Consider the following 42,104-nt stretch of genomic DNA (forward strand, 5'->3'; position numbering starts at 1 on the left):
AGTCACGTAGGGCTTTTTCTTGGAATCAGAAAATCACTTGAGCATAGCTGTCATTAAGAAAGCGTTGCTTTGATGATCTCTTCAATTTTAGCGACAACTTGTTGTGACTTATCGCCGTAAATCGCATCTGGGTGCGGGTTAGCAAACGTGTTGTTGTCGTTATCAAAGTATTGACCGCCTGCTTGTGCGAACTCATCAGACAATGATGCGCGAACCAGAATATCAGAACCGATGCTTAGGTCGCCGCCTGCAATGCCATAAGCGTCTTTCACCATCTTGCTGCCTAGTAACGAAGCTGGGTTGACAGCAACCACCATTGGCCCCGTAGAGCCTAACTCTTTTGCCATCTCACGAGTCCACATAGTGATCGCAAGCTTGCTTTGTGCGTAAGCGTCACCATCAGACATTGGTTTCTTACCTTCTAGCGCTTCGATGTTCACTGCTGCTTGCGCGGCTGAAGACAGGTTCACCACTCGGCTAGATGCATCGAGTACAGGTAGCAGACGTTTAGTCAGATGGTATGGTGAAATGGTATTCACAACAAAACGAACATCTAAACCGTCTTTAGTGATTGGGTTCGGAGTGTTGAACACACCTGCGTTGTTAATCAGTACATCAATCTTATCGCGCTCAGCAATTACTTTGTCAGCCAACGCATCCACATCAGCCAGAACAGACAAGTCTGCCACGTAACTTTGAATTTTCGCTTCCGCAGAGATAGCCACAAGTTGCTGCTCTACGTCTTTGAGTTTGCTTGGGTTACGTCCATGCAATAAAACGTGGTGACCTTGTTGAACAAGTACTTTTGCCGTTTCGAAGCCGATACCATCGGTAGAGCCTGTGATCAGAATAACTTTTTGCATGGAATAGATTCCTTATTAAAGCGCTGACATGGTGAGCGTTTTTAAATGTGTCGTTTCATTGAGGTAAAGAATAGCAACCTTTTATGAAGTTGATAATCAACCGGATTAATAAAACACTATTTAGTTTTTGTTGAAAATGGGGGAGTGAACAAAGCCTCAGTCCGTGCGAAGGAGACGATCAATCGAGTTCTTAGGTCGGAATAGCAGGCAATAAAAAAGCTTAGCGCGGGGGACGCTAAGCTTCGTTGTTAAGTATGCTCTTGAACCATGCTTAGGCTGGTGGGGTTAGCCTACTTGAGAAAAGCTCACTACCTTGCTTTGTAGTTTCTCTTTCAGGTAATCCGTCACCGCTTGCTGCTCGGATTCGCTCATGTATAAGCCAAGTTTGGTTCTGCGCCACAAGATGTCTTCATCAGTCATTGCCATCTCTTCATTGATCAAGTAATCGATTTCCACTTGATAAACGCCATGCGCCTCGCTTGAGAACTGGATGCCAAGGTCTGCTTCGCTATTTGCGCCTTCCAGTAGATTCCAAGTGTAAGTACCAAATTGAGTCACGTAGCGAAGCAATAGCGCGTCAGATGCCCAAGGGTATTTAGTGTGGATCATCTTCGCAAGTTGCTCTCTGCTGCAACTAAAGTTACCACCTGGAAGCGTGTCGTTCGCTGTCCATGGTGCACCCATGTTGGTTAGGTGAGGCTCAAGCTTCTTAAGTGCCGCTTCGCCGAGCTTACGATAAGTGGTCAACTTGCCACCAAAGATCGAAAGCAGTGGTGCTTGATCGAGCTCTGCGTCCAATTCCAATGTGTAGTCACGAGTGATCGCTTGTGGGGAATCAGATTCGTCGTCACAAAGCGGTCTTACGCCACTGTATGTCCAAACCACGTCTTCACGGCCAAGCTGTTTAACAAAGTGCTGGTTAACGATATCAATCAAGTAATCCACTTCAACATCATCAATTGCGACGTTACGTGGGTCGCCTTTGTATTCAAGATCGGTGGTGCCGATGATCGAGAACTTATCTAGGTAAGGGATCATGAACACAATGCGATTGTCTTTGTTTTGCAGAATGTACGCTTGTGGTTCGTCATGAATGCGTGGCACAACAATGTGCGAGCCTTTGATCAGACGAATATTACGAGGCGAAGCCTGCTCTAATCCATCATCAAAGAATTGCTTAACCCAAGGGCCAGCTGCATTCACTAACGCTTTTGCTTTACGTTCAAAACGCTGGTTTGTCATCACATCAAGGATCGTCACATGCCAGATACCGCCTTCACGGTGCGCCTTTTCAACACGGCTGTAGTTACGTACTTCTGCGTTGTTCTCTTTTGCTGCTAATACGTTGAGCAACACCATACGCGCATCATCCACCCAGCAATCTGAGTATTCGAAACCTGTCTTCATTTCTGGCTTTAATAGGCCCGATTTCGCTAGGTTGACTGTCTTACTTCCCGGAAGAGTGGTGCGCTTACCCAAGTTATCGTAAAGGAATAGGCCACAGCGAATCATCCAAGCTGGGCGTAAAAATGGTCGATGAGGCAAACGGAAACGCATTGGCTGAGCAACATGAGGCGCTTTTCTTAACAAGACTTCACGTTCAGCGAGTGCTTCCGAAACCAAACGAAATTCGTAATGTTCAAGGTAGCGTAGGCCACCGTGGATAAGCTTTGAGCTAGCAGAAGACGTCGCAGACGCGAAATCATTTGCTTCGTATAAGCCAACGTTTAGACCACGACCAGCAGCGTCTGCCGCGATGCCTGCACCATTGATGCCGCCGCCAATCACGATCAAGTCTAAAGTGGAAGATGTACTGTTGTTTGAATTATTTTGTTGAGCACTCATGGTTTTGACCTCTTTCTGAGCGAACGAGCATTTTAGAACATAATTGAATCCTATATGAACTTTCGTTTGCGGTCATTTATTATTTTCGTTTATGCGCGTTTTATGTGATTTGCGCATAAAAAAACCTTCGCTTATGACAGCGAAGGTTCCAAATAACTCTCATTCGAGCATAGAAGTGATATTAATCATGTTCAAGTGCGACTTTCCAAGTAACAAAAAAGCCCATTATCGATAAAGTGATCTATCAATAATGGGCTCTTTTAATGAACATGATTTCTGAGCGTTTTTTTATTCGTCCGACGCTAGTGGTTGAGACGCGGTCTCGATCACTTCCAATGGGATCGATGAATCCTTGAGGATGTTCAGGATCTCTTCTGGTGGCTGTTTATTGGTGAACACCATGTGTGCTTGAGAGATGTTACCCAGCTTAACCATTGCGTTGCGACCAAACTTACTGTGGTCGACTGCCAGGAAGATGCTGCGGCTGTTTTCGATGATAGCTTGCTTCACTCGAACTTCATGGTAGTCAAAATCAAGCAGTGAGCCGTCAAAGTCGATGCCGCTGATCCCTAGAATGCCGAAATCGAGGCGGAACTGCTTCACGAAATCGAGTGTTGCTTCACCCACGATACCGCCATCACGGTTTCTCACTTCGCCACCTGCCAAGATAACCTTTATCTCTGGGTTTGGTAGCAGGATACTGGCAACGTTGATGTTGTTAGTCACGACTCTGAGTTGTTTGTGGTTTTTGTTCAGCGCGCGTGCCACGGATTCTGGTGTGGTGCCGATATCAACGAACAAGGTTGCACCATCTGGAATGTGTTTAACCAGCTCGTCGGCAATCACATCTTTTTCATTGAAGTTAAGCGCTTTACGCGTGTTGTAAGAGGTGTTTTCTGAGCTAAGAGGAATGGTTGCACCACCGTGATAACGACGGATTTTGTTGCTATCAGCCAGCTCATTGAGGTCTCGTCTGATGGTTTGTGGGCTAACATCGAACTTCTCTACGAGCTCTTCGGTGCTCACATATCCTTGTGTTTTTACCAGGTCTACAATCTGCTGGTGTCTTGGTATCTGCTTCACTTAACTTACCACTCCCTGCACGCTATGGGCTCTAGCGCGTCACAATCGAAAATATTAACTCGCGCTATTGTGCTCGAATTGATGAGGAGAGAGAAGTAATGATAGTAAGGAATTATGTCCAAACCGCAAAAACGTTGATCAAAACATGAAAAATTGGCTCCAAACGCAAAAAAGAGCACAAAATAGTGCTCTTTTTAGTTTCGTTTGCTGAGGTTCGAACAATCTGATCGATTAATAAGGGATTATTCGTGCTCCTCTGTTAACTCACGCTTAGATTACTCTTCGTCGTCATCGTGCAGTTCAGACCAAACCTGTGCACACTTGATAGCACGTTTCCACCCTTTGTAACGGCGGTTACGCTTCTCTTCGTCGTGGTGTGGCATGAATGTGCGGTCAAGAACGGCTTTGTCTTGAAGCTCGTCAATGCTGTCCCAGAAACCAACAGCTAGGCCAGCAAGGTAAGCGGCACCCAGAGCGGTTACTTCCGTTACTTCAGGGCGGTGAACTTCAGTATCAAGCACGTCTGATTGGAACTGCATTAGGAAGTTATTCGCTACTGCGCCGCCATCAACACGTAGTTTCGCTAGCTTGATGCCTGAGTCAGCTTGCATCGCGTCTAGTACGTCACGAGTTTGGTAAGCAATACCTTCCAGCGTTGCACGGATGATGTGGTTAGAGTTAACACCACGAGTTAGGCCGACAATCGTACCGCGAGCATAAGCATCCCAGTATGGTGCGCCTAGGCCAGTAAATGCAGGAACCACGTAAACGCCGTTTGAAGAGTCTACTTTGGTTGCGAAGTACTCAGAGTCTTCTGCACCAGCCAGCAGCTTCATTTCATCACGTAGCCATTGGATTGATGCGCCGCCCATGAATACTGCACCTTCAAGTGCGTATGCAGGCTCACCTTTAGGACCACATGCTAGCGTTGTTAGTAGACCGTTCTTCGATGTTACTTTCTCTTGGCCTGTGTTCATTAGAAGGAAACAACCCGTGCCGTAAGTATTCTTAGCTTGGCCTGCTTCTACACACATTTGACCGTAAAGTGCAGCTTGTTGGTCACCCGCAATACCCGCGATTGGGATACGCGTACCGCCTTTACCACCAAGGTTCGTTTGACCGTAAACCTCTGAAGAGCGCTTCACTTCAGGCATCATGACTGCTGGAATGCCCATTTCATCAAGTAGCTTCTGGTCCCAGCATAGGTCGTTGATGTTGAACAACATAGTACGTGACGCGTTGGTGTAATCCGTAACGTGAACACGTCCTTGAGTCATCTTCCAAACTAACCAAGTATCAACCGTACCGAACAATAGTTTGCCAGCTTCAGCGTCTTCACGAGCGCCTTCAACGTTGTCTAGAATCCATTTTACTTTGGTACCTGAGAAATACGGGTCAAGGACTAAACCTGTATTGTCACGTACGTAGTCTTCTAGGCCTCGTGCTTTAAGGTCTTCACAGATATCTGCTGTACGGCGACATTGCCATACGATTGCGTTGTAAACCGGTTTGCCAGTTTCTTTGTTCCAAACAATGGTGGTTTCACGTTGGTTAGTGATACCGATACCCGCTAGCTCGTCGCTGCGAATGCCTGCTTTAGCAAGTGCTTCAACCAATGTAGAGCTTTGAGTTGCCCAGATTTCCATTGGGTCGTGCTCAACCCAACCCGCTTTCGGGTAAATCTGAGTGAATTCTCTTTGAGAAGAGCTAACGATGTTTGCATCGTGGTCGAGGATTACAGCGCGAGAACTTGTGGTGCCTTGGTCTAGGGCAACAATGTATTTTTGCTCGGTCATGGTAAGAATCCTTTTTCTTTCGTTATTTATATTTTAGTAAATGTAAGGTCGCTTAGGGATTAAGCTTGAGCTTGTTCAGCTTCTTCTTCTGTTTCACATTGGTTTGGAATTGTGCAGCCTTGGCCTTCTACTGGTAGGTAAGCACCGATAACACGTGGGTACAACCAACCACCAAAACACGCACCAGCAATTGGAGCAAGAATTGGAACGATGAAGTAAGGAATATCACGAGCACCGCTTAGTGCGAAATCCCAACCTGCAAAGTAAGCAAAAAGTTTTGGCCCAAAGTCACGAGCAGGGTTCATTGCAAAGCCAGTCAGTGGACCTAAAGAACCACCAATTACTGCGATAAGAATACCGATCAGTAGAGGGTTCATTGCGCCGCGAGATGCGCCGTTGTTTTCATCACCTAATGCTAAGATAGCGAACATCAAAACAGCAGTAATCACAAATTCCACAGCAAAAGCGCCAAAGAAAGAAAGTGAAGCATGTGGGTATGTTGAGAAAATACCTGCTGTTGATAGTGCGTCTTGGCTGCTACGAACAAAGTTATGTGCGATTTCGTAATCAGTAAATAGGTTGCTGTACAGGCTGTAAACCAATGCTGCAGAGCAGAAAGCGCCAAGCAGTTGCGAAATGATGTAAGGCACCACTTTTGCTTTATCAAAGCCATGGAACATGGCCAGTGCAATCGTTACGGCTGGGTTGATGTGTGCGCCTGAAACGCCGGCAGTACAGTAAATTGCAATCGCAACACCGAAGCCCCAGATGATGCTGATTTCCCATTGTCCGAATGTCGCACCAGTTAATACCAGAGCGGCCACACAGCCAACGCCAAAGAATATGAGTAATCCTGTACCGATAAATTCAGCCAAGCATTGCCCAAATAAAGAAGGGTGTTTGTTTGTTGTCATGTTCGAGTCCTTTTTAGTTTTGCTTATCTAGCACGTGTATTGTGCATATATTTGCGAACTCGAAAATAAACGAACATCAAAAGTGAGCGTTTGAGCATAAAATTGTTAATTAAAGTCACTTGAAATGTTAATTCGAACACTTTTGCTCGAAAAAGATGCTCGCATGAACGTCATTGCTCGAATTGATAGGTTGCGAAGCCGCTCAAACTACCTATATGTAAATGAATGCGCAACTGGTACGAGGAGTTTATGTTTGGATTTGTGATGCTACTTCGTGAGTGGCGGATTATTAGACTTAATTAGGGAGGGCTGTGTGATGTTTTTGCTATGTAACAAGGGAGTTAACAAATGAGCTTATATGCATAAATGAATAAACTGCCAACTATGTTGTAGTTTGGCAGTTTTCATTTGGGTGTATGTTCTTGTTATACGAGACGAACTTACCGCTCTAAACCAGAGCTGCCACTTTTCCTTTTTCAACCAACCGATCTCGCACTGAATCATACGCCCAGTTGAACCCAATCGCGTACAAAACAAAGAAAATAACCAAGCCGATATCCATGATCAGAACGGTGAGGAAATCGAGTTGAAGTATCCACATTAATACAGGCAGTGTTACCGTCATCAAACCTAACTCAAAACCAAGCCCGTGTAGCAGCCGTGTTTTCGTGGTTCTTTTGCTTCGGTCTGTTCCGTAAATTTTGTCGTAGCCATAGTTGTAAACGTAGTTCCAAGCCATTGCTATCAATGATATTGCGAGCGCTAAGCCTGCCATTTCACCTGCGCCGTTTCCTGTAATATAGGTTGCTAGCCCCGCCATCATGATCAGTGCGAACACTTCAAATAGCACCATGTGCAACATGCGTTCTTTATGTGACATTTTTCTAACTCTCTTTACGATTAAATAGCCGCCGATGGGCAAATGACTTGGCTAGATAATATCTACTTAAGTGATAATATAAAGATAGTTAGCATCACATCTTGTGATAGTAAGATTTGGGAGAAACCGAATGTACAACATTGAACAGCTGAAAATGTTTGTGTATGCCGTTGAATTAGGGTCATTTTCTGCCAGTGCTCGTCATTTGGGTAAGGTGCAGTCGGCGGTGAGCCAAGGCATCAGTAATCTTGAAATAGATTTTAATGTTGAGCTTTTTGATCGTTCGACTCGAAAGCCTTCACTAACCAAAGCGGGCGAGCAGTTATTTAAACAGGTGAAAGCGATCGTGCTTCAGGTTGAAGATCTGAATGTGACGGTTAGTGCGATGGGCAGTGGTGAAGAGGGGCTCATCAAAATTGCATTAGATGATTCACTATTGGTCCCGAATCTATCTAAGATCTTTAGTCAGTTCAGTCAACAATTCCCTGCGACTGAAGTGGAACTGGTTGCGTGTACCACGACAGAGGTCAATCCGTTAATTATCGAAGAGAGGGCCGACATTGGATTAATGTTTACTAACTTGGCTTTTGATGTCGGTTCTGAGCCTTGCTTTATCGGTCACTTACCGTTTATTGCTGTGTGTCATCCAAGTCATGCGCTCGCAAAAACAGGTGTGGCGAAACTCTCTGACTTACTCCCGCATCGTCAGTTAATGTTGAGGGGAGACAAAGGTAAGGTGATGGATCAGTTTCCGCTGATTGCCGGAAAGGTATGGTGGTCAAACAGCTTTATCGTCATTAAAGAGATGATTCTTGGTAGCGATATCGGTTGGGCATACTTACCGAAACACCTTGTTGAAGAAGAGCTTATTAAACAGCGCTTGGTAGAGGTGAATGTGTCATTTGACCATAAAACTTGGTCGCCTCCGGTTGATCTTGTTCTGTCTAAAACACGCTCAAAAGGTCCTGCATTACTTTGGCTTGAACAAGCATTGAAAGGCCTATTAGACGAAACTGAATAAAGAAAAGGCTCACCGTTTAACGTGTGAGCCTTTCTGTTCAAAGTGATGCTGCTTTTTGTTAGTTCTAGTTCTAGTTCTAGGTGTAGACGTAGATGCTATACGCTAGGTTTAACCGTCTGACCGTTGTAGTACTTGTCTTTCATCTTAAGCGCCACGTTCACAAGGTAAATCAGCACAGGGACTTCAATCAGTGGACCGATAACGCCTGCAAACGCTTGGTCTGAGTTGATACCGAATACTGAGATAGCCACGGCAATCGCTAGCTCGAAGTTGTTACCTGTTGCTGTAAATGCAATTGATGCGTTCTTGTCGTACTCGATGCCCATCTTTTTACCGATGAAGAAACTGATGAAGAACATCGCAGTGAAGTAGATAGTCAGTGGAACCGCAATTAATAGAACGTCCATTGGCAGTTCAACAATCATTTCACCTTTCAGGCTGAACATCAGAACGATAGTCGCCAGTAGTGCAATCAGTGTGATTGGAGAGATGCGTGGAATAAATACGTCGTTGTACCACTGCTCGCCTTTCATCGACACAAGGATCTTACGGCTTAGGAAGCCCGCTAGGAATGGTATACCTAGGTAGATAAGTACACTGTGTGCAATGTCGATCATCGAGATATCAACCAACATGCCTTCGTAACCAAATACTGGTGGAAGAACGCTGATGAACAACCACGCCATAAAGCTGTAGCTCACCACTTGGAATGCACTGTTTAGAGCAACCAATGCCGCGCCGTACTCTTTGTTACCGCCGCCGATGTCGTTCCAAACCAGAACCATCGCCACACAACGAGCAAGACCAATCAGAATCACCCCAACCATGTAACCTGGGTGGTCTCCCAAGAAAGTTAGTGCCAATACAAACATCAGAATTGGACCAACGATCCAGTTCATGATCAAAGAGAGCTTAATGGCTTTCTTATCTTTTACCACAGTGCCTAGCAGGTTGTAGTTAACCTTAGCCAGAGGTGGGTACATCATTAAGATAAGGCCAATCGCAAGCGGAATGTTAGTGGTGCCAACAGACATTGAATCGTTCCACTGTTCGATCTGTGGGAATAGGGTGCCGAGTAGTACACCAAGGCCCATGGCAATAAAAATCCACAGTGTTAAGTAGCGATCTAGAAAACCTAACTTTGGTTTCATGATAATCTCTCTTAGTTGATATCGTAAATCGTCGAAAAACGATTGGTTGTGGCAAAAAAACACGCTTAAAAGTAAAGGCTATCAAAGCCGATCATTCAAGCGTGAACTTCTATTTTAAAATGCTGTTAAATATCGATTCGAAGCGTTGAATATTGTCGCGGTCGATGCGGTAACACATCTTCGGTGGTATCGATTCAGCAGTGATGAAGCCTGAGGTTTTCAAGATTCTTAGGTGCTCTGATACTGTTGATTGAGCCAAACCTAATTCACTCACCAAGTCACTGTTCAAACAGCCGCCCGATTTTTCTAACGTTGAAAGGATACTCAATATACGTATTCTTGCTGGGTGAGCGAGTGCTTTTGCTAACGCAGCCATCTCTTTTTCTGCTTCAGCATTACTCGGCGGAAGAGGTAGAGAACAGCTTTCTGTTGCTTGGCATGTTGCAGTCATACTTAGGTGGCTCACTTTCATTAATCGTTAAAAGACGATTAATGATAAGCCTATTTTAAATAGGGGTCAATGCTCACTGTCTATTTGAACGAACTTTAAGGTGGCGATTCAGGGACTATGGTTGAACTCTGCTTTGACTCAGCTACGCAAAATGGCGTGAACATCGATTAAACGCCATTTTGCTCGGTTATCCGCTAGTTAAGAACGGTATAGCCTCGGTTGATCATACAGTTACGATTCACTTGAAACTTCTGCTGCTCAGATAGCTCGGCGGATTGTCTTTTTTGAGCACCGTGCTTTAAAGCGCCGCTGATAATACCGATGCCAGCACCAATTTTTGCACCATCATGACCACTCCCGCCAGAGACGGCTCCACCAACCGCACCCAGCGCTGCACCCTTAGCGGTTGAACCGACAATATCGCTGCCAAGAGAATCGACCTCTTCAGGCTTCACTTGTTGAGCGTATTGCTCACATTCATACAGATCGGCGTGATACTGTGTTTCATCAACACCTTTAGTATCGACAATAATTTGATTAGCAAATACTGAACTTGATGCTACAAGCAATATCGCTGCGATTGGAGAGAATGGAAATTTCACAATATAGACCTCTAGAGTATTCATTGCATTGTTAAAGTGACGTGTAGTTCTCGATGAAATCAAGGCGACGATCGGTGTACTCACCAGAATCCAACATCTTAGATAACCCGCGAAGCGTGTTGTAAGGCTGAGAAACGGCCACCATGTTAATGAGCCAATACGGAATATCGCCACCTGGATCACTCAATACTCGATAAGAGATATGGGTGGTGTTTTCGTCGATTGGTGTCAGGATCCAACTCGCCTCTAATTCAGCCACTCTGATGATTTTTTTATTATTGTTTGGCAGGTAATCAGGCCTACCATGCTGACCAATGGTGACAACCATCGTCTCTGGATCTTGAGTGATGACGTTCTCTACGATAGCTTCACGATCGGCAACTGGCCAAGGTGCCTTGGTATAGGTTTTGGTGATCGTGTGCGCCGCACTAAAATGCTCTATTTCTTCCATGTCATCGATGTTTTCTACCCATTGCGTGCCAACAGAGGTATCGATAAAGAGTGCGATAATAGAAGTGAGGGACGCGTTGATGTCGCCTTCTGCTCGAAATTCTTTAAAGTGACTGCCTTCAATTTTACGGTTATAAACCTCGATGCCTTTTTTATCGCGTGCCAGTGACCAGCCATCGGTGTCTGATGCAAACACCGAAACTGAACAAGCAAGAAGAAGCAAAGTAATAATCTTATTCATCATGTTAATGAGCGCCCTTTCCAGCTGATTTTATTGGTTTTAGATAAGCGGTAACTGTTCAGCACGAGTAGGCTTTGAACACAAATACCGAAGGGTACGGTTAACGCAAATTTTGCGGGAACAAACAGTTCCTTAACCAAAATGAAGTAGGTGACGATCGACACCAAGAGCATCACAGAGCTGACAATGAGCGAATAAGCATGAATGGCAGACATGTCACTGATGAAGGCGTTCGCCGATACCAGCATCAAAAGCGGTCCCGCCCATGCGATGATGTTGGCTTTGATGAAGACTTTTAAAGCTTGTGCTTGCGATTGACAATTCACAATAAGATTCATGTTTTTGGAAAAGCCAGCCCAGATTGAGTTGAAGTCTGAATACATGTGCGTACTCATTAGTTTGTCTGCAAATGCCCAGAAAATCTTAAATCCATTGACCTTCATGACTTTTGCAAAGGCGATGTCTTCCGATATCGCGTTTGCTACTGCGGCGTGTCCACCGACTGCGTCGTAGGATTTTCGGGTAAACAACATCGCCTGACCGTTAGCAATCGCTTCTTCCTTAGTCATGTCGTTCGAGTTTTTAAAGTTCATATAAGATGCGATCGATAGAAAGATGCCCGGCAAGGTCGCTTTTTCTGCCACAGACGCAAAAGTTTGTTTTGGATTAAACGATAAGAGATCAGTTTTTTGTTGGATAGCAAAGTCGATAACGCTCTGTAGCATCGCGGGTGCTGAATCGGTATCTGCATCAATGAAATACACATATTCACCGCTCGCGTTGAGTGCGCCAGCCATACATGCATTGCTCTTACCAAGCCATCCGGTCGGTAACGTTCTACCTGAAATACAGCGCGCGTTAACGTCGAACTTACTGATCAATGCTTCTACTTTTGCACGGGTTGAGTCAGTAGAAAAGTCATCAACAACAATGACTTCAAACTTGTCTTTTGGGTAGCTCTGCTTCAATAGAGAGCCAAGGCTGATTTCAATATTGTCTTCTTCATTTCGCGCAGGAATAATGACGGAAACAGTCGGCCACTCAGTTCTTTTGAACGATATTTTAGGTTCAATGTGAATACGATGGCGCTCTAAGTTCGCAAGTGTGATTAGAAACTTGACGGTAACGATGCAAAGCAAGGTCGTAATAATAGCTAAAATCATAATGACTGTGGTCGGAATAAAGTGATGGAGAGACAGGAAAGAATATAGTGGAGTGTGACCTAACGCACATCTTGTATGTAGGACTTAACCCTTCAAACTGGAATGCGCTTCTGTTAGCGTTTGCCTTGGAAAGATGTGAAACAGTGACTGACAGGCGGTAAAATAAGCATTGTATTCACCAGCGACTCTAGCGATATAATCGAACCCAGAACCGTTACTCAAGATAACGAATGATCATAATCCAATAATAGGTACGCCCGACATGCCCCAACAAAACATCAAATTTATCGCGACTGATATGGATGGCACCTTACTCGATGAGCATGGAAAGCTCGACCCAGAGTTTTTCAATCTTTATGAGCGCTTAGAAGCGCAAGATATTATTTTTGCTGCCGCGTCTGGCCGCCAGTATTACAGCTTGCTAGAAACATTTTCCCCGCTTAAAGATCGCATGATGTTTATTGCTGAAAACGGCACATTAGTGATGCACAAAGGCCAAGAACTTTACAGCTGCTTGCTTGATACCGATGCCATTAAAGAGATCATTAAAGAAGCTCGAGCTATTGAAGGCGCGCATGTGGTGCTATGCGGTAAGAAATCGGCATACATCGAAACCAAAGATGAGCGTGCTCTGGCGGAGATCTCTAAGTACTACCATCGCCGTGAGCAAGTAGAAGACTTACTGGCGGTAGAAGACGATTTCATCAAGGTGGCTATCTGTCACTTCGACGGTTCACAAGAGAAAGTGAACCCAACTATTGATGCCAAATTCGGTGAGAACTACCAAGTGGTTGTAAGCGCAAAAATTTGGTTAGATGTGATGAACGCTGAAGCGTCAAAAGGTGCGGCGATTAAACATCTACAGAACACATTAGGTTTCACTTACGAGCAGACCATGAGCTTTGGTGATTACCTAAATGACTTGGAAATGCTTAAAGAGAGCTACCACTCTTACGCGATGGAAAACGCGCATCCAAAGTTAAAAGAGATCGCGCGTTTTGGCGCGCCAAGTAACGTTGACGCGGGTGTGTTCCAAGTACTTGAGAAGTTGCTAGCGTAACGCTCTTAAGCTAGATTCGATTTTTATCAAAGCCAACTCGTGAAAATGAGTTGGCTTTTTTGTTGGCTGCTGTTGTATTGAGTTAAATTTGAACGAGTGTTCAGCTTGTTGTAGTCTAACCAGAAAGATGGGTATTCACTTTGAATTGGATACGCCTTAGTAACGATATTTGGAATGATTATGAGCAAGAAACTTCAACTTGATATTATTTCTGACGTAATGTGCCCGTGGTGCGTAGTCGGTTACAAAAACTTAGAGCTAGCCGTTGCGGAACTTGGTTTAGAAGACCAGATTGAACTTGAATGGCAGCCGTTTGAGCTTAACCCTGACATGCCGCAAGAGGGCGAAAACCTGCGTGCCCATATCATGAGAAAATACGGTTCTAGCGCAGAAGAGAGCCAACGTTCACGAGAACAGCTTTCGGCTCGCGGCCAAGCGGTTGGTTTCGATTTCAATTTCTATGACAGTATGAGAATGGTCAATTCACGTCATCTACATGTACTTCTCGATTTTGCACTAGCGCACGGCAAACAGACTGAGTTAAAGCTACGCTTCTTTGCTGCTCACTTCACAGAGCAAAAAGACCTGTCCGATCTTGAAGTCATTGCACAAGAGCTTGAAGCGGTTGGCTTAGACTCAACGAAGGCACTGAAGCGCCTAAAGAACACCGACAACTTGAAGCAAATTGAAGCGCAAGAGTTTGAATGGCAACGCATGGGGATCTCTGCGGTTCCTACTGTGGTGTTCAACCGTAAGAGTGCAGTAACGGGCGCGCAGACGGTAGAAACCTACAAGCAGATTCTTCAAGAGCTTATTGCTGAATCATAAACGGATCATTGCTATCAATTAGAGTCTGAATTTCATGGAATCACTGTCACTCGCTCAAGCGCAAAAACTGGTATTGCTTTCGCAAAAGCTGCCGCCTAAGAAGTTGCCACCTAAAAAGCAACGCAATGGGGGCGCTTTGGCGAACACGTTGTCTGCGATTGAAAACCTTGGCTATGTGCAAATTGATACCATCTCTGTGATTCAGCGAGCTCACCACCACACGCTTTGGAATCGCAATCAAGATTACCAACTGAACCATCTTGATAAGCTGTTAGAGCGTCGAGAAGTATTTGAGTATTGGTCGCATGCCGCCGCGTATTTACCCATGCGTGACTTCCGATTCAGCCTACATCGCAAGAATGGCTTTGCGAGCGGTAAGCTCAAGCATTGGTATAAAAAGGATGACGCACTGATGGCTCATGTTCTCAAACGTATTGAGAATGAAGGACCGTTGATGGCGAAAGATTTTGAAGGGGATAGGCCAAACCCCGGCGGTTGGGGCGGTAAACCGGCCAAGCAAGCTTTAGAAACCTTGTTCATGCAAGGCGACTTAATGGTGCCAAGCCGAGTGAACTTTCATAAGGTGTATAACCTCACCGAGCGAGTGTTGCCGAGCGGAATTGATACCTCTGAGCCGACCGAACAAGAGTACATCGAGCATCTCATAACGCGTTACTTAGAGGCTAACGGAGTTGGAACAGCGTCGGAAATGAGCTATCTCCTGAAGAACACAAAGCCTCTGATTCAGAAAACACTCCAACAGATGCTTGAAGATAAGCAGGTTCTGAAAGTAGATATTCAAGGCTCTTATTACTATGTCCTGCCTGGTGCGTTTGATCTGCTGAATCAACCTCTTTCCAGAACCAAGCTTAAGATACTGTCTCCGTTTGATAACCTGCTGATTCAACGAAAGCGAATGCAATCATTGTTCAACTTTGACTACCTCCTTGAGTGCTATGTGCCTGAGGCCAAGCGTCAGTTTGGTTACTTTAGTTTGCCGATTCTATGGCAAGGTAAGCTGGTGGCGCGAATGGATTGCAAGGTCGATAGAAAGAGTCGCTTACTCAATATTCGTAACTTGGTTGTTGAAGGCGGAGTTAAAACTCATGAGTCTTTGATTCACGCTTTATGCGAAGAACTTAAACACTTCATGGTGTTTAACCAATGTGATGAGATGATCGTCCATAACACCACACCTTCTGATCTTGGTAAACGCTTGATGAGCCATTGGCAAGCAGTCTAGCGGTCTTTGTTGTTTAGAAAGCGCTTAGTTACTCAGAAAGAGAGGCTAACAAAAACTCGACAAAGGTTCGGTTCTTCAACGACAGTTGTTTGGTTTTGTAGAGTAGGTGAATCGGCTTTGGTAACGGCGCCATACCGGGTAGGATTTCCAACAGCGCTCCACGGTCAATCTCTTCTGCGACTAAGATAGTCGGTTGCAGCAACACGCCCACACCCTGTAGGGCGGCATATCGCAACACATCACCATTATTCGACATTAAGCGCACACGTTCTTTATTCGGTGTGGCGTGAGGAGCTTGGCTGCTATAACTGAATCCAAGCGATGGGTGCTGCGCTAAGTCTTCTAATACTCTGATCTCAGCATGTTGGTTAAGATAATCGGGCGCCGCGCAGTAACACATCTCATAATCCCCTAAGTATCTGGCGACTAAACTGGAATCAGACAGGTCACCGATTCGCACAATCAGATCTATGTCGGATGAATAAGGGTCGACAAGGTCATTATTCAACATCAGCTCAACGTTGATGGTTGGGTTATGTGCGAGAAATTTGGCCACGATAGGGGCAAGTACCTTGTTCCCATAGGTGACAGGGCAGTTAATTTTTACCGTGCCTTGCGGTTGATTTTCCAAGGTTTGAATCAGGTTCTCTGCATTGCTGATGTCTTCGAGAATTCGCTTACATTCTCGATAATAAAGCTGACCTGAATCAGTTAAAGACTGCTTACGCGTGGTGCGGTGGATCAGCTGAGACTTCAAACTGGCTTCTAAGGAATGGACATGTTTACTTATCATGGTCGCCGACAGGTTGAAGTGGTTTGCGGCGCTACGAAAGCTGCCTTGTTCCACTACGTAGACGAAGACTTTCATGCTGGTTAACTTATCCATTAAACACTCTTGGTTGATAAACAATAAACAAAAGGTGAGTTTATCAATTATTAGGGGTTAATTATATTAATGGCAAACCGATAATTAACTAAAATAAGAGCGTGAAATGCCTCAAACGAATGAAACCATCTTTGTTACTGCCGAACTTAAGATCAAAACCAACATAGAGCGAGCTGCTGCGATCGAAGCTATCGAACAGTTTTGTTTCGACATGCAAAGCGAGCCTGGCTGCCTACAAGCAATTGCAACCTATGATCAAAGCCAAAGCGATCGTGTGGTCTTGCTTGAGCAATACGCAAACCGCGAGGCGATTAATCAGCACTTTGGTATGCCTCATACCCAAGCATTTATTGAGCGTGACATTACCGAGTTGGTTCAAGCATTCGAAACGCAACGTGGACCTATCAAAGCACAAGAGCAGGAGATCTGATACATGAAATGGGGAATCCTAGGAACCAGTTTTATCTCAGGCGTAATGGCGGATGCGATTAAAGGCGACGCTCAAAGCGAGCTGTATGCCGTTGCTGGACGTACTGAAAAAACACTTAACGAGTTTGCTGCCCAATACCAACCAACACGAACCTTCAACAGCTATGAAGCCTTGATTGAAGATGAGTCGGTCGACATCATCTACATTGCTCTGCCAAACCATGTCCATCATGAGTATGTGATTAAAGCAGCTCAAAAAGGCAAAGCGATCTTGTGTGAGAAGTCTCTGTCGGTAGATATGGAAAAAACCGAGCAAGCTTTACAAGCCGTGAAAGAAGCGGGCGTATTCTTTGCTGAAGGTCTGATGTATTTAAACCATCCACTTATCACCAAGCTTCATCAAGAACTGGCAGCTGGTGAGATCGGCGAAGTGCGCTCAATTCAAGGTTCCTACGTTGCGGCGATTGATCAGTTCGTGAACCCTGCAAGTAAAGGCGCGCTATACAACCTTGGCTGCTACCCAATGTCGCTGATTCACTCTGTCGCGCAGCAGCAATTTGGCGAGAGTGTGTTCGATGATGTGCAGATATCAGCAATCGGTCGACGAGGCGAAGATGGCAATATCTGTGAATCGTCGGCGATGATGCGTTTCAATGACCGTTTTACCGCGCAAATCCACACCGCTGAAGACCACGGCTTAAAGCATGGCTTTACTATTCTAGGTAGCAAAGGCTGCATTACTTTAGATACTAACCCATGGTTACCGACTGCAGAAAACACGTTTACGGTAGAGATCTATGAGACGTCGACACGTGAAGTGAAAGTCGAAGCGCAAGGCGATGGCTTCCATTATCAAGTGCGCAATATCCGCCAAGCAGTCGAGCGAGGTGACACACAACTTGCTGCGCCAATGGCAATCCACCAAGACTCTCGCGTGATCATGAAGTTACTGACTGATTGGGAACAAGCGGCGAGCTAAGATCTTCGTAAATTCTATATTCGCCTCATGTTTGATTGCCTCGTAAGCGATCAAACATGAGGCGTTTCCTCTGTATCTTCTAGTCGACTCTCCCAATAAATACTTTGCATTTGAAACCGCCACAGTGTCCAATATCAGGTAGTACGAAACTGACCAAAAAACCTTACTTTTTAAGGTGTTAAATAGGACCTTTACCGCATGCGTAAATCAGATAAGAAAATCGAAAATCAGATCAGAGACGTGTTAACTGACGTTTGTGAAGACACGCTGAAAGGCTTCGATGGTTTTTTATGGGTGACTCACTCGGTCAACTTCTCCTCTTTTCCGCAAAGTTTGAAAATTGTCTGTGTATTCGATACCAATCAGGATAGAACGAACTTCTTAAATGGCGAAGGTCAACAGAGTGTTTCAGGGACTATCCAGAAAGCGTTCAATCAAGTTGGAATTCAACTGAAGAGTATCGATAAACACATCAGCTACGATACGCAAGAAAATTGCGACCGCGACCATCAAGGGAAGTGGAACAAGAGGCTTTAAGGCGCGTTGTTATCGCTCTTGTTTAGACAGCCTATTCAAATTGAGTTTCAACAGTGTGGCGTTGAAACTGAGATTCGATGCAGCAAATCTCAGCCCGTTCTGAGCTTTAAGCTCTGATAACTTCCATCTTCCAAACTGTATTATTCTCATTTTGAGAAAATCTGAGCTGATTTCTCGTTAGTTGGAGAAACTTGGTTTCCAAGTAAAATTAAAATCACAAAAATTTATATTTTCCTTAATGTCTTGATTTTGAATCGACATTTGCTCGTTTTCCTTACCACCGATGAAACCAGTCAGAAGAGCACTTGAACAATACAGCCATGTAGTCGATACTTTTTTCGTATTTTGATTCCTAAATTGACACGTAAGTTGGCTGACTTTTCGTCTTGTGATTTAAGGCATGACAGTATCAATTAGGAAATTTGATTCATGAAAACCTACATTTCTGGGCTGCTCGCACTCATACCGTCATGTTTAATCGCTGGCTACGCTTTTGCTGTTGGCACAGCGGTTGTGCTGCCAGGGCAACATGAAGCGGGTGTTGATCTTTCGGGCTCCCCACTATCTGCGGATGCTGTCATTGATTGGGAAATTACCAACAGTGATATTGTGTTTGGAGCCTATGCTGACAAAGCCGACAATGAGCGGGCTACGACAATTGGTTATATGTACAACCAAGTCATGGCGATGAACTCGGGTTGGTTGGAGAACGATCTCCGTAACCAAGCTGAGTTAGAAGGCCTCAATTTCGAAGACTATTTCCTGCACTTTTCTGAAGATACTGTCATTGCCGAAGTTGATGAAACTCACGGCGAAAAGACTCTTTTAAACCGAAAACCTATGATCTTGGGTTATACAGCCAGTGAAGACCATGCTGGTTTTTGGCTGTATCAAGAGCCTCCGTGGGATGCCGATGTGTTTGAGAATTTCGAACAGGGTGGGGCTTTGTATGTCTATCATGCTGAGCAGTTCGAACGGCTGACCTTTAAGTTCTCACAGTTTGCTGGCAGCGGCGAATTTTGGATTGAATACCCAACGGCTATTGATTCTCAGGGTAGGGTTTCACAGTGGGAAAGGCTCGATGTAAAGAAAGACAAAACGCTCAGCATGACCAAAAACCAATCGGTGATCTGGAACCTTCCTAATGATTGGGTAAGAGCTACAACTCATGATGGCAGTGGTGCGAGCTATGGTGGCGGCCAGTATTTTGGCTCCACCTTTTTGAGAGATGGTGGGCGCTTATACGTTGTGAGAGTTCGTTGGCAAAGTGAAAACGCCGACGACAGGCCGCGCTTAAAAGAAGTAAAACTGAAAAACAGTTTTTCAACCGTCAAATTAACCGACGCTCCGACTACAACGCCGGACGGCAATGCTATCAGCCAATGGCGAAAAATCCGCGGTTTTGATGTGTCTGCAGACCTAGATGGCGATAACTACTTGTCGCCAAGCGAGTATCGAAATCGAACCAATAAGAACGCAACAGCGCGTTTTCGTTGGGAATCAAGAGTGGTGCCATTTGGTCGAATGTGGAGCGCTAGCTCATCTTGGTCGCTAACGAACGTCGCAAACGCGGATTATCTATCTGCTATTCATCGCTACTACAAGCAAAGCTGGGCAAGCCAAGGTTTGAATGGTGCGTACAACGACGACACAAATAAACTCATTGGTTCGAACCAGTTCTATGTTCATTCTGGTGGGCATGTTCAAGAGTTAGGAGCCGTTGCGGGTTCGAATCAAGCGGATGATCTCTATAAACAACAATTTTCAGCGTTTCTGAAAAATCTATCTGCTTTAGAAAGTGATGCGTCGATTGGGTTGAACATCGGAACCGCGAACTTGCTGGGTCGAAATGGACAGGCTCATCTTAGCGAGGCGGGATCTCTGTATTTACGCGAGCACTACATTTTTCCGTCTACTGGGTTTAGTGGTTACTCGGGGATCTCTAAATTCTGGGATAATTCTGCGCTCGCCTACAATGGGCAAAGTGTTATTTTTCAGGCGACAACGCGTTATGGGCGAGTTCAGTATCTTGGAAATAGTGAAGAGAATTGGAAGCAAGACCAATACTCGACCCTAGCGATCTACCACCTCAATCGACACGCTCAACATAGCTACTTTAATCAGTGGAACAATGGTTACGTCTATGGAAGTGGCAACACGACGGCTGACACTTTCTGGCAAAGTGGTGTCCCTAAAAACATCGCCTACCAACCAAGTTCGTTATTGGCCGTTGATTTGGGAGAGCCGAGTCATCTAATCCCACAAGGCTTTGAACCGATTCCTTTAATGCTATCAACAGCGACACCTCAACCCGCGGACTACACCATCGTTGGCGATTCATCAATGAACGAAATGGTGCATGCTGACCTGCCCAATGGCATGACTCACGTTCTACCGACGTTCACGTACTTTATGTATCAATCTGAAAATCAGGTGGTCGCTGGTGGCCCTGAGGACATGGTGTTAGCGAGAGAGTTCAGCAATGGTCGTGTGTTGTATCGCACGGATTTCCACGGTAAGAATCCGAGCTTTTATGAAGCGTCAAAACTCACCATTACGCTGGATGTTCCAATGAAACCTGTTGGTGCTAACGGTAACGTTGGTGACTATGTGAGTGAAATAGAAATTGGCGGTTATGAAGGGCTGTTCTTACTTTATTAGAACTAATGCGAGTGAGCACTCTCGAACCAGAGCAGACTAGAGCTTAGGTTCTGGATATGAGCTTATTCTTTTTACACTGCTTAAACTCTTTGGCGATCCACGATTGCTCGTTTAAACCATTGTCGATTAGAGCAAAAAGGTAGCCATCGACTTTGCCTGAAGCCGCAGGATATTCTTGAAAAGCGTGCTTAGGGTAGCCGGGGTAATCCATCTCGTATTGAGCGTCTAACTGCTTACCGAGTTGACGCCATTTTACGAATAACTCAGAAGAAGATGTCTCAACCTTATATTGGCCCAAAATACGTTGGTGGTGGGTTAACGCCACTTTAGCGCAGTGATTGGTCTGTACGACTTTTTGTATCAATTCAACTTGTTCTTCACTCATGGTTTTCGCCAGTACATTCTCTTGTTCGATACGCGCCATTCGCTCACCAAACGTTTCAGCATGGGTGGGAAACACAAAAGTAAGCGGTAAAGCCAATACCAAAAGACGCTTGTAGAACATAACCAAACTCGTTAAAAGGATTCGCGGCTATTATGCCGCCCGCCGCCAATATTATTAATCAATATAAACGCTTAATTGTAAGAATTATTTTTATCGAGTAGATAAATAGATGATTTTGGAGTTGTGGTATTCAGGCTCTGAATGTTTGGTTGGTGAGCCTGAAATTTGATGAGGGATCCGTTACGAATTAATGACCTTGATGCCTTTATCTTGAAGCTCATCAATCACACTACTCGAAAGTTCAATGTCGGTGATTACGCCATCAAGCGCACTTAAATCTAAGGCGTGGAAGGTAGCGATACGTCCGTATTTGGTTGAGTCTGAAATCAGATAGTTTGAATGAGCTGCTTGAACAATGGCTTGTTTGACTAACACCTTATTTTCACAAGGTGTAGAGAGCCCTTTTAGATTCCAAGATGAAGATGAGATAAACGCAATATCAATATTCATCCCTGCCAAGAACTCAGCTACTTTGCCCCCAATACTTGATTGATTTTCACGGTCAATCTTGCCACCAGTATGGTAAATCTCAGATTGTGTGCTGTTCATTAGGTACGCGGCAATCGCGAAGTCATTGGTGATGATAAGCAGATCATCTCGCCCTGCAAGTTGGTGAGCGATCTCCAAAGAGGTTGTTCCAGCGTCTAAGTAGATAGTCGAATACTCAGGAACCAATTGAGCAGCTAGTTGACCTATTTGAGCTTTTTCGCTTGCTTGCTGTTCTACCTTTATGTCGTGTGACAATTCGCAGTGAAGTGCTTTAGTCAGTTGAACGCCACCCGAAACTGAAATCACTTTCCCTGATGTCTCTAGCTTTACGATATCTCGACGAATGGTCATATGAGACACCTCTAAGTGCTCAACAAGCTCAGAAATACTGATCACTTCTTGGTGTGATAATAGTGACAAAATAGTTCTCTGACGTTCCGCTGGAATCATGATTCTTCTTCTATGTTCTTATTTTTCATCATCCTATCAATCTTTAGCTATTTTGTGAATATCTGTGAATATCTGTTGTGAAATAGCAATTAGAACTGTGATTGCTGCCGAAATTACCCTTACCTAATGCCTCTAAAGGGTTAAATTACTCAGGTGTGTTAACTTTTGTTAAAAGTGTGACTTATCACTAAGTCGCATTCGATTGCTTCACATATAATCACAAACATAAACAAGAATTAACAAATCTAGAATTAAATAATTACGTGAAAGGCATCTTGCTATGAATGAAGTTCAATCTGTTGGTGTTATCGGTTTAGGTTCTATGGGCATGGGCGCAGCGAAGTCATGCGTCCGTGCAGGCCTTGATGTATATGGTTTCGATTTGAATCCGCAAGCGCTTGAAACCTTGGGTGAATATGGCGCAAAAGCGGTCTCTACAAGCGCGGTTGAGTTTGCCGACAAACTTGATTCAGTTTTGGTATTGGTTGTGAATGCAGCTCAAGTTAACACGGTACTGTTTAAGACTGGTCTTGCGGCGGCACTAAGACCTAACACGCCAGTTATGGTCTCGGCAACGATCTCAGCAGAAGACGCGAAACAAATCGAAGCTCAGCTTGCTGAACATGATCTTGTGATGCTGGATGCGCCAGTGTCCGGCGGTGCAGTAAAAGCAGAAGCGGGCGAAATGACGATTATGGCTTCAGGTGCGGTGACCACATTTGAAGTACTGGCTCCGGTACTTGATGCAACTGCAGCTAAAGTCTACAACATCGGTGAGACCATTGGCCTTGGTGCGACCGTTAAGATTATCCACCAGTTACTAGCAGGTGTTCATATTGCTGCGGGCGCTGAAGCGATGGCACTAGCCGCACGCGCAAACATTCCGCTTGATTTGATGTACGACGTTGTTACGAATGCAGCGGGCAACTCTTGGATGTTCGAGAACCGCATGAAGCACGTAGTCGATGGTGATTACTCTCCAAAATCTATGGTTGATATCTTTGTGAAGGATTTGAACTTGGTATCAGATACCGCTCAAGACCTGAAATTCCCACTCCCATTATCAAGTGCAGCACTGAACATGTTCGTTAGCGCGAGTAATGCTGGATTTGGTCAAGAAGACGACAGTGCAGTGATAAAAGTCTTCCAAGGTATTGACCTACCGGGTGTAAACACATCAAAGGCGGAGAAATAATCATGTTATTAGGTGTTATTGCAGACGACTTTACAGGTGCTACAGACATTGCTGGTTTCTTGGTTGAAAACGGTATGCGCACTGTTCAATTGAATGGGATTCCAACGGGAGAGTTTGACACATCAGCAGATGCTGTGGTGATCAGCCTTAAATCTCGCTCTTGCCCAGCTGACCAAGCGGTGACGGATTCGGTTACTGCGCTTAAATGGCTTCAATATCAAGGCTGCCAACAGTTTTACTTTAAATACTGCTCAACGTTCGACAGTACCGCTGAGGGCAATATTGGTCCCGTAACAGATGCACTTTTGGCTGAACTTGGAGAATCTTTCACTATGGTTTGCCCTGCATTGCCAGTAAATGGTCGCACGGTTTACAACGGTCACTTGTTTGTTTTTGATGAGTTGCTCAGTGATTCAGGTATGCGTAATCACCCTGTTACACCAATGACGGATTCAAGTGTGGTTCGAATGATGGACGCACAATCAGAAGGTGTTTCCGGTTTAGTTAACTTTCAAACGATTGAACAGGGCGCTGATGCGGTTACCGCTCGTTTTAACGAACTCAAAGCTCAAGGTAGTCGCTACGCCGTGGTAGACGCATTTAATGCAGATCACTTGGTGACGCTAGGTCAAGCGGCTAAATCTTTGAAACTAATCACAGGTGGTTCAGGCCTAGCTGCTGGTATCGCTAAAAACTGGACAGAACATCTTGCTGACCAAAGTGATGCAAAACATGCCGGTAGCCCAGTCAAAGCACCAACCGTTGTGTTCTCTGGTTCTTGTTCAGTGATGACTAACCAACAAGTTGCGGTATACAAGCAGCTTGCTCCTCACTTTGCTATCGATGTGAAGGCTTGCTTAACCAATGATCAATACGCCAATGAAGTGTTCGATTGGGTGATGACCAATAACCAAGGCGAGTTTGCTCCTTTGGTTTATGCAACCGCAGATGCTGCCGCACTAAAAGCAATTCAAGAAGAGTACGGCGCACAAGCTTCAAGCCACGCAGTTGAACAATTTTTTAGTCAACTCGCTATCAAACTACAACAACATGGCGTGAAAAACTTCATCGTTGCTGGTGGTGAAACATCAGGCGTCGTGACGCAAAGCCTAGCTGTGAAAGGTTTTCATATTGGTCCTCAAATTGCACCAGGTGTGCCTTGGGTTAAATCGGTCGAAGGTGAGTTATCACTAGCGCTAAAATCGGGCAATTTTGGTGATGAAAACTTCTTCGCTAAAGCTCAATCATTCTTTTCATAAGCGAGATTCAAATGAGTAAAGTTTTGATGAACGAGCAGCAGTTAAGAGAGCAAATGGTCACGCTCGCTCGTTCAATGTTTGAACGAGGTTACGCCACTGGTGGTGCAGGTAACCTGTCTATCAAATTACCTAATGGGTATTTTCTAGCAACACCAACAGGCTCTTCATTTGGCCGTCTTGTGGCTGAAGAATTGTCGGTTGTTGATATCGATGGCAACCACATCTCAGGTAAGAAGCCTTCTAAAGAAGCGGCATTCCACCTAGCGATTTATAGAAATAATGCGGAGTGCAATGCGATTGTACACCTGCACTCTACATACCTAACTGCACTATCTTGCCTTGAAGGGTTGGATCGTAACAACGCGATTAAGGCTTTCACACCGTATTTCGTGATGCGAATTGGCGAGTTACCAGTCATTCCTTACCTACGTCCGGGTGACCCGCAAATCGCTGAAGAGTTGGCAAAACGAGCAGGTGATTATCGAGCATTTTTGTTAGCAAACCACGGCCCAGTAGTAACAGGCACTGACTTTGTTGATGCCGTTGATAACGCTGAAGAGCTAGAAGAGACCGCCAAATTAGCATTCTTATTGAAAGGGAATGATATCCGTTACCTAACGGACGAAGAAGTTATGGATTTAAAAGGGAGAGGCAAATAATGGCTAAGTTCGCAGCAAACTTAACGATGTTATTCACAGAAGTACCATTTTTAGATCGCTTTGAAAAAGCACATCAAGTCGGTTTCAAAGCAGTTGAATACCTATTCCCTTATGCATTTGAGGCCGAAGAGCTTGCCGAAAAAATGCAAAAATTTGGCTTTGAACAGGCGCTGTTCAACATGCCTCCGGGTGATTGGGACGCAGGTGAACGAGGCTTCGCAGCGATTCCTGGCCGTGAAGAAGAGTTTAAAGCCAGCGTTGATACGGCACTTATGTACGCTAAAGCGCTGAACTGCAAGAAAGTTCACGCGATGTCGGGTCTACATGATGCGAATTTCACGAGGCAGCAACACGTTGAAACCTTTATCTCAAATATTCGTTTTGCCGCAGATAAGTTTGCTGAGCATAACATCGAATTGATGATTGAACCGCTAAATAGCCGTGATGTTCCTAATTATTTCGTTGCTCACCAACGTGACGCTGTTGAACTGATTAAGTTAGTCGATAGGCCAAATGTGAAGCTGCAACTCGACCTTTATCACGCGCAAATCATGGATGGTGATTTAAGTACTTTGATTCGTGAAGTGGCTGCTTATACCGGTCATATCCAAATTGCTTCTGTACCAGAAAGGCATGAACCATCGGAAGGCGAACTGAATTACCCACATCTATTTAATGTTCTGGATGATTCAGGTTACCTAGGTTGGATTGGTTGTGAATATAACCCAAGAGGCACGACAGAAGAGGGGCTTAGCTGGGTAAAAAGTTATTTATAGCGCGGTGTGAATGCCGTTTATATGTAACGAACCATAAAAGTAAAGAACTGATTTAGATAACACGGCTTACAGGTAAGCCAACACATAACGATAAAGTGCAATAGGTGATCCCGATATCACCTATATGCACCACCCTACAATTTTCATAAAAATGAAGAAAGAGACAAAAGGAATATAAAAATGGATGGAGCACTGATAGGCATCGTAATTGGCATCTTAGCCATGATGGGTATGATCATTAAAACGAGAATCCCAGTCGCACTTGCTATGGTTATTGCAAGTATCATCATGGGTCTTTTTGCGGGTATGGCGCCAACAGAGTTGATTGATGCAATTAAAGCTGGTTTTGGTGGCGTGCTTGGTGGCATTGGTTTGATCATCGCATTCGGCGTTATCATGGGCGCGTGTTTCGAACGATCTGGAGCCGCTGTTCGAATGGCAAAAACGTTTGTAAAGCTGTGTGGTAAAGGTCGTGAAGACTTAGCACTAGGTTTTACAGGGGTGCTTGTCGCTATCCCAGTTTTCTGTGACTCTGCGTACATCATTTTGCATTCTCTTGTTCGCGCAATTTCACGTGATACGGGTAAGTCAGCGGTTGGCCTTGGTGTAACTCTAGCGCTTGGCTTGCTTATCACTCACGCACTTGTGCCACCAACACCGGGTCCAGTTGCTGTGGCTGGAATTCTGGGTGTAGACCTAGGTGAATACATGTTATTGGGTTTGATGGTTTCTATCCCTATGATGCTTCTTTCTATGATTTATATTCGCCGAGTAGGTAATGAGTACTACCGCGTACCAAACGGAGAGACATGGATTACTAACCAAGCTGATTGGGCAAACCTTGAGAAAGTAAAAGAAACAGATGACAGAGAGCTACCAAGTAACTTTTTATCATTCGGTCCAATTCTGCTGCCAATCGCATTCATCCTAATCAACACGCTTGTTGGTCAAGGTGACACTGCAATGCACAACGTTATTTCGTTGATTGGTAACCCAGTGGTTGCTGTTGGTATCGGTGTTCTTATGGCGCTATACGGTCTTACTCGTCATATTGAGCGCAAAGACATGGTTAGCTCTATGGATGATGCTCTGTCTACTACAGGTCTAATTCTTGTGGTAACTGGCTGTGGTGGCGCAATGGGTGCAGTACTTAAAGCATCAGGTGCTGGCCCTCAAGTAGCCGAAGCTATCGCGAGCAGCGGTATTCCACCTCTACTTGTACCACTAGCAATTGCTTCAATGCTTCGTCTAATCCAAGGTTCAGCAACGGCATCAATGATGGTTGCAGCAACGATGACGCTGCCATTGGTTGAAACGTTAGGTCTAGACCCAGTATTCGTAGCACTTGCATGTGCGGTAGGTCCGGTTGGCTTCTCTCATTTGAACGATTCATACTTCCACATCATCAACCGTACGTTAGGTATTACTGAACTTGCTGACCAAATTAAGATCTGGTCTGTGTCTTCAACTATCGCATGGGCGATTGGTGCAAGCATCATCATGATTCTAAACTTAGTGTTTGGTAAAGGCGGTACGTTGATCGACCCACTGATTCCAATTGCGGTTCTAGGTGCTGTATTCGTTTGGCTAAAAAGCAAAGAGAAATCACAAGTAAAGACAGCCGTTACTAACTAATACGACTTACCTTTATATACTGCCCCTATTAAGTGATTAGCTTGCTGATCTTCAATAGGGGCATTTTTGGATCGGGCACTCATCAAAATTACTAATCTTTTGGATCTCTCAGTATGAAAATTGTTATTGCACCAGACTCGTTTAAAGAATCTCTATCGGCTGTATCTGTGGCGGCGTGTATTGAAAAGGGCTTTCGTGAAATCTTCCCAGACGCTGAATACGTAACATTGCCTTTGGCTGATGGTGGTGAAGGGACTGTGGATGTATTGCTCCAAGGGCTTGTTGGTGAAAAGCGACATAGGCAAGTCGAAGGGCCGTTAGGGCAACAAGTTAATGCTGAATGGGCGATGCTTGAGTCATCCAATAGCAACCCGAACAAAACGGCACTGGTTGAAATTGCTGCTGCATCGGGTTTGGACTTGTTGAAACCAGAGCAGCGTGATCCATTGATTGCTTCTTCATTCGGAACGGGGCAATTGATTTTGGAGGCGATAGAGCAGGGCGCTCAAACGATTATTCTTGGATTGGGTGGCAGTGCAACTAATGATGGCGGTGCAGGTATTGTTCAAGCATTAGGTGGGACACTGTTAGATAATGCAGGGCAAGAGCTTAACCGAGGTGGCGTTGCACTAGCTGATTTATCATCGATTGATCTTACTGGTTTAGATTCACGCTATGCTGATATCGAGTTAATTGTGGCGTGCGATGTCGATAATCCGTTGTGTGGTGATAACGGTGCTAGCCATATATTCGGCCCACAAAAAGGCGCAAGCCCAGAACAAGTTGTGATGCTTGATAAGGCGCTTGAGAATTTTGCTCAAGTAGTTGAATCGCAAGGTTGTGTTCGTGGGGATGATCCCGTTCACAAGCGTACTGGTTATGGCGCGGCTGGTGGTGCTCCAATGGGGCTTGGTTTGTTGTTTAACATGCAGATTAAACCGGGTATTGAGATGGTGCTTGATGTTTTGCAAGCCGATGAAGTATTGAAAGGCGCAGATCTTGTGATTACCGGTGAAGGGAAAATGGACAATCAAACTCTGCAAGGAAAGACGCCTTATGGCATTGCCAAACGTGCGAGCTTACAAGGCATTCCGACCATAGGGATTGCAGGTTCTTTAGGTACAGAAGTCGAAGCCTTATATGGTGAAATGAACAGCTTGTTTGGTACAGTGCGCTCTCCTCAGTCACTCGAGCAAGTACTGCGAGAAGCTGAATTGAACCTAACCAGAACGGCGAGGAACATTGCCTCAACTCTGAGGTTAGGCCATGCCATTTTTAAATAAACCGAAGTTATACATAGGCTTATTCGCAGTGAAGTTCAATAGGTTTCATAGATAACAACGATAAATATAAACGATTATATTTTCTGCCAACTCAGGTCTATTCTTTATCCATATTGTTTTAGTGGTTTTTAAAGTATTGAATCCACTTAAATCTAAGATGTGGCAACGATGCGATATCTTTAACCTTAAGGAATAGACCATGAATAAAAAACTGACCACAGCTGCGGGTTGTCCTGTCGCTCATAACCAGAATGTTCAAACGGCGGGCAAACGTGGTCCACAACTTCTTCAAGACGTTTGGTTTTTGGAGAAATTGGCCCATTTTGATCGTGAAGTGATTCCAGAGCGTCGTATGCACGCGAAAGGCTCAGGTGCTTACGGCACATTTACCGTTACACACGACATCACAAAATACACCAAGGCAAAATTGTTCTCTGAAATAGGTAAAAAAACCGACTTGTTTGCACGTTTCACAACAGTTGCGGGTGAGCGCGGTGCTGCCGATGCTGAACGTGATATTCGTGGCTTTGCATTGAAGTTTTATACTGAAGAAGGCAACTGGGATATGGTGGGCAACAACACGCCAGTATTCTTCCTTCGTGATCCTCTTAAGTTCCCTGACTTAAACCACGCGGTGAAACGTGACCCACGCACCAACATGCGTAGCGCGAAAAACAACTGGGATTTCTGGACTTCTTTGCCGGAAGCTCTGCACCAAATTACTATCGTAATGAGTGACCGTGGTATCCCTGCGACTTACCGTCACATGCACGGCTTTGGTAGCCACACGTTCAGCTTCATCAACGCTGATAACGAACGTTTCTGGGTGAAATTCCACTTCAAATCTCAGCAAGGTATTAAGAACCTTTCTGATGCAGAAGCGGCACAAGTGATCGGTGATGATCGCGAAAGCCACCAACGTGATTTGCTAGACAGCATCGATAACCAAGATTTCCCGAAATGGACGTTGAAAGTACAAGTGATGCCAGAAGCGGATGCAGCGAAGGTTCCATACAACCCGTTCGATTTGACTAAGATCTGGCCTCATGCAGATTACCCGTTGATCGAAGTGGGCGAATTTGAGCTAAATCGTAACCCGCAAAACTTCTTCGCAGAAGTAGAGCAGTCAGCATTCAACCCAGCGAACGTAGTTCCAGGTATCAGCTTCTCGCCAGACAAGATGCTGCAAGGTCGTCTGTTTGCTTACGGTGATGCACAACGTTACCGTTTGGGTGTAAACCATCAGCACATTCCAGTGAATGCGCCTCGTTGCCCAGTACACAGCTACCACCGTGATGGCGCGATGCGTGTCGATGGTAACTTCGGTGGCACATTAGGTTATGAGCCAAACAACGAAGGTCAATGGGCTGAGCAACCAGATTTCGCTGAACCAGCACTGAACCTAGATGGCGCAGCAGCACACTGGGATCACCGCGAAGATGAAGATTACTTCTCGCAACCGGGTGACTTGTTCCGCCTAATGACACCAGAGAAGCAAGCGATTCTTTTTGATAACACTGCTCGCAACCTAGGCGGCGTGCCAAAAGAGATTCAATTGCGTCACCTAAGACACTGTTACAAAGCTGACCCTGCATACGGTGAAGGCATTGGTAAACTGCTTGAAATCGACGTGAGCGAATTTAAGTCGTAATCAATCATCTTGATTCGTTAATTGAAAGGCCGTTGAGTGAACTACTCGATGGCCTTTTTTGATCTCGCTGAATATCAAGCAACCCTAAGTCATTGAAAAATATAACAATCCACATTGATAGTTTTTACCTATCGAATTGATAAATCTATCCCATTATCTTTGTAAGAGTGATGGGATTATTCTACGACTATCAGTTTATAAAGTAGAAGAGTTTGAGATGAATAAGAGCGCATTAATCGTTGAAGGTGGAGCAATGAGAGGTATTTTTGCTGCTGGAGTTTTAGACGCCTTCATGCAAGACGATTTCCGTCCTTATGATTTTGCCATCGGCGTATCTGCAGGTGTGTCGAATCTGGTTGGCTACTTATCTCATGCACCAAAACGCAGTTATGATGTGATCACCACGATGGCGACGGATAAAACTTTCTTTAATCCTGCTCGCTTTGCCAAAGGCGGTAACTTGGTAGATGTTAAATGGTTATGGAACGAATCCAATCAACGTTATCCGCTCGATTGTGGTGAGTTGTTTTCAAGTATCCCACTCATTGCTGCTGTCACAAATGTCGATACGGGCAGTGCAGACTACTACCATATTAAGCCAGAAAACCTTTCTAATGTTGTTGAAGCAACAACGGCTTTACCTATCGCTTACCGTGAAACTCCGTGTTTCTCTGGTGGCTGTTATACCGATGGCGGTGTAGCCGATTCGATTCCGGTTCGTGAAGCATATCGCCGTGGCGCACGCGATATTACCGTGATTCTGTCTCACCCATTGAGCTACCGAATGAAGCCTCAAAAGCACCAATGGATGCTGAAGAAACTATTAAAGAAATTCCCGAATATTGCTGAGTCGATGGCGGTACGTGCTGAAAACTACAACCAGTCTCTGGAGTTCATTCGTAACCCACCCAAAGATGCGACTATTAAAGTGATAGCGCCACCTGAAGCCTTCGCGGTTAAGCGTTTAACTATGGATCAAAGTACTCTTAATACAGGTTACGAGATGGGCGTCAAAGCCGGTGAAGAGCACCTTGCTATTAGAAAAGGCGTTTATGGTTTAGACACTGAAGATTGTCATTTCTGCGTCTAGGAACGGTTTTAGAATACTGAATAAACGACGAAGCCACGCTGTTCACTTCAGAATAGCGTGGCTTTGTATCTGTAGACCTAGTTTGTTTTTAACTCAGCCTGCTGTTAACTCAATCTGTTATTAAACGAGTTCGTTGCCGCTGGTGTTGCCAGCAAAGAAAGCATCAACACTGGTGAGTGTTGTGTTCGCGATATTGAACAGAGCATCTTTGGTTAAGAAAGCTTGGTGACCTGTGAACAGCACGTTGTGACAAGCAGATAGACGGCGGAACACATCATCGACAATCACGTCATTTGATTTGTCTTGGAAGAACAGCTCTTTCTCGTTGTCATACACATCAAGACCAAGTGCGCCAATCTTACTCTGTTTAAGCGCTTCGATAGCAGCTGTGGAATCCAGTAGTTCACCACGGCTGGTGTTGACAATCATCACGCCGTCTTTCATCTTCTCAAACGCAGTCGCATCTAATAGGTGGTAGTTCTCTTTACTCATTGGGCAGTGTAGAGAAATCACATCAGACTCTTGGTAAAGTTCGTCGAGTTCAACGTATTTAGCGCCTAACTCAACAGCTAACGGGTTTGGATATGGGTCATAGCATAGGATATTCATGCCTAAACCCTTCAGAATTCGCATCGTCGCTAGGCCAATCTTACCCGAGCCAATCATACCGACCGTTTTACCGTGGAAGTTAAAGCCAACTAACCCCTCAAGAGAGAAGTTCGCATCACGAGTGCGTTGGTATGCCTTGTGTAGTTTACGGTTCAAACACATCATCATGCCAACCGTGTGTTCTGCTACCGATTCTGGTGAGTAAGCCGGAACGCGAACCACTTGCAGACCAAACTCTTTGGCTGCGTCTAGGTCGACCTTGTCAAACCCCGCACAGCGCATCGCGATTAACTTGGTGCGGCCTTGAGCAAGAATCTCTAACACGTCTCGCGATAGGTCATCGTTTACAAACGCACAAACCACTTCGTTGTCGTGCGCCATTTTTGCTGTTGTTGTGGTGAGTCGAAAATCGTGAAAATGAAACTCAGCGTTGAGTTCGCCTTTTGCCAGTTCGAATGATTTTTCGTCGTATGATTTTGAGCTAAAAAAAGCAATGTTGAGCATGGCTTCCTCTCTTACCTAAAATATAAATAACCCACTGATTCATTCTTTGAAACGGGATTAAAACGAGGGCATGTTGACCTTTCGCGGTTAAGTTTTGTTCGAGATAAAATCGTTTTAATCGCGACGAGAGGTTTGCCGCCTAGTCATTCTAAGCAAAACCCTCTCAACAAAGAGTAAAACGATTTTAGCCGAACCCTTCGGGCAGTGTTTGTGGTTCCTTTCTACAGCGTTATCGAATTCTCATGTAGGCGAGCTACACGTCGAATTCTCTGCCTTGTATAAATAACCCACAAACGGCTGCAAAAATCAGCTCGATAGGTCAACATGCCCTACAACTCTATTCAGTGTGCTAGAGTTTTTTTCTCTTGTCTATCACCATTAGTCATTGTAATTGCTATGGTTATTTGATCTTTTGTCTTCACTTATTGAACATTAAAAATCACATTACGAGGTTGCTTGCTTATAAGTTCATCAATATTGAATGAATCTTACTTTCGGGTGTGGAACGTTGAATTTTCCAGTGTGACGGAATACGTAAATGACTCATATAAAACCTCTTCTCTAACTGTTCTTTGAAAGTTGTGCTTCTGTCTAACGAGTGGCGGTTGTTATTTACCAGTAGTTCTCACTGCTGAATTGACCGGGTTTTCTGCGTAAGTGCTTTTCGAAACCTAAGCTAGTTAGCGCTTCGCTTGTGTCACGAACCATTTGCGGATTGCCGCAAAGGTAGAAAAAACTGCGGGTTTGATTGAAAGCGACAGACGCGGCTTGCTCGAGGTCGCCTCCAAGTAACAAATTTGGGATTCGTCCGCGCAAAGTTCCGGTAACTGATTCTCTAGAAATAATTGGCACATATTTAAGTCTCCCTTGAAAGTGATTAACGAGTTGAGTGATACGATCTCGATAAGTCAGGTCTTGCTCTGTTCTTACAGCATGCACTAGAACCAGATTCTTGAATGAAGAGGCTTTGTCTGAAGCCAACTCATTTTGCTGTATCTGCATGCTCTCAAGTATTGAGATAAATGGGCCTACCGCGGTTCCGGTTGAAAGCATCCATAGATCGTCGGCGATCTCTGGGATCTCATCTAAGGTCATAAAGCCACTTGGGTCTTTGCCGACAAAGATGTCATCGCCCATCTTCAACTCATGAAGTTGAGGTGAAAGCTGACCGTTCTGATCCTTAATAATCAAAAATTCCAGATGTTGATGACCTTGTTCGTGCTCTGGCGCGTTCACCATCGAATAGGCGCGTCTTACGAACTCATCCTCACTGTTAAGTAAGCCAAGTTTCGTGAACTGACCTGCCTGATAAGAAGAGACAGGTGCACTAACCTGGAGTGAGAACAATTGATCTGTCCATTCTGTTTTGTTTAGGACTTTGCCTGTAACTAAACCATGAGGAATATCTGTCATATCATCCACCTTTAAGAAGAGAAGTTATCTCATTAAGGATACTCAACTATTTACACTTTAGAGTTGCATGTACCATGCCTATAGTGAGAATGCTTATCAATACTGGTTTGGGGGATGGTTATTAGATCGAATGTTGTCAAAAAGACAATATGCTAATGGTTTCCAAATGACTCATTTGTGTGTTTTTGGTTTCGTTTTAATAGGCTTTAACTGGTTGAACATCGTTAGCATAGGTTGAGTGGTTTGACCCCTAGGATATTCAATCAATTACTGAAGAGAATAATTTATAGATGCGTATAATGGCGGCTTTCGTTCTCAATATAACTGTGTTTTATGCTTGATAATCTTCGTATGGCCTTGAACGTATTGTTCGTGACCATTAATACTGCATTCACCGCATTGGCTGTGAGCCTGTTTGCCCTAATCAAACTTATTTTGCCAATTTCTGTCGTTCAAAAATCATGCACTCGCTTAGCTAACTTCACATTCTGGTGTTGGGCTTCTCTTAATTTATGGATGTTGAACGCCAATAACGATATCGAATGGCAAGTGGAAGGGGGGGAAGATATTTCGACCAAGCAGTGGTATTTGATGATGTCTAACCACCTAAGCTGGGCAGATATTGTGATTTTGTCTTCAATCCTAAAAGACAAAATGCCGATGACGAAGTACTTCTTGAAACATGAATTGTTGTACGTACCATTTGTTGGCTTGGCCTGCTGGGGCTTAGATATGCCATTCATGAGACGCCACTCTCGTGAGTTCCTATTACGCAACCCAGAACGCCGTAATGATGATTTTAATGCAATCAATAAAGCGTGTACTAAGTTCAAATTAGCACCGACAACATTGGTTAATTTTGTTGAAGGGACTCGTGCAAACCACGAGAAACTGGCGTCAGCAAAGACCCCTTATCGCCACTTATTGAAGCCGAAAACTGGGGGCGTGGCATTTGCTTTATCTGCAATGGGCCCAATTTTGGATGGCATCGTGGATGTGACCTTAGCTTACCCTGAAAACCAAACCTCTCCGTTTGAAGATATGCTGAAGGGCAAAATGACTAAGGTCGTTGTGCGTATTAAATTGCATCCAATGGATGAGAACGTGAACGGTAATTACTTTGAAGATAAGGCTTTTAAACGTCGCTTCCACAATTGGTTGAACAGCACGTGGAAAGAGAAAGACGTCTACCTTGATACGGTTTATGGGGTTGATAAGCCTTCTGAGGTAGAGACAGTTGACGAGCCTGATGTGGCTTATAAGAAACAAGAACAGTAAGCTAAAACTGAATCGATAGCATTAATAAAGCCGATAGCTCATTGAACTATCGGCTTTTTTATTAATTTGACTTTCTTAATATTCAAACCATTAAGTTAGTACTTACTATGGCTTAACCGCCTGGTAAGCATCAATAATATGCTTTACTTGGCTAGGTTTGCCTTGCTTCTCTTGTCCTTGATGGATACGTAAGTAGTGCTGCAATGTTTTGGCTTTGTATTGCTGTGATACCTTCACTTGTTCATCACAACTTGGTGTCCAGATCTTGTCACCGACGTTTGATATCTCGCTAACGGTTTGGCTCTTTTCTGAATCACCGCGACTATTACTCACCAATAAAATCTCGTAGTAACGACGGTTCTCTTCAATCAACACTTCATCAATAAGACCAAAATGGATCGCCTTTAAATGGCTTCTCAACTCGAATTGCTGATGCACCGGACAAAGCAAGAAATCGATCGCTTTGTCTGGGTGTTGACGATGAATATCATCGACGAGCTTTTGAGTAAGATCGCCACCGACACCCGCAATAATAACTAAGTGTTTGCCTGTATGTTTCTCAAGCGGAATAGCGGCGACATCCATGCAGTAGACTTGCCATTGGCTGCTAACCGTTTGTTCGGCTCTGTTATCTTGCGGAAAGTAGCGCGCTAGCTTGCCTTCAAGCTCACTCATCAGAGACGGGACAATGTCGACAAAGTGAATCTGAGGCGCTTTATTATCCGATAACAGTTGAACACCCAAAAAGCCATGATCACAGCAACAGTCCCAAATATGCTGGTAGTCATTGCTGACAAGGGAGTGGAGAGTTTGCAGTCGGTTACTTAGCTTCATAAGGTTCGCGTCGTTAGAAAAGGGGTGTTGTCTTATCGAAGGCGCATTGTAATGACTTTCTAGAAAAACAAAAGCATCTAGGGTGTGAATCCTAGGTGCTTTGTAGTGGCTACAGAATTGTTAGTATAGGTTTACGATGCTTTGGCAATGGCTCTGATATGGCCTTCCACTCGGTTCTTACCAAGTTGTTGCGCGATAAGCTTTGCCTGTTCCGCCAGCGCTAAAGCTGAGTCTGTTTCGCTTTCTATTTGCGAGTATCCCACGCTAACCCCTAGCGATAAGGTGATATCTGGAGTGACGATGGTTTTCTCCGCGATTGCGACTCTGCACTGGTCTAGCTGGAATTTGGCATCTTTCACATCATTGGCTTTGAATAATACTGCGAACTCCTTTCCTCCAACACGAGCCAAGCAAAGTCCCTTTGGCTTGGGGAAGTAACTGCGTATCGATTCTGCAGTCAGCTTGATCATCTTGTCGCCCACCGCTTCACCGTAGGCTCGGTTTACGTGGTCGAAGTTATCGATATCAAGCAGAGCGACATAGGTATCGGGCTCGCTCACGTAGTTTTCGATGGCGATGCTGAAACTGCTCTTATTGTCTAACTGCGTCATCAGATCTTTGCTGCTCAATAGATGTTGAAGCAGTAAGTTAGACAAAGAGACTTCAGTGTAATCACGGATCATTCGTAGAATACTCTGGCTGATCGGTAAGTTTGCGTTTACGTACAACACTGCGATCAACTGCTGACGAGAGTGCAAAGGAATACAGTAATGACGTTGGTGTATTTTGAGTTTACACGCCAGTGGATCGGCGTACTTACCACTTCGGTAAGCCATAGTGTCCGGTGTAAATCGCTCTGCAAGGGCTTTGTCACAATGTACCGTGGATTTGTTTCCGTGATAGTCGATGGTACTGAATGCGTGGTTCTCAAGCTGATAGAGACAGAATTGAATGCCTTTTTGGTAGGTGAAACTATCCAGTATGGATTTTAACTCTCGCTTAAAGCTTACAAGGTCATCGACTTTATTCAGTTGCGACAAGGACACGTTCAAACGATAAGCCAGATAGTTGGCACCAATCCACAATAGCAGGAGTGAGCCCAGTACTAAGCCCGTCAACGTAAATTGATGTGAGCTGGTTAAGATGTCATGGCGGTCAGTGCCCGCAATGAACACCCAATTTAAGCTGTTGTCTGCGTCAAATACCGATATTTTGAAGTTATCTTGATAGTAATATTCGTGCTTACCAACGGTTTCACCTTGTGAGAGTTGGTGGCTGATCCCTGCATGGAAGCTGATGGATTTAGAACCGATACGCTGTGGATCCGGGTGGAATACCAGTCGCTCTGTTGCTCTGTCTACAACAAATACATAGCCATTATTAAGCGTTTTTAAATCTCTTAAACCTTGCGTGGTATGCATTAAATCAAACTCAATCCATATTTCTTCGTTGAGCTTTTCTGCAGTGTGTTTAACGGCGAAAACCCATCGTCCATCGGCTTTTTGGTAAACGGAAGAGATGTAAAAATCTTCTACAACACCGTCTATTGAATGCCATTGTATTGTGGCGATTTGTTCATTGGAAAGAGGAAGGCCACGAGTGGAGACATAATGTTGGGAGTTAGGTTGGTATCGAACGATATCGGAGAAATTTGGTGTTCTTCTTAGAATATTATCACTCAATTCTCTGAATTTTTTATCACCGATTGGAGCCGTTTTAGGCAAGCCTAGACTGGTTTCTAAAAAATAGAGTTTGCCGAATGTGGCTTCGATGTTGGAACGAATGGTAGAGCTTGCGATACGAATGTTTGATGATGATTGTTCTGTTGCTGCTGTTTCTACTTTTTCAAGCTGAGTCATAGCAAGATAGAGCATCCCTCCAGTTAATAAAATAATGTATGGTTTAAAAAGCCGAATTAATGTTTTAGGTAAAGCCATGATATCCAAAGACGTTATAGATTCATTTTTATAGTACGGCAATACTAAACAGTTTCATTAACCACATCAATGCAAATGATTCCATATGGATGAATGATTTTTGTGATATTCAGCTAACAAAAAAGCCAGCTGTAAATATAACTGGCTTCTATGGTTTTCGGTGTTTTATTAAGCTGACTAAGCTTTTGCTTTAATCAAATCAGCCTGATCTGGCGAATAGTGCAAAATTGCCATCGAAGTTGGCGACAACAACATTTCACCTTCTGCATGACCGGGTTTAACGTTTCGCAAGTTGGTATCACAGATGGTTACCCAGTTTTGTTCACGGTCATTCGGTAACGAGAAACGTGCTGGCGCATTGGTTTGGTTGATAAGATAAATTAACTCGTCGCCATCTTTACCAATACCTAAATGCAAAGCGACTGAGCTTAAGCGGTTCCAGTCGTCATGCTCCATAAGTGTGCCATCGACACGGCTCCAGAAGATGCGGTTAGAGTTACGCTTTTCGCCACTGAATGCCTTAATAAACGGCACCATGTATTGCTGACGAGCAGAGATCATTTCAGATAACCAAGTCTTGAAGTAAGTCTTGCGCTCTGAATCTTCCCAGTTAAGCCAGCTGGTCACGCCATCTTGGCAGTAAGCGTTGTTGTTACCTTTTTGAGTATGAGATAACACATCGGCCGTCAAAATATGAGGAATACCAAAAGCAAACAGCAGGCTCGCCATGAAGTTGCGTTTCTGCTTTTCACGTGTTGCGATAACTAACAGGTTTTCGGTTTCACCTTCAACACCGTAGTTTTCAGAACGGTTATCACCATGCCCATCGCGGTTATTCTCACCATTTTCTTCATTGTGCTTGTGCTTGTACGAGACAAGGTCCTGCATGGTGAAGCCATCATGGTAAGTGATGTAGTTGACGGTGAGTTTGTAAGGCCAGTGCGCTGCACTGTAGATATCACGAGAGCCCATTAGGCGTGTAGCAAACTCTTTTAGGTAACCCTGATCACCGCGCCAGAAGCTACGTGTGATGTCTCTAAGCTTGTCATTGCATTCATTCCAACCAAGCGGGAAATTACCCACTTGATAACCATTAGGACCAATATCCCACGGCTCTGCGATTAACTTAGTTTCTTTAAGTACAGGGTCTTGAGCTACGGCTTTAAAGAAAGCAGCCTCAGGGTTGTAGTTGTCACCTTCGCGCCCCAGTGTCGCTGCCAAGTCAAAACGGAAGCCGTCGACTTGGAATTCGCTTACCCAGTAACGAAGCGTATCCATTACTAAGTTGAGTGCTGGCTGGTGGGTAAGGTCGACGGTGTTTCCACAGCCAGTGAAGTTCGCGTAATGGCAGCCATGTTTAATGTAGTAGCGGCTATCGAGTGCTTTTAGGTTGAAGGTGGTTCCGCCTTCCCCACCTTCTGCTGTGTGGTTGTACACCACGTCTAGAATGACTTCGATGCCATTGCGGTGCAGTTCGCGAATCGCAGTCTTTAACTCGTTTACGGCATCTTTCTCTGCGTAGCGAGGGTCAGGCACCATAAACAAGTATGGGTTGTAACCCCAATAGTTCACTTTACCCATGTCTAATAGGTGTGGTTCATGCATGCATGCGGCAATGGGCAAAAGCTGTAGAGAGTTGATATTTTGCTGTTTGTAGAACGCAAGCATTTCAGGGCTCACTAACCCTAAGTAGCGTCCTTTAGTATTGGCAGCCACTTCTGGGTGCAGTTGAGATAGACCTTTTACATGCGTTTCAAAAAGAACGGTATCTTCGCGGCTAATGCGTGGCTTTTCTACATCTTGCCAATCGAAGGTGTCATCAACAACGACACATTTCGCCATAGCAAAGCTTTTTTCATTGGTATATGGCGTGACGTAATCGAGCGGTTCGCTTATTGCTTTGGCATACGGGTCTGAAAGCAGGATAGGGCCATTGTCCGTTTCGGCAATGAAGCCGTATTTTTGCCCCGCTTTAATACCATCAATAAAGACATATCTGATATCAGCGTATTCATTTTCCAATTTATAAGTGGTGAATTCGTCGTTCTCGTCAAAAAGAGCGAGTGAAAGAGATTTACAGTCAGGAGAATAAATAGAGAAGTTGCAGCCAGTGTTACCTAGCGTTGCGCCTAGCGGATAAGGGCGAGCGAGCGTTCTAGTCATTGCTTGATTTCTTGTTCGTTTATCGACATCAGTGAACTATAAGTAAAAAGCTTTGTCACAATAAGGTCAAGCAACTTCACAGATTAATTACGGTAAAAAAAATAATTCATCGATGAAGTTCAAATTATATATTTGAGCTAGATCTCACTTATGTTGAATAATTAGATCTGTGTGCTGTCTACTCCTCCTATATTAAGTGATCTACCTCTTTAAAACACCATTCTGTATATTTTCTACTCCCCTCTAGTCCCCCTTAATTAACTTAGGGGCGGAGGAAGTCAAACTTGTCATCCCCTCTTAATATTGACCCCGTTGAAACGAATCAGGGGAAACCCTAAACCTCTCTATCTTACGACTACCATTACTGCCTTTGGTTGCCGCAAGAGAGCAAAAATATAAAAACCTAAAATAAATCGTCCTTAATGGAGTTAAGAATGAAAAAAGTAAGTTTGATTGCTGTTGCAGTGGCAACTACATTAGCTGCTGGCTCTGCGTTCGCTGTAGATTTTAATGGCTACATGCGTGCTGGTACTGGTATTAGCGGAAATGATGGTGGTGACGTTTCATTCATGAAGAATGGTATTGGCCGTCTAGGTAATGAAAACGACAACTATTCTGAGTTTGGTCTGGCTGAAGAACTAAAAACTGGTGAGCAAACTTGGCGTTTAGAGTCAATGATTGCTTCTGGTGCTGATGGCGCAAATGGTTGGGAAGACGGTGACTTTAACGTTGCTCAGTTTGCTGTTAAAGCAACTGGCGTCTTATCTTTTGATGAAGAAGCGACACTTTGGGCTGGTAAAACATACTACCAACGTAAAGATATTCACATCACTGACTTCTACTTTCTAAATACATCAGGTACTGGTGGTGGTATTGAAAATATTTCAGTTGGTAATCAAAAACTTTCTCTAGCAATTATTCAAGATGGCGAAGATAAGAACGGTGCTGGTTACATGGCTGATGCTCGCCTAGCGAATATCGGTCTGTGGGAAGATGCTAGCTTAGAGCTTGGAGTTGTATACAACTTCGGTACTGAAAACAAGAATGGCAAATACGATGGCGATGACGGCCTACTTGCTACAGGTATCATCCACCAAGGTATGAGCAATGGCTTTAACCAAACGGTCGTTCAAGTAGGTACGGCTGGTTACGGTGTTCAAATGGCTAATTTGTGGGGCTCTGGTGCTTATTATGACCGCTCTGGAGACCAGGATGATGGTTTCGGTTACCGAATCCTTAACTGGGGTGTAATGAACCTTGGCGAGTCTTGGGAAATGGGTCACCAACTTGC

The 42,104-nt window shown here is 44.5% G+C and carries 37 protein-coding genes; 18 read left to right on the forward strand and 19 right to left on the reverse strand.

The window, feature by feature from the left end:
• Window positions 1-53: 53 nt before the first annotated feature.
• The 6 genes from AB4512_RS12105 to AB4512_RS12130 form a co-directional block, all read right to left on the reverse strand.
• Entirely contained in the window at window positions 54-863 is an 810-nt protein-coding gene (locus tag AB4512_RS12105) for an SDR family NAD(P)-dependent oxidoreductase (RefSeq protein ID WP_102394239.1), read from the reverse strand.
• 285 nt (window positions 864-1,148) lie between these two features.
• The gene (gene glpD / locus AB4512_RS12110) at window positions 1,149-2,708 is read right to left on the reverse strand and encodes a glycerol-3-phosphate dehydrogenase (protein ID WP_372174951.1); all 1,560 of its coding nucleotides are present in this window, start codon (window positions 2,706-2,708) and stop codon (window positions 1,149-1,151) included.
• Window positions 2,709-2,996: 288 nt separating this feature from the next.
• Window positions 2,997-3,791 (reverse strand): DeoR/GlpR family transcriptional regulator, encoded by a 795-nt coding sequence (locus tag AB4512_RS12115; protein ID WP_004740378.1) that lies wholly within the window; start codon window positions 3,789-3,791, stop codon window positions 2,997-2,999.
• Between the two features lie 275 nt (window positions 3,792-4,066).
• Window positions 4,067-5,587, reverse strand: coding sequence for a glycerol kinase GlpK (glpK, locus tag AB4512_RS12120; RefSeq protein WP_017108878.1), 1,521 nt, complete (start codon window positions 5,585-5,587; stop codon window positions 4,067-4,069).
• Window positions 5,588-5,646: 59 nt separating this feature from the next.
• Window positions 5,647-6,501, reverse strand: a complete 855-nt coding sequence (locus AB4512_RS12125; protein WP_004732234.1) for an MIP/aquaporin family protein — start codon at window positions 6,499-6,501, stop codon at window positions 5,647-5,649.
• A gap of 448 nt (window positions 6,502-6,949) precedes the next feature.
• Entirely contained in the window at window positions 6,950-7,381 is a 432-nt protein-coding gene (locus AB4512_RS12130) for a PACE efflux transporter (RefSeq protein WP_136975880.1), read from the reverse strand.
• A 130-nt stretch (window positions 7,382-7,511) separates the two neighbouring features.
• Here AB4512_RS12130 and AB4512_RS12135 point away from each other — a divergent pair, with 130 nt between their 5' ends.
• Window positions 7,512-8,402 (forward strand): LysR family transcriptional regulator, encoded by an 891-nt coding sequence (locus AB4512_RS12135; protein WP_372083022.1) that lies wholly within the window; start codon window positions 7,512-7,514, stop codon window positions 8,400-8,402.
• A 95-nt stretch (window positions 8,403-8,497) separates the two neighbouring features.
• Here the strand turns inward: AB4512_RS12135 and arsB are convergent, their stop codons facing one another.
• The 5 genes from arsB to AB4512_RS12160 form a co-directional block, all read right to left on the reverse strand.
• Window positions 8,498-9,553, reverse strand: coding sequence for an ACR3 family arsenite efflux transporter (arsB, locus tag AB4512_RS12140; protein WP_017065681.1), 1,056 nt, complete (start codon window positions 9,551-9,553; stop codon window positions 8,498-8,500).
• Window positions 9,554-9,662: 109 nt separating this feature from the next.
• Window positions 9,663-10,004: an ArsR/SmtB family transcription factor gene (locus AB4512_RS12145; protein WP_372174952.1), complete on the reverse strand. Its 342-nt coding sequence runs from the start codon at window positions 10,002-10,004 to the stop codon at window positions 9,663-9,665.
• 194 nt (window positions 10,005-10,198) lie between these two features.
• Complete coding sequence (locus AB4512_RS12150) at window positions 10,199-10,606, reverse strand: glycine zipper family protein (protein ID WP_029235181.1); 408 nt, start codon at window positions 10,604-10,606, stop codon at window positions 10,199-10,201.
• A gap of 31 nt (window positions 10,607-10,637) precedes the next feature.
• Window positions 10,638-11,300 carry an START domain-containing protein gene (locus AB4512_RS12155; RefSeq protein WP_017069715.1) on the reverse strand — a complete coding sequence of 221 codons (663 nt, stop codon included), beginning with the start codon at window positions 11,298-11,300 and terminating at the stop codon, window positions 10,638-10,640.
• Entirely contained in the window at window positions 11,297-12,460 is a 1,164-nt protein-coding gene (locus AB4512_RS12160) for a glycosyltransferase family 2 protein (RefSeq protein WP_017064013.1), read from the reverse strand. Before AB4512_RS12160 ends, AB4512_RS12155 begins: the two co-directional genes overlap by 4 nt.
• Before the next feature lie 262 nt (window positions 12,461-12,722).
• Between AB4512_RS12160 and AB4512_RS12165 the strand changes: the two genes are divergently transcribed.
• The 3 genes from AB4512_RS12165 to AB4512_RS12175 all read left to right on the forward strand — a co-directional run bounded on the left by AB4512_RS12165 (window position 12,723) and on the right by AB4512_RS12175 (window position 15,591).
• Complete coding sequence (locus tag AB4512_RS12165) at window positions 12,723-13,520, forward strand: Cof-type HAD-IIB family hydrolase (protein WP_017069716.1); 798 nt, start codon at window positions 12,723-12,725, stop codon at window positions 13,518-13,520.
• A 180-nt stretch (window positions 13,521-13,700) separates the two neighbouring features.
• Entirely contained in the window at window positions 13,701-14,348 is a 648-nt protein-coding gene (locus AB4512_RS12170; protein WP_017060931.1) for a DsbA family oxidoreductase, read from the forward strand.
• Between the two features lie 34 nt (window positions 14,349-14,382).
• Window positions 14,383-15,591, forward strand: a complete 1,209-nt coding sequence (locus AB4512_RS12175; protein WP_372174953.1) for a winged helix-turn-helix domain-containing protein — start codon at window positions 14,383-14,385, stop codon at window positions 15,589-15,591.
• Between the two features lie 28 nt (window positions 15,592-15,619).
• On the opposite strand, the gene AB4512_RS12180 is transcribed toward AB4512_RS12175, so the two are convergent.
• Window positions 15,620-16,477 (reverse strand): LysR family transcriptional regulator, encoded by an 858-nt coding sequence (locus AB4512_RS12180; protein ID WP_372174954.1) that lies wholly within the window; start codon window positions 16,475-16,477, stop codon window positions 15,620-15,622.
• A gap of 106 nt (window positions 16,478-16,583) precedes the next feature.
• Between AB4512_RS12180 and AB4512_RS12185 the strand changes: the two genes are divergently transcribed.
• The 4 genes from AB4512_RS12185 (at window position 16,584) to AB4512_RS12200 (ending at window position 21,083) form a co-directional block, all read left to right on the forward strand.
• Window positions 16,584-16,907, forward strand: coding sequence for a putative quinol monooxygenase (locus AB4512_RS12185; RefSeq protein ID WP_372174955.1), 324 nt, complete (start codon window positions 16,584-16,586; stop codon window positions 16,905-16,907).
• 3 nt (window positions 16,908-16,910) lie between these two features.
• Window positions 16,911-17,885, forward strand: a complete 975-nt coding sequence (locus AB4512_RS12190) for a Gfo/Idh/MocA family protein (RefSeq protein WP_372174956.1) — start codon at window positions 16,911-16,913, stop codon at window positions 17,883-17,885.
• A 198-nt stretch (window positions 17,886-18,083) separates the two neighbouring features.
• Window positions 18,084-18,422: a Fis family transcriptional regulator gene (locus tag AB4512_RS12195; RefSeq protein WP_372174957.1), complete on the forward strand. Its 339-nt coding sequence runs from the start codon at window positions 18,084-18,086 to the stop codon at window positions 18,420-18,422.
• 429 nt (window positions 18,423-18,851) lie between these two features.
• On the forward strand, window positions 18,852-21,083 hold the full coding sequence (locus AB4512_RS12200; protein ID WP_372174958.1) for a hypothetical protein: 2,232 nt from the start codon (window positions 18,852-18,854) through the stop codon (window positions 21,081-21,083).
• 43 nt (window positions 21,084-21,126) lie between these two features.
• Here the strand turns inward: AB4512_RS12200 and AB4512_RS12205 are convergent, their stop codons facing one another.
• Window positions 21,127-21,588 carry a hypothetical protein gene (locus tag AB4512_RS12205; protein WP_372150432.1) on the reverse strand — a complete coding sequence of 154 codons (462 nt, stop codon included), beginning with the start codon at window positions 21,586-21,588 and terminating at the stop codon, window positions 21,127-21,129.
• Window positions 21,589-21,768: 180 nt separating this feature from the next.
• Complete coding sequence (locus tag AB4512_RS12210; protein ID WP_372174959.1) at window positions 21,769-22,527, reverse strand: DeoR family transcriptional regulator; 759 nt, start codon at window positions 22,525-22,527, stop codon at window positions 21,769-21,771.
• A gap of 280 nt (window positions 22,528-22,807) precedes the next feature.
• Here AB4512_RS12210 and ltnD point away from each other — a divergent pair, with 280 nt between their 5' ends.
• The 8 genes from ltnD to AB4512_RS12250 all read left to right on the forward strand — a co-directional run bounded on the left by ltnD (window position 22,808) and on the right by AB4512_RS12250 (window position 32,075).
• Window positions 22,808-23,722 carry an L-threonate dehydrogenase gene (gene ltnD, locus AB4512_RS12215; RefSeq protein WP_137001415.1) on the forward strand — a complete coding sequence of 305 codons (915 nt, stop codon included), beginning with the start codon at window positions 22,808-22,810 and terminating at the stop codon, window positions 23,720-23,722.
• A 2-nt stretch (window positions 23,723-23,724) separates the two neighbouring features.
• On the forward strand, window positions 23,725-24,981 hold the full coding sequence (otnK, locus tag AB4512_RS12220; protein WP_137001416.1) for a 3-oxo-tetronate kinase: 1,257 nt from the start codon (window positions 23,725-23,727) through the stop codon (window positions 24,979-24,981).
• Window positions 24,982-24,992: 11 nt separating this feature from the next.
• The gene (locus tag AB4512_RS12225) at window positions 24,993-25,640 is read left to right on the forward strand and encodes an aldolase (protein ID WP_170967991.1); all 648 of its coding nucleotides are present in this window, start codon (window positions 24,993-24,995) and stop codon (window positions 25,638-25,640) included.
• Window positions 25,640-26,416 carry a 2-oxo-tetronate isomerase gene (otnI, locus tag AB4512_RS12230; protein ID WP_137001417.1) on the forward strand — a complete coding sequence of 259 codons (777 nt, stop codon included), beginning with the start codon at window positions 25,640-25,642 and terminating at the stop codon, window positions 26,414-26,416. Before AB4512_RS12225 ends, otnI begins: the two co-directional genes overlap by 1 nt.
• Before the next feature lie 180 nt (window positions 26,417-26,596).
• Window positions 26,597-28,051, forward strand: coding sequence for a GntP family permease (locus tag AB4512_RS12235; protein ID WP_372174960.1), 1,455 nt, complete (start codon window positions 26,597-26,599; stop codon window positions 28,049-28,051).
• Between the two features lie 113 nt (window positions 28,052-28,164).
• Window positions 28,165-29,334 carry a glycerate kinase gene (locus AB4512_RS12240; RefSeq protein WP_372174961.1) on the forward strand — a complete coding sequence of 390 codons (1,170 nt, stop codon included), beginning with the start codon at window positions 28,165-28,167 and terminating at the stop codon, window positions 29,332-29,334.
• Window positions 29,335-29,533: 199 nt separating this feature from the next.
• Entirely contained in the window at window positions 29,534-30,985 is a 1,452-nt protein-coding gene (locus tag AB4512_RS12245) for a catalase (protein ID WP_372174962.1), read from the forward strand.
• A gap of 217 nt (window positions 30,986-31,202) precedes the next feature.
• Window positions 31,203-32,075: a patatin family protein gene (locus AB4512_RS12250; RefSeq protein WP_065583767.1), complete on the forward strand. Its 873-nt coding sequence runs from the start codon at window positions 31,203-31,205 to the stop codon at window positions 32,073-32,075.
• A gap of 120 nt (window positions 32,076-32,195) precedes the next feature.
• On the opposite strand, the gene AB4512_RS12255 is transcribed toward AB4512_RS12250, so the two are convergent.
• Both AB4512_RS12255 and AB4512_RS12260 read right to left on the reverse strand, forming a co-directional pair.
• Window positions 32,196-33,188, reverse strand: a complete 993-nt coding sequence (locus AB4512_RS12255) for a 2-hydroxyacid dehydrogenase (protein WP_102398419.1) — start codon at window positions 33,186-33,188, stop codon at window positions 32,196-32,198.
• Between the two features lie 612 nt (window positions 33,189-33,800).
• Window positions 33,801-34,601, reverse strand: coding sequence for a ferredoxin--NADP reductase (locus AB4512_RS12260; RefSeq protein WP_017058858.1), 801 nt, complete (start codon window positions 34,599-34,601; stop codon window positions 33,801-33,803).
• Between the two features lie 333 nt (window positions 34,602-34,934).
• On the opposite strand from AB4512_RS12260, the gene AB4512_RS12265 reads away from it, so the two are divergent.
• A complete protein-coding gene (locus AB4512_RS12265; protein WP_017063993.1) occupies window positions 34,935-35,879 on the forward strand; it encodes an acyltransferase in 945 nt (314 codons plus the stop codon).
• A gap of 105 nt (window positions 35,880-35,984) precedes the next feature.
• Here AB4512_RS12265 and AB4512_RS12270 read toward each other — a convergent pair whose 3' ends face one another.
• From AB4512_RS12270 to glgX, 3 genes are all read right to left on the reverse strand, one after another.
• Window positions 35,985-36,713, reverse strand: coding sequence for a tRNA (adenine(22)-N(1))-methyltransferase TrmK (locus tag AB4512_RS12270; RefSeq protein WP_017072289.1), 729 nt, complete (start codon window positions 36,711-36,713; stop codon window positions 35,985-35,987).
• Between the two features lie 131 nt (window positions 36,714-36,844).
• Window positions 36,845-38,587 (reverse strand): diguanylate cyclase domain-containing protein, encoded by a 1,743-nt coding sequence (locus AB4512_RS12275; protein ID WP_372174963.1) that lies wholly within the window; start codon window positions 38,585-38,587, stop codon window positions 36,845-36,847.
• A gap of 240 nt (window positions 38,588-38,827) precedes the next feature.
• Window positions 38,828-40,813, reverse strand: coding sequence for a glycogen debranching protein GlgX (gene glgX / locus AB4512_RS12280; RefSeq protein ID WP_017069732.1), 1,986 nt, complete (start codon window positions 40,811-40,813; stop codon window positions 38,828-38,830).
• Between the two features lie 434 nt (window positions 40,814-41,247).
• Between glgX and AB4512_RS12285 the strand changes: the two genes are divergently transcribed.
• Window positions 41,248-42,104: carbohydrate porin (locus AB4512_RS12285; protein WP_372174964.1), on the forward strand; the 857-nt coding region annotated here is incomplete at its 3' end.

Origin of the sequence: Vibrio sp. 10N.222.52.B7, from assembly GCF_041474275.1 — a bacterium.
Classification (GTDB): domain Bacteria; phylum Pseudomonadota; class Gammaproteobacteria; order Enterobacterales; family Vibrionaceae; genus Vibrio; species Vibrio crassostreae_C.

Excerpts from the sequence above, each read along its gene's own strand:
- AB4512_RS12145 (WP_372174952.1), bottom strand. The coding sequence starts at position 10,004 with ATGACTGCAACATGCCAAGCAACAGAAAGCTGTTCTCTACCTCTTCCG.
- AB4512_RS12240 (WP_372174961.1), top strand. The coding sequence starts at position 28,165 with ATGAAAATTGTTATTGCACCAGACTCGTTTAAAGAATCTCTATCGGCT.
- AB4512_RS12105 (WP_102394239.1), bottom strand. The coding sequence starts at position 863 with ATGCAAAAAGTTATTCTGATCACAGGCTCTACCGATGGTATCGGCTTC.
- AB4512_RS12260 (WP_017058858.1), bottom strand. The coding sequence starts at position 34,601 with ATGACAGATATTCCTCATGGTTTAGTTACAGGCAAAGTCCTAAACAAA.
- glpD (WP_372174951.1), bottom strand. The coding sequence starts at position 2,708 with ATGAGTGCTCAACAAAATAATTCAAACAACAGTACATCTTCCACTTTA.
- AB4512_RS12180 (WP_372174954.1), bottom strand. The coding sequence starts at position 16,477 with ATGGATAAGTTAACCAGCATGAAAGTCTTCGTCTACGTAGTGGAACAA.
- otnI (WP_137001417.1), top strand. The coding sequence starts at position 25,640 with ATGGCTAAGTTCGCAGCAAACTTAACGATGTTATTCACAGAAGTACCA.
- AB4512_RS12125 (WP_004732234.1), bottom strand. The coding sequence starts at position 6,501 with ATGACAACAAACAAACACCCTTCTTTATTTGGGCAATGCTTGGCTGAA.
- AB4512_RS12160 (WP_017064013.1), bottom strand. The coding sequence starts at position 12,460 with ATGATTTTAGCTATTATTACGACCTTGCTTTGCATCGTTACCGTCAAG.
- otnK (WP_137001416.1), top strand. The coding sequence starts at position 23,725 with ATGTTATTAGGTGTTATTGCAGACGACTTTACAGGTGCTACAGACATT.
- arsB (WP_017065681.1), bottom strand. The coding sequence starts at position 9,553 with ATGAAACCAAAGTTAGGTTTTCTAGATCGCTACTTAACACTGTGGATT.
- AB4512_RS12225 (WP_170967991.1), top strand. The coding sequence starts at position 24,993 with ATGAGTAAAGTTTTGATGAACGAGCAGCAGTTAAGAGAGCAAATGGTC.
- AB4512_RS12200 (WP_372174958.1), top strand. The coding sequence starts at position 18,852 with ATGAAAACCTACATTTCTGGGCTGCTCGCACTCATACCGTCATGTTTA.
- AB4512_RS12250 (WP_065583767.1), top strand. The coding sequence starts at position 31,203 with ATGAATAAGAGCGCATTAATCGTTGAAGGTGGAGCAATGAGAGGTATT.
- AB4512_RS12270 (WP_017072289.1), bottom strand. The coding sequence starts at position 36,713 with ATGAAGCTAAGTAACCGACTGCAAACTCTCCACTCCCTTGTCAGCAAT.
- AB4512_RS12185 (WP_372174955.1), top strand. The coding sequence starts at position 16,584 with ATGCCTCAAACGAATGAAACCATCTTTGTTACTGCCGAACTTAAGATC.
- ltnD (WP_137001415.1), top strand. The coding sequence starts at position 22,808 with ATGAATGAAGTTCAATCTGTTGGTGTTATCGGTTTAGGTTCTATGGGC.
- AB4512_RS12175 (WP_372174953.1), top strand. The coding sequence starts at position 14,383 with ATGGAATCACTGTCACTCGCTCAAGCGCAAAAACTGGTATTGCTTTCG.
- AB4512_RS12170 (WP_017060931.1), top strand. The coding sequence starts at position 13,701 with ATGAGCAAGAAACTTCAACTTGATATTATTTCTGACGTAATGTGCCCG.
- AB4512_RS12210 (WP_372174959.1), bottom strand. The coding sequence starts at position 22,527 with ATGATTCCAGCGGAACGTCAGAGAACTATTTTGTCACTATTATCACAC.
- AB4512_RS12155 (WP_017069715.1), bottom strand. The coding sequence starts at position 11,300 with ATGATGAATAAGATTATTACTTTGCTTCTTCTTGCTTGTTCAGTTTCG.
- AB4512_RS12135 (WP_372083022.1), top strand. The coding sequence starts at position 7,512 with ATGTACAACATTGAACAGCTGAAAATGTTTGTGTATGCCGTTGAATTA.
- AB4512_RS12205 (WP_372150432.1), bottom strand. The coding sequence starts at position 21,588 with ATGTTCTACAAGCGTCTTTTGGTATTGGCTTTACCGCTTACTTTTGTG.
- AB4512_RS12245 (WP_372174962.1), top strand. The coding sequence starts at position 29,534 with ATGAATAAAAAACTGACCACAGCTGCGGGTTGTCCTGTCGCTCATAAC.
- AB4512_RS12265 (WP_017063993.1), top strand. The coding sequence starts at position 34,935 with ATGCTTGATAATCTTCGTATGGCCTTGAACGTATTGTTCGTGACCATT.
- AB4512_RS12255 (WP_102398419.1), bottom strand. The coding sequence starts at position 33,188 with ATGCTCAACATTGCTTTTTTTAGCTCAAAATCATACGACGAAAAATCA.
- glgX (WP_017069732.1), bottom strand. The coding sequence starts at position 40,813 with ATGACTAGAACGCTCGCTCGCCCTTATCCGCTAGGCGCAACGCTAGGT.
- AB4512_RS12275 (WP_372174963.1), bottom strand. The coding sequence starts at position 38,587 with ATGCTCTATCTTGCTATGACTCAGCTTGAAAAAGTAGAAACAGCAGCA.
- AB4512_RS12130 (WP_136975880.1), bottom strand. The coding sequence starts at position 7,381 with ATGTCACATAAAGAACGCATGTTGCACATGGTGCTATTTGAAGTGTTC.
- AB4512_RS12195 (WP_372174957.1), top strand. The coding sequence starts at position 18,084 with ATGCGTAAATCAGATAAGAAAATCGAAAATCAGATCAGAGACGTGTTA.
- AB4512_RS12190 (WP_372174956.1), top strand. The coding sequence starts at position 16,911 with ATGAAATGGGGAATCCTAGGAACCAGTTTTATCTCAGGCGTAATGGCG.
- glpK (WP_017108878.1), bottom strand. The coding sequence starts at position 5,587 with ATGACCGAGCAAAAATACATTGTTGCCCTAGACCAAGGCACCACAAGT.
- AB4512_RS12165 (WP_017069716.1), top strand. The coding sequence starts at position 12,723 with ATGCCCCAACAAAACATCAAATTTATCGCGACTGATATGGATGGCACC.
- AB4512_RS12235 (WP_372174960.1), top strand. The coding sequence starts at position 26,597 with ATGGATGGAGCACTGATAGGCATCGTAATTGGCATCTTAGCCATGATG.